This is a genomic window from Aquimarina aggregata (assembly GCF_001632745.1).
GTDB classification, from domain to species: Bacteria; Bacteroidota; Bacteroidia; order Flavobacteriales; family Flavobacteriaceae; genus Aquimarina; species Aquimarina aggregata.
This window is the reverse complement of record NZ_LQRT01000013.1, coordinates 1-57,671: the sequence shown is the minus strand read 5'-3', so window position 1 is coordinate 57,671 and position 57,671 is coordinate 1. Positions and strand designations below refer to the sequence as shown.

The window sequence follows — 57,671 nt, the reverse complement described above, 5'->3', positions numbered from 1 at the left end:
TGGCCACCAAACCCTACTCTCACATGTTTACCTGTATTGTAATTAAGATATAAGTCATCAACATTACTATTTTGAAAATGTTTTCCATCAACATGTCGGGTACGTAATCTATAATTACCTTCACCTCCTATATTGACATGGCCGACGACGGTTAATTTTGAGTCTGGAGACGTTGTTCCTATACCGATATTACCAGAAGATGTAATTCGTAATTTTTCTGTTGGTACCCCATCGTTATTTGTCCCTTTAGTTTTAAAAATCAGATCAGATTTTCCATAAGACCCAACATTACCTACTGTAATTTCTGCATTGATACGTGAACCACTACTGATACTTGAGTTAAAACCATCTAGACCTGACCATTTAATAGAAGATTGCCAACCACCTCCATTGCCACCATCCCCGAAGAGAATTAAATTCCCTAAACCATTTCCAGTAGAATTGGTTGAATATGTTCCTTTATTAATATGAACATCTTCTTTGGCAACAATTGTGTCTTGGGCAACACTTGCAAAAAATGAGAGCATAAGTGATGTCGATAGAAATAGTATTCTTTTCATATTTAAAAATGTAATATTAGTTATCTATTGAAGATAAATTAATTAGTTATTTTGCTAATGATTAATGTCTTTAAAAGACTTTTTGTTACCTAGTCCGTTCAATTTTTAATGATTTGAAAAGAGGAATGATACTTTAGATAAAAGGTTTTTTTATTTAAAGTATCCCTATTCCTAAAAAGATCGAAAAAATAATTAAAAGGAAACCAACAGTTACTTGTATCGTATTTATAGTTATTTTTTTTAAAAATAATTTGCCAATATAAGCGCCAATAAAGGCCATTAAGATTGCTGTGATTAGTAATTTGTAATTAAGTTGATTACCTAATTTAAAAATATCTTTTGCATATACAGAAATTCTTGAAATGTCAATGAAGCAAGCGATTACTACCCCTGTAGCGATAAAGGCTTCTTTACTTAGTTTTGCTCGTATAAGAAAAGCAGTTCGTAAGGCTCCTTGATGTCCAGAGATTCCTCCAAAAAAACCACTTAACGCTCCACCGATAGGCAAGTATTTTGTATCTATTTCTAATCTTTTCAATTTAGGTATCAGATCAAAAAGAGAAAAGAAAGTTAATAATGCAGCGATACAGATTTTTACAACAGTAATTTCATGTAATTTGTTATAAAGCGTATAACTGTAAATAGGTTTAATATCTGTAAGAGTACCCAAAACGTAAGCCCCTAATAATGCAAACACTATAGCTGGTAATCCAAAACGTAAGACAGTCCTTGTGCTAGCTTTTTTTCCAACTAATGTTAACTTAAAAAGATTATTAAGTAAATGAACAATAGCGGTCAAGGCGATAGCAATATCGATAGGAAAAAATAATGCAAAAACAGGCATAAGCAAAGTGCCTAAGCCAAAACCAGAAAAAAAAGTTAGACCAGATCCAAGTAATGCTACAATACCAACAAGAATATAGTCCATAACGAATTATGAATGTTTAGGTCTTTTGTTCTTTATTAAAATAAACAAGATAGTAATACATCTGTTTTTCTTCATCCCACCCTTTTTCTACAAATTTTTCGGCTGATTCAGGATTTATAAAATCCATTTTTATTTGCACGTTGGTATCCAAATTGATAACATTTTTTATCTTTTTACGAGCAGCGGTTACCGCATTATTCGCAATAGGGAAGGTAGTAAGATCTTCGATTTGATACTTAGGTGCTTTTTCTGTTTTGTAATGTTTAAACTCTGGTATTAGATCAGGATTATCAATTACATCATTTAAGAAAGCAGTTTCTTCGAATTCATCGTTTTTTGCAAAATGATTTACGGCGCGATTCATAAACATTACTTCTTCCTTTTTGTCTTCGGCAGGTAACACAACGTCTTTTGCAAAGTCCTGGCAGAATTTCATGTATTTTTTAGTATAAAAATTCTCATCTGCAAAGGCCTCAACACCTAAGAAATTTTCTAGCCAATACTTGGTGTCATACCTATTCGAGTCGATAGATAAAACTTTGTAACCTTCTTCTTTTTTATGATTAAAGATAAGACATCCTTTGTCTAGTTTGTTAAGGTTAACACCTTGTTGAATAAGAAGTTCTATATCTGTTTCTTTTTCTTCAAACTGAAGAAAATCATGTTTTAATTCTGATTTAAATACTCCAAGTGCGTCTACTTTTTCATTATCAATAGTAACATTTTCGAGATACGTTACATATAATTCACCACTTTTAATATGTGGATGATTAGACTGTTCATATAACAAAGAAGCGATTCGTTTTGATTTTTCATGTACAGATGATGGATTATCAAAAATTTCACTTACAATTTTGTATAAAGGATTAAACTCTACATCAACATCATTTGCAAATTGAAAATAATTCTCTTCTTTTTCTCTAAATGGTTTAAAGAAATATTCTTTCAGAATAGCGGTTAATTCATCATTAACTAAATATGGTGACTCAGAAAGGAAAAGGTTTTCTCCTTTGTTTTTATTTCCTACTTTGTGTACAGAAAGAGATTCAATTTGGGTACTATATAGATTGATCATAACATATATTATCTCAACATATTGCTGAGAATTTTTTTAGTTAATATTTTAATTCCAGTTTTCGTCAAATCCAAGATCATCATACTCATCTGGATCCATAAACTCTTCAGAACTCTCATCGGCATACTGATCAGATTCATCAGCTACAAATTCTTTATTTGGTGCTTGATCGGGTATTTGTCCATGTACAAACATGATATTAGGATATTCCATCCCATTCTCATATTCTGCGATCTCGGCGAGCTCTATCATAAACGTCCACATACTTAAAAAGTCATAGATATAAAGTAATTTAGGAGATGCCTCATGAGCAACATCGATTAAGGAAGTCTCATTCATTAATCGTGTAGACTGCGATCCTTCACTCATATCAAATAAAGATATTTCTTCACCTTGATTCCATTGGTCATCACTAATATAAAAAGATGCCATTTCGGTACCATCAAATCCAAAGGATTGAGTGATTACATTATGAAACTGCTCTAAAGACGCATCCTGTTCAATTTCGATATCTCTAAACACATCTTCCTCGGTGTCTAGTATAACTCTGAAACGATAAATCATTCTTACTTAATTTGGAAAAGCAAAGATACTATAAATGCTTTGTTATTTACTAAAACGGTGCAATGAAAAAGTCATTGCTCCAAGTAAGAAAAAGGCAACAACCTGGTGTAGTACTCCTAATGCTATTGGAACTCTATATATTAGCGTAAAGACACCTAATAAAAATTGAATACCTACTATAATTAATAATAGGTTTAATGCTTTACTTTGCATTTTTGTTTTTTCTAGTCTTTTACTTTTGTACCAAATAAATAGAATAATACCTACAACTAAGTAAGCTAGGTAACGGTGAACAAATTGCACACCACTTTTACCTTCAATGAAATTCATAATAGTCGGCGATTGTTCAATATACACAGATTCATGAATAAGAGCACCATCATTCATTAACGGCCAATGATTATGTAGCAGACCTGCATCAAGTCCAGCTACAAAAGCTCCATAAATAATCTGAATTAATAGTATAACTAATCCCCATCTTACCAGGTTTCTGAATTTTAAGTCGATTACTTTTTTATTGGGATATATAAGGTCTAGTGCCACCCAAAAAGTATAAGCAAACGTAATAAACGCAGTAGTAAGATGCATTGCAAGTCTGTAGTGACTTACATCTGGGCGGTCAATCAACCCACTTTTTACCATAAACCATCCTAAAAATCCTTGAAAACCTCCAAGTAACATTAAGATAAGGGCCTTTTTTATCGTTGGTTTTGATAGTTGTTTTCTAATTAAAAAATATATAAATGGTATAATGAAAACAATACCAATAAATCTACCAATTACCCTGTGAAACCATTCCCAGAAGTAAATACTTTTGAAGTCTTCTAAAGTAAATTGATTGTTTATTTTTTGATACTCTGGATATTTTTTATACAATTCAAATGCCTCGTTCCATTCAACCTCATTCATAGGGGGTATTGTTCCTGAGATTAATTTATAGTTAGACATGGATAATCCAGAATGAGTGAGTCTGGTAATACCTCCAACAATAACCATAATGAAAATTAATAAACACCCAGTGAGCAGCCAGTAGATTACTTTTTTATTATCTTTTTTCATAAAAAAATTCAATGTTACTTATTTCTACAAATTGTTTTTTTTAATGTATTGGTTTTTTTATGGTTAGGCCTAGTTGTTTTCCTTTTTGTATCATAAATTCGAAGGCAGCTTCATGTTCATTTGGTATTTCTCCTTCAAGAATTGCTTCTTTTATAGCTTCTTTAATAATACCTATTTCTCTAGAGGGTTTAATGCTAAAAGCTTTCATGATCTCTTCACCCGTAACTGGTGGTTGAAAATTACGAATATGATCTCGTTCCTCTACTTCAATCATTTTTAATCTAACCTTCTTAAAGTTATTGTGATATTTTTTAAAACGTTTAGGGTTTTTGGTAGTAATATCAGCTTCACATAAAGTCATCAATTCTTCAATATAATCGCCTGCATCAAATACTAATCTGCGTACCGCAGAATCTGTTACTTCTGACGCAATTACGATTGGTCTTGAACTCATTAATACCATTTTCTGAACGAATTTCATTTTATCATTTAATGGCATTTTCAAACGTTTAAAAAGTTTGAAAACCATTTTAGAACCTACAAATTCATGACCATGGAAAGTCCAACCTATTTTTTTATGGAATTTTTTGGTAGGCGCTTTACCAATATCATGCAATAAAGCAGCCCATCGTAGCCATAAATCATTGGTGTTTTCTGAAATATTATCAACGACTTCAAGAGTGTGATAAAAATTATCTTTATGTCGTTGTCCCTCTATTTCATCAATGCCTTTTAATGCAGTTAATTCTGGAAGAATGTAGGGTAGTAGACCAGTTTTTTCTAATAACTTAAAACCAACCGATGGTTTACTGCTAAGCATAATTTTATGTAGCTCTTCTACAATTCTTTCCTGAGTAATAATTTTTATCCGATCCTTGTTTTTAGTAATCGCATTAAGAGAAGCTTCTTCTATTTTAAAGTTTAATTGTGTTGCAAAACGAATGGCCCGCATCATACGTAAGGGATCATCAGAATAGGTTATATCAGGGTCTAATGGTGTACGAATAATTTTTGACTTTAGATCATCTAAACCTCCAAAAGGGTCTAAAATATCTCCAAAATTTTCTTTTGATAAATCCAGTGCTAATGCATTGATTGTAAAGTCTCTACGATTCTGGTCGTCCTGTAAAGTACCATTTTCGACTTGAGGGTTTCTACTATCTTTAGAGTAGGATTCTTTTCTAGCTCCTACAAATTCTACTTCAATATCATCTGCTCTCAACATTGCAGTGCCATAGGTTTTAAAAACCTGTACTTTGGGATGATTAGATAACAATGAAGAGACTTCTTTGGCTAATGCTATCCCACTACCAATTGCAACTATATCAATATCTTTAACAGTGCCTCTTTGCAACAAATAATCTCTAACAAATCCACCAATAACATAACTTTCTAAATCTAAGTTAGTGGTTGCTTGGGTAATTGTTTTAAAAATAGATAGTTGTAAGGCTTCTTTGTGATTTTTAACTTCAGACATGTACAATTTACTTCCTAATAATCTTAACGGTACTGTCACCTCCAATTTTGATTATAGAAGAAGGTTTAGCACCTTTATTTTGTAAAGGCAAATTTACGACATAGTCCACGCCTTCCAAAATAGCAGAAGATATTTCTTCAAAGTTTTTTGGAGCAGGTTTTCCACTAATATTTGCAGATGTAGATACAATAGGCCTTTTTAGTTTCCTAATTAATTTTCCACAAAAAGGATCTCTGACTACTCGAATACCCAAAGTGTTGTCTTCAGCGATAATGTTTTCCGAAACTCTTAAGGGGCGATCATATATTATTGTTGTGGCTTTTGTAGCATATTTTAAAATATCGTATGCAACTTCTGGAACTTCTTCTACATATTGCTGCAACATTTTAAAATCATTCACAAGACAAATCATCGTCTTGCTTTCGGCTCTTTGTTTAAGCTTGTATACTTTATCAATTGCGCCAGGATTCGTAGCATCACAACCTATTCCCCAAACTGTATCTGTTGGGTATAATATAAGTCCACCTCTTTTTAATACAGTTAGCGTTTTTTCGATTTCTATTTGATGATCTATCATGGAGTAAAATTCAAAATTTCTTTTTTGCAAAGAAAGTCAAAATATCATAGTAATTCATTGTTTATGATAAATATGTATAGTCATCTATGTGTTGCTTTACCATAGATTCTGAATTCATGAACAAACTAAATCTAGGATTTTGATATAACAGGGAAAGAAGAGGAGAAATGTTCTGTATAAAGATACACGAATGTCTTGTTAGTATATAATTAACATAGGTTATAGTTTTTTTATGAAACATATAATTGATTTGAGACATTACTAAAAGTTAACCGCTTAGTAAGCAAAAAAACCTGAATGCACAACAGGAAATTTGTGCACAATTAAAACCTATATATTATGAAAAAAATCTTTTTAGTAGCAGCAGCTTTATTGGGAATGATTTCCTGTGAAAGCGAAAATGACGCTATAATGCCGCAAGGGGTTGGTGACGAATCTTCTATTTCTTTGAACAAAGAAATATTTTCTTTTAAGAATTGGGACGAGTTTAGACAACGTTATCTTGAGTTTGCCAAACTAGATACAGAGATGTTAGAGATGCAAACTTTTTTCTCACCAGATAGAGCGTTAGGGGTAGATTTATCCTATGCACTACAAGGTATTTTAAATAAAGATCATCAATTTAAAGTAGCGGGTAAAACAATTTGGTTTGATGACGGTAAATTTTATGAACTTGACGATACTATTGATCTTGATGTCCAAAAATCTAATAGAACTGCACTACGACAAGTAGGTTCTGTAATTGCGGGTCCAATAACTCTGGATTCACAAGGAGAAGCTAGTGCAGGTAAATCTATTCTTGATAATAATCAACGTGAATTTAGAAAACAGAAATATATTGAGAATTGCGGAACTGGAGCAGTTCAAGGCACTTCGCCAAGAGCATTTAAATATGTACATGAGATTTTTGCAGAAACCATTACTTCAGGAGCACCAGGTTTCGAAGTATCTCAATACGCAATACATTTAAGAGTGAAATTAGAGTATAATCATAAACGCAGACGTTGGAGACTTTCTGGGGAGAGAAGAGAGATTTCAATTAGTGTTTCAAATAGTTCTGTGTTAAGAAACAGAATAGGGCAGCCTATTCGCCCTCATCCAAGTGATATTAACGTAGGGTCAGTAACATTTTCATCACAATGCGCATCTCATCAATCTAGATTGCTTAACTCTATCAATGCTGCTGGTCCAATAGCAGGAGCAAATTGGGATATTAGGGTAAATGGTGTAATTACAGAAAAAATGGTTGGTGATGTGCCAGCAAATCGTTGGAGAGATACTATTAACTGGTAATTTTAACAGGTTTAGAAAGTAATTGCTTTTAACAACGAAGCGAGAATTCTATAATAAGAATTCTCGCTTTTTATATTGTATAATTTAAAATATTAGTTCTTCAAACTACTTTTCTTAACCATCAAAATTTGATAAGCATTTGTTACAATGACCCAGTCTTTCTTCAGCATATGCTCTACTACAACCTTTCCTTTTCCTCCTCCAGGTAAATCGCAATCATCAATAAGGATAATTGTATCGTCATGGAGGTTTTTTTCAACAGCGATAAACTCTTTTAGATGATGTTCTTGACTTTTTCTTTGTATTTCTTCATCGTGTAAAGAATAATCATAACTATCTAGATATAATAGATCTATTTTTTGATCAAAATTTTCTAAAAAGGCAATTGAATCTGATAATTCAAGAGTGACTACATTGTTTAAATTTTCATCATTTAAACCTTCTTGAGATCCTTTTAGCGAATCTTCGCTAATGTCTACCGATATAACTTTGCCACCATGTCTTTGCGCCCATTTTCCAAATACTATTGTAGCCGCACCATCTCCGTGAGTATTTTTAAGACCATCTCTAGAGGTACCGGTTTCTACAATTAGTTTGCCATTTCTTTGTTCTAGAAGTCTTAATGTTTCTACAAATGTATCTCTTCTTAATGCAAAATTGTATTTGAATGGCATAAGAGGAAATAGTGATTTATGTTTGGATAATTTTTTACCCAAAATTATGATGCCTATTAAGAGTAATAAACCAATGATGATTTGTAAAGCCATTTTTGTATGTTTAGGTATTTAAAAAGTATATTTTGAAGCTGCTAATATACTAATGGTTGATTTTATAATAAACGTTATTTAGAGTTATTTATCAAATTTTTATAGACCTCAATGTATTGCTTTGCCGCTTTATTCCATGAAAAAAAATCTGCCCGTTCTATGAGGTTAGTCCTAAATTCGGTTTCATTTTCATTATAATATGCAAGATTCTTTTTTAATAAATCAGCCATATTTTTAGTGTTAAAGTCTTTCCAGTAGAAAGCATATTTACCTCCTATTTCGGGAAGCGACGTCGTATTTGCTAAAAAAATAGGTACACCATATCGCATAGCTTCAATTACAGGTAGTCCAAAACCTTCTCGGTCAGAAGGAAATACAAAAGCACTACAGTTTTTCATGTAGTATTGTTTTTCTTGTTCAGAGACACGCCCAGTTAAAGTAACTCGATCAGCTAGACCTAATGATGTTATCGTTTCTCTAACTTTTTCTCCATATGGTCTAGTATCATTTCCAGAAATAATTAGATTGTATTCTGGTAAATGTTGCATCATTTCTACTAAGAGATGAAAATTCTTTCGTTCTAAAAAATCTCCTAAACCATAAAGGTATTTTTTACTTATATCAATGTCGGTAGAAAAATTATCTAAATTTTCAAAAGAAACCATTGGATTACCATTGTAGATTACATATTCAGGTATATCTGGAATTTCAAAATACTTATGAGTAGACTGTTTAGCATATTCAGAAATATAAGTAATCGCATCGGCTCTATTTAATTTTTCTATAAATCTTTGATTTCTTTCGTGATTCAAGTCACTCGAAATTTCCTCAATAAAATTTACATCATGTACTGTTAGAACATAAGGTAGATTATGATAGGGTTCTATTTTAGTGTTTTGGTTTAAGGAGTGCCAAACATCATATTTTTTTCTAACACTAGTAACTTTATAACGTCTAGCTCCAAAATAGCGCTTGTATTTGAAGAAATTACCAAAATAAGGTTTTAACGCTTGTATGGGACGAGTATGAACAGAGAATCTGATATCTGGATCATTAATTTCTTTAAACGCCTTAAGTAAATGATAGTTAAATTGACCAAAACCTGTATGAATATTATTGATATTATGCGTTTCTAGAAATATTTTATACATGGGGTTGTTTTTTGCAAAGTAAATAAAATAGATATTAATTTTAACTTTTTTTTTTGATTTAAATATGTGGTTTGTAATATTAAAACATGCCAGTTGATTTTTAGCTTATACATCTATGGGATTAAAAAGAGAACTTTTAATTCTTGTTTTAATTATGTAATGAACTTGATTTCTCTTCTTAAATAAGTACCTTTACGCCATTATTTTGTAGCAAATGCAGAACAAGTTTATAGTCAATTCTTCTCAACAACATCTTGAGCCTACCATTAAGAATGCAATTCATAATTTTGAATATCATACCGAAATCCTAGGAGAAGGAGATCGTAATGTTATAAAAATTGTTGAGATCGAGGGTAAGAAGTATGCTATTAAATCATTTAAAATCCCTAATTTCATTAATAAAGTAGCATATCGGTTTTTTAGAAAATCGAAAGCTGAAAGGTCATACATATATGCGAGTACTCTATTGTCTAAAGAAATAGGTACACCATTACCGGTAGCTTATGATTTGTATATGACACCCTTCTTATTTAATAAAAGTTATTATGTAAGCGAGTTGGTAGCCTGTGATTTAACATATAGAGAACTTACTACAGATTTTAGTATTTCTGATCATGAAGCTATTTTGAGAGCTTTCACTCGGTTTACATATAAGCTCCACGAAAATGGAATTAATTTCTTGGATCATTCACCTGGTAATACATTGATAAAAAGAGTGAACGGCGACTATTTGTTTTATTTGGTAGATCTTAATCGAATGGAGTTCGGGACAATGGATTTTGATACTAGAATTAAGAATTTTGCTAAGCTAACAATTCATAAGTCTATGATAGAAATTATGAGTAATGAGTATGCAAAATGCAGTGGAGAAGATGAAGAAAAGGTATTTAACCTTATGTGGACGTATACTAAAGAATTTCAATATCGATTTTATCGAAAAATCAGAGTTAAGAAAAGAATATTCTTCTGGAAGAAAAAATATAAAACTATTTCTGGAGATTCTCCGATTTAATGCGTTCTCTTAATTTAATATACTTTAAGAAAGTAAGGTTTGCCGTTTGAATACAAATAACAAAACCATTTAAACCGTCTAAGAATCCTAAACGTAAAATATAGGCCTTAAAAAAAGCCCAAGATGGATTAAATAGAATTTTCCATAAAGTTGCTTTTTTTCCAAGAGCATAGTACGATTGTGCCGATATAGTCGAAAATTTTTCAATTTGTTGATTGTACGCCTTATATGTTGGGTAATTCCAATGTAATATATCTCCTTTTAATTTACCGTAGTTTTTAGGGGAGTGCAATTTATAAGAATCGTGAGGGTTTATACCTTTCCATTCTCCTTTTCCTTTTTTAAAGACTCTTAGTTTTTTATCGGGATACCAATCCGAATATTTAATCCATTGTCCACAAAAGTTATTAAATCGATTGGTGTAATAACCGTCATGTTCCCAGTTTGATTTTAGGTTGATTAACGAATGTTGGAGTTCTGGAGACAAAGCCTCATCACCATCTAAAGAGACTATATAATCGTATTTAGCTTGAGTAATAGCAAAATTCTTTTGTTCTTTATATCCTAGAAATTTTTGTTCTATAAAATTAGCTCCATATTTTTTGCAAATTTTAGCAGTATCATCAGTCGAAAAGGAATCGACAACAACAATTTCGTCAACAACTCCTTGAAGTGAAGCTAAACATTTTTCAATTTTTCTTTCTTCATTAAAAGTAATAATTACTCCAGAGAGTTTGATCATTCGATATTGTTTTTTTTTTACTAAAATTTGGACAAAAATAATTATTTTTTAAAAGTATGAGATTGATTTGGATACATGTGATTTCTCATGACCACTAGCTAAAGGTTTGTGTTAAGTAATTTCTAAGCTTAGGTATAATATATTCTGAAGAAAACTCTTGGTATAACTCTAGAGATTGATCTTTCATTTTTTTTGGTGAATTACCAACGTATAGTTCAGGTTTTATATCTATAAGGTGTATCGAATCGTTTTCAATCCCGTCCTCAAACATATTCCAATCTTTTTTTATAATCCATGGTGAAAAAATGGTAAAGGTTGGAAGATTCAATGCTTTGGCCATATTAACGGCACCACCTTCATTTCCGATTAAAGCATCACAATGGGAAAGAATCGCTATAAAACCTCGTAAACTTTTAGCAAATACATCAAAATGAATATGTTTTTGAGTTTTGTAATTTGTAAGATTATAAATTGTTCGTGCATCCTTTTCCTGATTTGGCATATAATTAAAAAGGACATTTGCTCCCGTGGTCGAAACAATTTCATCAATTACTTTAGCCATGTATTTAAAAGGCAATGTTTTATTTGGGCTACTTCCTAAAACACTAATCATTATCAAAGGTTTATTTTGAGTAATATGATTAGATTTTAAGTATTCGTTAGCTATTTGTTTCTCATCTTCGGTAAGAAATATTTTTGGTTTAATAATTTCAGAAGTTATTCTGTTTTCAGGAAAAACCAAACGAAGCCTGTTTTCAATCGCAATACTGGCGTTGGTAATAGGCTCGGATGCTCTATGAATTACTTGAGTATATATAAATTGAGTGTACCATTTGTAAAATGATACTCTTTTTGGAGCTTTAGAAAATAGTGAAATAAGATTACTTTCTAATTTTCCATAGGCATCAATAACTAAATCATATTTTGATTTTTTGATAGACACCAAAAAATGATAGAAATCAATCTTACTTTCACGATATTGATTTTTAAACTCTATTATTTTATCAAAAAAAGGATTTTCAGTCAATACAGGTCTAGTGCTAGAATTGACTAAATAATCAATAGTTGCATTGGGGTATTCTTTTCGCAATGCTTCACAAATAATAGTACTTGTAAGTACATCACCGATCATTTTTTGTTGAATGACTAAAATTTTCATGACTATCGATTAAAACAATTGAGCTCGTCCTAAATATATTTAAGACAAGCTCATTATATCATACCTACATTAAACGGCAACATCGTATTCACGAAGCGCATCATTTAAAGAGGTTTTTTTGTCAGTACTTTCTTTACGCTTACCAATAATTAATGCACAAGGAACATTATATGATCCTGCTGCGAATTCTTTTGTATAACTCCCTGGTATAACAACAGAACCGGCAGGCACTACACCTTTTCTTTCTACAGGTGTATCTCCTGTAACATCAATAATTTTTGTAGATGCTGTAAGTACTACATTGGCACCAAGTACAGCTTCTTTTTCAACACGAACACCTTCGACAACGATACATCTTGATCCAATGAAAGCATTATCTTCTATAATTACCGGAGCAGCTTGTAAGGGCTCTAATACACCTCCAATACCAACACCTCCACTAAGATGTACATTTTTTCCTATTTGCGCACAACTTCCAACAGTTGCCCATGTGTCGACCATTGTTCCTTTGTCAACATATGCCCCTATATTTACATAGCTAGGCATTAAAATTGTACCCGGAGATATATAGGCACCATGTCGTGCGACAGCATTTGGGACAACACGAATTCCTTTGGCTTCATAATCTCTCTTTAAAGGAATTTTGTCATGGTATTCAAAAATTCCAGCCTCTAATGTTTCCATTTTCTGAATAGGGAAATACAATACGACTCCTTTTTTTACCCATTCGTTTACTTGCCATCCCCCTTCTACAGGTTCTGCTACCCTAAGTTCACCAGAATCAAGTAAGTTTACAACTTCTCGTATTGCTGCTTGAGTATCTGACTCTTTTAAAAGGTCTCTGTTTTCCCAGGCCTTTTCTATAGTTTCTTTTAGTTGGTTCATTGATTTATAAAATTTTCGTAAAGATAATAGCTTAGTTGGAAAATAAGTACGGATAAACCATATTTTAGGAAACCATTAATAAATAGAATGTTTATTTAGGATAATATCATATTTTTGCACAAAAATGTAAATGGCAAGAATATTAGCTATAGATTATGGAGGTAAACGTTGTGGGATCGCAGTTACCGATGAATCTCAAATTATTGCATCTGGATTGACCACGGTGGATACCAAAGAACTATTGTCTTGGCTAAAAGATTATGTGTCTAAAGAACCCGTAGAGCTCTTTATAGTTGGGGAACCTAAAAGATTACATGGAGAGCCGTCAGAAAGTGAAAAATTGATTAAACCATTTTTAGAAAAACTAAATAAAATGCTTCCTGATATTCCTGTTAAGAGAATTGATGAACGTTTTACTTCTAAAATAGCTTTCGATACTATGATTGCCAGCGGAATTTCGAAAAAGAAACGAAGAGATAAAGCATTAGTAGATCAAATAAGTGCCACGATTATACTGCAAGATTATTTGTATAATCTTTAAAACATTAAATAATAATTATGATACTTCCAATTGTAGCATACGGAGATCCTGTATTAAAGAAAAAAGCTAAGGAAATCGAAAAAGATTACCCGAAACTTGAAGAATTGCTAGAAAATATGTTCGAAACCATGTATAATGCTCATGGTGTTGGATTGGCTGCTCCGCAGATAGGGCTTCCTATTCGATTATTTTTGGTAGATGCAGAACCATTTTCTGAAGATGATGAATTAACAGAAAAAGAAGCTAGTAGTTTAAAGGATTTTAGGAAGGTGTTTATTAATGCTCAAATTATTGAAGAAACCGGAGAAGAATGGGCTTTTACCGAAGGATGCTTAAGTATACCCGATATAAGAGAAGATGTTTTTCGGAAAGATACAATCAAAATAAACTACTTTGATGAGAACTTCGTTGAGCATACAGAAGTTTATGACGGATTAATAGCAAGGGTTATTCAACATGAATATGACCATATAGAAGGAATCTTGTTTACAGATAAACTATCTAGTCTTAAAAAACGTTTGATTAAAGGAAAATTAACTAATATTTCTAAAGGTAAAATTAATGCAGAGTATCGCATGCGTTTTCCTTTAATGAAAAAAGGAAGATAATATACTTTAAAAATATTTGTAGTAGTAATGTTTGATTTTTTGAAACGAACTACTGATATTTGCCAACTTTTGAAATAAATATTTATGGGCTTAGATAAAATATTAGCAATTTCTGGAAAACCAGGTTTATATGAGTTAAAAACACAAACTCGTAGTGGTTTTTTAGCTGAATCCCTATTAGATGGGAAAAAAATATCAGTAAGTATACGTCATAATGTAAGTATTCTTAGTGAAATAGCAATTTATACCTTTACCGAGGAAGTTCCTTTACGTGATATTTTTAAGAAGATACAAGATAAAGAGAATGGAGAACAAGCTATAAGTCATAAAGAGCCCAAGAATAAATTAGAAGCTTATTTTAGTGAAGTGCTTCCTGATTACGATGAGGATAGAGTATACACTAGTGATATGAAAAAAGTTATTCAATGGTATAATATTTTACAATCCAAAGGAATGACAGATTTCTCAGAACCAGAAGATAAAGCATCAGATGAAGAAGAGTAGAATCTAATTTTATATAAAAAAATCCTGTCAATAGACGGGATTTTTCTTTTTGTAGAAGTAATAAACTGATTCTTAGTTTTTTGAATTGTTAAAGAAATCTGAATAAGTTCATGAATATTGCTTGGTTTTCAATGCATCAATTCATGACTTCTTTGTACTTTTGCGCAGAATTTAAATGCAACATACTAATAGTTAAGTATACATGTCTAATACCAAATATGTTTTTGTAACGGGAGGTGTTTCTTCCTCTTTAGGAAAAGGGATTATAGCAGCTTCATTAGCAAAACTGCTACAAGCGAGAGGGTATAGAGTTACCATTCAAAAATTGGACCCCTATATCAATGTTGATCCAGGAACACTAAATCCATATGAGCATGGAGAATGTTATGTTACTGATGATGGAGCAGAAACAGATCTCGATTTAGGGCATTATGAAAGATTTTTAAATAACCCAACATCTCAAGCTAATAACGTGACCACAGGTAGAATATACCAAAGTGTTATCGAAAAAGAAAGAAGAGGAGAGTTTTTAGGAAAAACAGTTCAGGTCGTACCTCATATTACCAATGAGATAAAAGAAAGAATTCAGATTTTAGGAAAGAGTGGTAATTATGACATTGTAATTACAGAAATTGGAGGAACAGTAGGTGATATTGAATCTCTTCCTTATATAGAAGCAGTGCGACAATTAAAATGGGAACTAGGAGATACTAATGCTCTGGTCATACATTTAACGTTAATACCTTATCTTTCTGCTGCAGGTGAGCTAAAAACTAAACCTACGCAGCATAGTGTAAAAACTTTGATGGAGAGTGGTATCAAAGCAGACATTTTAGTATGTAGAACAGAGCACGAACTGTCTGATGATTTAAGACGAAAGCTAGCACTATTTTGTAATGTACGACAAGAGGCGGTGATCCAGTCAATAGATGCATCCACAATATATGATGTCCCAAACTTAATGTTAGACGAGGGATTAGATGCTGTTGTCTTAAAACAATTGGTATTAAGAGATGATAACGTTCCTAATCTTGAAAATTGGAATAAATTCTTGCAACGACATAAAAACCCAAAATTTGAAGTAACAGTAGGACTTGTTGGTAAGTATGTAGAATTACAAGACTCCTATAAATCAATTTTAGAAGCTTTTATTCATGCTGGAGCAGAAAATGAAGTAAAAGTTAATGTAGTTAGTATTCATTCAGAATATATTGATGATGCTACCATTAGTGAAAAAATAGCACATTTAGACGGAATATTAGTCGCTCCAGGATTTGGAGAGCGCGGAATCGAAGGCAAAATTAAAGCAGTTCAGTTTGCAAGAGAACACAAGTTGCCATTTTTTGGAATTTGTTTAGGGATGCAAATGGCAGTGATAGAGTATTCGCGAAATGTATTGGGCTTAAAAGATGCTTGTTCTGTTGAGGTTGATGAAAACACTTCTAATCCCGTAATTGATATTATGGAGGAGCAAAAAAGTATCACCGATATGGGAGGAACAATGCGTTTGGGAGCTTGGAACTGTGAACTTGTTGAAAATAGTAAAGTTTTTGAAGCTTATGGTGAGACTATGATTTCAGAACGTCATCGTCATCGCTATGAATATAATAATAAATATAAGGAGCAGTTAGAGCAAGCTGGACTAAAAACAACAGGAGTGAATCCTAAGACAGGTTTGGTAGAAATAATAGAAGTTTCTGATCATCCTTGGTTTGTTGGGGTGCAGTATCATCCAGAATATAAGAGTACTGTGGCTAATCCTCATCCATTATTTATAGCTTTTGTAAAAGCGGCTGTTGTCTATTCTAAGAATAAGAAAAATGCCAAAGTGTCACAGGGGTAGTGATTGGCTAGATAATTGACATTAAAATGATACAAATAACCTTAAAAGCCTTCCTGATGATTCAGATTAAGGCTTTTTATACATCAATACATGGAAGAAAAGAAATTTGACCTTAATTCAATAATAGGGTTTGCACTTATTTTTGGAATCGTAGCATTTATGTTTTATACGAATCAGCCGACTCCAGAAGAAATAGAAGCACAAAAAGTAGCAAAAGAACAAGCTGAAAAAGAAAAAACATCAAACGAAGATACTACTGCAACAACTGACTTTGTAACAGAAAGCGAAGCTATTGTAGTAAATCCTCAAGATTCCGTAGCATTAGCAGGAGCAAAATCTCAATTAGGAGCATTTGCATATTCAGCAAGTTTACCATCGGCAAAAGATGAGTTTACAAAAATTGAAAATGAAGTATTAAGTTTAAAAATAAATAACAGAGGAGGATACATTTCTGAAGCACTTTTAAAGAATTTTAAAACATATGATTCGGTTCCTGTGTATCTTATTAAAGATGGTAAAAATGCATCTTTTAATCTGAACTTTGGGACTACAGATAATAGAATTTTAAATACAAAAGACCTATTTTTTGAACCTAAAATGTCTAAAAATGGTGAGAATACTATTTTATCTATGAAACTTAAGGTTTCTGATTCTAAATTTTTAGAATATAGATATGAGTTGAAACCAAACGATTATATGGTAGATTTTACCATTAGATCTCAAGGACTACAACAAGTTATTAATAGTAGTCAAACGATTAATCTTGATTGGAAACTTCAAGGAACAAGACACGCAAAAAGTGCATCATACGAAAATAGATATACAGATATACATTATGAATATGACGGAGGTAAAGATAGTTTTACTGGACAAGGAGAATTTGATGATGATCAAGAAGAAAATGTTACTTGGATAGGCTTTAAACAACACTTTTTTACATCTATTTTATTAACTGATACAGCATTTAAAACAGCTTCGTTTACATCAAAAAACATTGCGAGTAAGAGTGAACTTGATGATAAAGATATTAAGGTAACTAAAGAGTTTGCAGTCTCAATGCCATTAGAGCTAACGGCAGGGGAGCTAAATTATAATATGGACTGGTATTATGGTCCTACAGATTATAAAATTTTGGATGGTTATAATAGAAATCTAGACGAAATTGTACCACTTGGTTGGGGGATTTTTGGAGTTATTAATAGATATCTATTTATACCATTTTTTGGGTTCTTAAGTGGGTTTTTGCCTTACGGAGTGGCAATTATTGTAATGACTATTATTGTCCGTATCATATTGTCTCCAGTTACCTATAAATCGTATTTGTCTCAGGCAAAAATGAAAGTATTGCGTCCTGAGATTACAGAAATCAATGAAAAGCATAAGGATAATGCCATGAAAAAGCAACAAGAGACTATGGCGTTGTATGGTAAAGCAGGTGTTAATCCTATGAGTGGTTGTTTGCCAGCTTTAATGCAAATCCCTGTGTTTTATGCATTATTCAATTTCTTTCCAAGTGCTTTTCAATTAAGACAAAAGAGCTTTTTATGGGCAGATGATTTATCAAGTTACGATAATATAGCACAATTACCATTTGAAATCCCCTTTTATGGAGACCATATTAGTTTATTCCCAATATTAGCGTCGGTAGCGATATTCATTTACATGACAATGACAACTGGGCAAACTATGCAAACACAGCAGCCAGGGATGCCAAATATGAAATTCATCATGTACCTGTCTCCATTAATGATGCTATTTTTCTTTAATAATTATGCCAGTGGATTGTCATTATATTATTTTATTTCTAATTTAATTACTATTGGTATTATGTTGGTCATCAAAAATGTAATAATTGATGAAGATAAAATTCATGCAAAAATTCAAGAGAATAAAAAGAAACCTAAAAAACAAGGTAAATTTCAGAAGAAGATGAAAGAGTTGATGGAGCAAGCAGAACAACAAAAAAATAATAAGAAATAGAATTATATTAACATTATGTTATAAAAAGCTCCAATTTTGGGGCTTTTTATATTTAAAATTTATCTTTATCATTAGGATTTTATAATATTGGTATACTTTTTGGAATTTACATCCGTTGAAATAATGTTCCAAATCAATTAGTAATTATGCGAAGTAGATTTTTATTCTTTATTTATTTTTTTACATGTATTTCTGTGGTTGCTCAGAAATACAACAATTATGACGCTGAAGGAAAAAGACATGGACAATGGCAAAAAAAGTTTCCGAACAGTAATCAATTAAGATATGAGGGGACTTTTGAACATGGTAAGGAAATAGGTGAGTTTAAGTTTTATAAGCCAAGTGGAGGTAAAAACCCTACAGCGATAAAAACATTCTCCTCACAAAGCGATACTGTAGTGGTGAAATATTTTACCCAAAAAGGAAAGGTTATCAGTGAAGGTAACATGATTAATAAAGATAGAGTTGGATTATGGAAATATTATCATAATGGATCCGATAAAATCATGATGACCGAGAACTATCGTTTGGGTAAATTACATGGAGAGCAACTTACTTATTTTGAAAATGGTAAGCTCACAGAAAAGAATACTTATGCCGATGGAAAAAGGGAAGGGAAAAGAATAATTTATTCTGAAGATGGAATCGTTATTAAAGATTTTACCTACGAAAATGATAGATTACATGGTCTTACCAAGTATTATGATACAAAAGGAGTTCTTATTATAGAAGGTAATTATAAAAGGAACCAAAAAAACGGTATCTGGAAATATTATGATAACGGAAAATTAAAAGAACAAAAGAAATTCCCATTGCCTAAAAGTGGCGCTAATAACTAACTTTTAAAACTAAATAAAATATAAAAGCCTCAAATTCATTTGAATTTGAGGCTTTTATATTTTATGAATCATTTTAGGAGTTTTCTATGAATTTATGGTAGGTATACGGATATGTATTGTATTGTTATGCCTTACTTTAATAATGCTAAAAAATTAACATATTTTATATAAATATAGAGATATGTTTTATTCATTTAAACATACGTTATGGTTCAAATATAAATTTATATGCAGTTTTATAGATGTTTAAGAATTTTGATTAAAATTTAGAAATAATACAATAGTCTAGTCGGGAAAAGACTAATTACAGATTACCAATAAAACTAAATAACAGATTTATGATAACAATAAGGGAAATTTCAGAATCTTTCTGGTCAAAAAAGATGATGAGAATATTACTATTAACATTAAGCTTTTGCTATACTGTTGCTACAGCGCAACAATCCACTTATAAAGGATCAAATAATATACCTTGCATAATTGAAGCTGAAAATTATGATACAGGAGGAGAGGGTGTTTCATATCATGATGTTAATAAAGGAGAAGCAGATAAAGTCGCTAACTATAGAACAGGAGAAGATGTAGGTGTAGAGATTGAGCCTAAAGCGAATAAATCTAATGGTCATATTGTTGGTTGGACTAGCGATGGTGAATGGCTAGAATATACATTTAATGCAAAAGATAAAGGAAGCTATACAATATCGATTATGGCCACTGCTAGGAATGTAGGGTCTAAAGGATTTCAATTATTTATTGATGAGAAAAAAATATCATCAAGAATAGAAGTAAACCCAAAGGCAGGTTGGTTTAGTGAATGGAAAGAGTATAAAGTAAATACTAAAATAAAAAAAGGTAAACATGTACTTAGATTAGAAATTTTTTCAGATGATAAGTATGCAATTAACATAGACTATATAGAGTTTGTTTCTAAAAAGGAACCCGCACAAAAACAATTTTCTGTAACCAATTTTATTAGAGATAATTCTGTTTTACAACGTAATTCAAATGTTAATATATGGGGTAAAGGGAAACCAGGAAGTATAGTGACAATAGAACCAGAATGGGGAATCGCTGCTACTGCATTAGTTAATAATAATGGCGACTGGAAAACTAAAGTAGCAACTAAAGAAGCAGGGGGACCATATAAATTGGTCATAAAAGATGAGAATCAAACGTTAACCTTTAGCAATATACTTTTAGGAGAAGTTTGGGTGGCTTCTGGGCAATCTAATATGGAGTTACCATTAAAAGGATGGGGAGCTGGCGGTAGTGTGAATAATGCAGCTACAGAAATAGCAAAAGCAAATTTTTCAAAAATTAGAATTTTTCAAGTAGAACGAAATGCTTCTTTTGATCCAAAATATGAGGCTAACGGTATATGGCGTATATGTAATCCAACTAATGCCAATAATTTTTCTGCTGTAGCTTACTTTTTTGCTAGAGAATTATATAATAAATTAAATGTTCCAATAGGAATAATTCAGGCGACTAAAGGAAGTTCAAAGGCCGAAGCATGGACATCTACTGATGAATTGAAAAAAGTTGTAGGTTTTGAAAATATAGAAAGAGATTTAACACGATCTAAAACCAAAAATAAGCCGTATACATTGGATTATATAAATGATGATACCAAACAATTCGAAACACCTGCTGCATTATTTAATGGTATGATCTCTCCGATTAAATCATATACTATAAAAGGTGTAATTTGGTATCAAGGAGAATCAAATTCTGATAATCCAAAACTATATAGTTCAATTTTTCCTGCTCTTATTCAGTCATGGAGAAAAGCATTCAAGAGTGAAGAATTACCGTTTTATTATGCTCAAATTACACCATTTCAGAATTATGATAATAATAAACATAATAGCTACGAGGTTAGAGAAGTTCAATTTATGGGGAAAGATATACGTAACACCGGAATGGCAGTTACTTTAGATCTTGGTGATCGATGGAAAATACACCCAGGTAATAAACAAGATGTAGGTAAACGATTAGCAATTTGGGCTTTAGCTAAACAATATAATTTTAATGAGTTAATATATTCTGGACCGATTTATAAATCTGCAGAATTTGAAAACGGAGAAGGGAAATTAAAGTTTAATAATATTGGAGATGGACTTAAACTTAGTAAAGGACCAAACAATTTTGAAATTTCTGGTATAGATGGTGTTTTTCATAAAGCTGATGTAGCTATAAATAATGATGTATTAGAAGTTTCATCTAACGAGGTAACAGATCCAACACAAGTGCGATATGGATGGTCAAATTGGGTAGTCCCTACATTGTATAATATGGATGGTCTACCAGCATCATCTTTTAGAACATTTACGGCTTTTGTTTTTTCAGAAAAATATAAAATAGACCAAGGAGCCAAAGTAATAAAAGTGCCTTTAGGACAAGAGAATATAACAATAGATAAATTTTTAAGTAATCTATCAACAATCAAAGGCGCTACATGTAAAGTTGTAGATGTAAATGGTAAGACTCCCACAGGAAAAATGTCCAGTCAATATAGAGTTTTATCAATAATGAATAATGGTCAAGATTCTAGATATTATAATGTTATGTTAGGAGCGTTAACTAATTTGTCTGATCGACGACCAGTAGCAAGTGATGCTCCCACTAGAAGTGTGGCTAAAATACAGGCTATAACTACAACTCAAGTTATCGAAGAAGAATCGAAAGATTTAGATATAGCGAATAGAGAAAATATAAGTATCCGCGCCTTGAGTAATAATTTATATGTTAGTTCAGAAAATGGACTTAGACCAATAACCTGCAATCGAACTAAAGTTGATATTTGGGAACGATTTAGTATAGAGTCAGTAGGTGGAGGAAGAGTAGCTATTAAAGGAAGTAATGGGTCATATTTTAGTTCTGAGGACGGACTTAAGCCGATGAGATGCAATCGAAAAAAAGCAGAGGCTTGGGAGGAATTTACTCTAGAACCTCTAGGAGGAGATTTGTACGCTATTAAAGGAAATAATGGAGCGTATGTGAGTCATAATAATGGAAGTGTAGAAGGACTAACATGTAATAAATCTATAGTAGGTGATCAGGAGAAATTTATTATTAAAGATGCCGCTTCCAAGTAATGACAATTGGTTGTTATATAAAATATTTGATCATAAAATGTAAAGAACAACAATAGATGATGATCTCTCACTTTTTAAGATGCAAATTGTTATTAAATCAATTGGTTAAAAAAACAAATGTTACAATTTTGTTTTGTTTATTGATTGTGATGCCTTCGGTATCACAGACATTGTCAGTCACAAACTTGATTAAACAAAACGCTGTTTTACAACGTAATACTAATGTTAATATCTGGGGAGAGGGAACACCAGGTAATTTGGTTACTATTACTTTAGGTAACGAAAATAGTGTTACCACAAAAATATCTGATAAAGGCAGTTGGAGTGTGAAAATTCCGACAGGAGATGCGGGAGGTCCTTATACATTAAATATTAAAGATAAAACAAAAACGTATAATTTTGGAGGAATTTTATTAGGAGAAGTTTGGCTTTGTTCTGGTCAATCTAATATGGGAATGCCTATGAAAGGATGGGGGGCAGGAGGTACCATCGTTAATGCTAGTCAAGAAATTAGTGCGGCAAACTTTCCTAAAATAAGAGTCTTTAGAGTAGCTAAAAAAGCATCGTACTTGCAAGAGAATGAAGTTTTTGGTAAATGGGTTATTTGTAACCCTGATAATGCTAAACATTTTTCAGCGACAGCCTATTTCTTTGCAAGAGAACTATATAAAAAACTAAATGTGCCTATAGGTGTTATTGTTGCAGCAAGAGGAAATTCTAAAGGCGAAGCATGGACATCAAGTAATTCTCTTACTGCTATCAATGGTTTCGAGAACGTTATGGCCGATTTAGAAATTGCTAAACAAACACCAAATACAGGGAAATATAAAATAGATCACATTAACAACGGTCAACAGGGGTTTAATACTCCAGGAGCAATTTATAATGGAATGATTTATCCAGTTACACCGTATACTATAAAAGGGGTAACATGGTATCAAGGAGAAAATAATTCTGGTGATGGTATTCAATATCGAGACATACTTAGAAATTTAATTACTGAATGGAGAACTGCATTTAAAAATGTAAATATGCCGTTCTATATAGCACAAATTACACCATATGAGTATAATGTAAATGCAAAATCTCAAGAAGTAAGAGAAGCTCAATTTTTAGCACAAAATATTCCCGATGTAGGTACGGCTGTTTTATTAGACACGGGTGAACGAAAGCAGATTCACCCTAGTAAAAAACAAGAAGCGGGCATGAGATTAGCGTTTTGGGCTTTAGCTAAACAGTACAATCAAAATGTAGCGTATTCAGGTCCTACTTATATATCGTCAGAATTTGAAAGCGGAAAAGGAATTCTTAAATTTTCGCATAACAAGGGCTTAAAAATTACAGGTGACGGTAATTTTGAGATAGCCGGAGAAAATGGAGATTTTAAAAAAGCAAACGCTGTTGTAAAAAATGGAACCATCGAACTAACTTCCTCTACTGTTCCTAATCCAACTCAGGCAAGGTATGCATGGTTTAATTGGGTAGAGGCGACCTTATTTAATGGTGATAACTTACCAGCATCATCATTTAGAACAACTGTGCCAGGAATCCCAAAGTCTACTATAAAATAAGACATGATAAAACGTATTCTATATATAGAATGTCCTTTATATTTTTAAATATAATATTGGGTTTTACATATTCTTTTATCAAGCTATTCCAAAAATTAGTTAAAGTAGACTGTCTCTAAAGTATTTACTTATTACTTTTGCAAAATAATTTTAAAAAGACTCTGTAAGAGTTTATAAAAGAAAGGAATTTTTGATGAAGAGAGTAATCGTAGGATTATCAGGAGGAGTTGATTCTAGTGTTGCGGCTTATTTGCTTAAAGAACAAGGTTATGAGGTTATTGGCCTTTTTATGAAAAATTGGCATGATGATTCCGTTACTATTTCTGATGAATGTCCATGGTTAGATGATAGTAATGATGCATTATTGGTAGCAGAAAAGTTAGGAATACCATTTCAAACGGTTGATCTTAGTGAACAATACAAAGAGCGTATTGTCGACTATATGTTTCATGAGTATGAAAAGGGACGTACACCTAATCCTGATGTATTGTGCAATAGAGAAATTAAATTTGATGTTTTTTTAAAAATAGCGTTATCTCTTGGAGCTGATTATGTGGCTACTGGACATTATTGCAGAAAAGAAACAATTGTAGAAAATGGAAAAGAAGTACACCGCTTGTTAGCAGGAAAAGATCCAAATAAAGATCAATCTTACTTTTTATGCCAATTATCACAGGAGCAACTGGCAAAAACGCTGTTTCCAGTTGGAGAATTGCTAAAACCAGAAGTTCGTGAAATTGCTGCAGAACAAGATCTTGTTACTGCAGATAAAAAAGATTCTCAGGGATTATGTTTTATAGGAAAAGTACGCTTGCCAGATTTTCTTCAGCAGAAGTTAAAACCTAAAGAAGGTAATATTGTTGAAATACCGGCGTCAGAAGATAAATATACGCGTGTCATACCTGAATTTGAATCTAAAAAAGAAGAATTAGAATTTCTCGCAACAAAATACCAATATGCCATTGATGAAGGAAAAATAGTTGGTAGACATCAAGGCGCACATTACTATACAAAAGGGCAACGTAAAGGATTGGCGGTAGGAGGAACTCCAGAACCACTTTTTGTAATTGAAACAGACGTAAATACAAATACTATTTATACAGGACAAGGTAAAAGTCATCCAGGACTATATAGAAAAGCGTTGTTTATTTCAAATGAAGAGTTACATTGGGTAAGAGAAGATTTAGCTCTAAAGGTAGATGAAGAACTTCAGGTTATGGCAAGAATACGCTATAGACAACCATTAGATAAAGCTACATTGCACCAAATAGATTCGGGAATGTACGTGGTTTTTGAAAATGACCAAAGTGCAATTACAGAAGGTCAATTTGTGGCTTGGTATATAGATGAAGAATTGGTTGGGTCTGGTGTAATTTCGTAACTTGTACATCTTATAATTTTATACTAAACCCCAAAGGTGACTTACCTCTGGGGTTTTTAAAGAAAAATATAAATGAATAAAATCAAAGAATTATTTCATATACAATACCCGATTATCCAAGGAGGAATGATATGGGCAAGTGGTTGGAAACTAGCAAGTGCTGTTAGTAATGCTGGTGGACTCGGACTTATAGGAGCTGGATCAATGTATCCGGATGTTTTAAGAGAACATATTCAAAAGTGTAAAAAAGCAACGGATAAACCATTTGGAGTTAATATTCCTATGTTGTATCCTAATTTAGAAGAGATTATTCAGATTATTCTTGATGAAGAGATTAAAATAGTATTTACATCTGCAGGTAACCCAAAAACATATACAAAGTATCTTAAAGAAAAAGGAATTACCGTAGTACATGTGGTAAGTAGTTTAAAATTTGCTTTGAAAGCACAAGAGGCTGGAGTAGATGCGGTGGTCGCTGAAGGTTTTGAAGCAGGAGGCCATAACGGTAGAGATGAAACTACAACACTTGCCTTAATCCCAATGGTAAAAGAACAGATTACAATTCCTTTAATTGCAGCAGGAGGTATTGCGACAGGTACGGCCATGTTTGCAGCTATGGCGTTGGGTGCAGATGGGGTTCAAGTAGGAAGCCGTTTTGTGGCAAGTCATGAAGCTTCATCTCATATAAACTTCAAAAATATGGTGGTAGATGCTAAAGAAGGAGACACGCATCTTACTTTAAAAGAACTGGCCCCTGTTAGAATGTTAAAAAATAAATTTTATCAAGATGTTGCTGAATTGTATAGTAAAGGTACTACTATAGATGAATTAAAAAATTTGTTGGGTAGAGCAAGAGCTAAAAAAGGTATGTTTGAAGGAGATTTGGTAGAAGGAGAATTAGAAATAGGTCAAGTCTCAGGTATAATTCACGATATTAAACCAGCTGGAACGATAGTTCAAGATATGCTTAACGAATTTGAAACTACCAAAAATCGAATGCAAAACGTTACTATTTAAACCATATTATGAACTCAAGAGAAAAGCAACTTAAGGCATTTGATAGATTATTAACTATTATGGATGAACTCAGGGAGCAATGTCCTTGGGATAAAAAACAAACACTAGAATCGTTAAGACACCTCACAATAGAAGAGACATACGAATTAGGAGATGCAATTCTTGACAATGACCTTGATGAGGTTAAAAAAGAGCTAGGTGACCTATTACTGCATATTGTATTTTATGCTAAAATCGGTAGTGAAACAAATGAATTTGATATAGCAGATGTGGCTGATGGAATTTGTGAAAAACTAATCAATAGACATCCACATATTTATGGAGATGTTACAGTAAATGATGAAGAAGATGTCAAGCGTAATTGGGAAAATCTTAAACTCAAAGAAGGAAAAAGTAGTGTTTTAGAAGGAGTGCCAAAATCATTACCTGCACTAGTTAAAGCAAGTAGGATTCAGGATAAAGTTGCCGGTGTTGGTTTTGACTGGGAAGAGCCTCAGCAAGTATTCGAGAAATTAAAAGAAGAACTCGAAGAGCTGCAACATGAGGTAAAAGTTCAGGATCAAAATAATATTGAAGCAGAATTTGGAGATGTATTATTTTCCATGATTAATTATGGGCGGTTTCTTAATGTAAATCCAGAAGATGCTTTGGAACGCACAAATAAAAAATTTATTAAACGATTTCAATATCTTGAAAGTAAGGCAAAAGAAAATAATAAAGCATTAGCAGATATGACACTTGCCGAAATGGATGTTTTTTGGGAAGAGGCTAAAAAAATGTAATAAGTCTTCCATAAGATAAATTTATGAAAGACTTATAGATAAAAGGGGGGTTAATACACTGCTATTTTTTTTGTTTGGGTTTTACCATCGATTGTTATTTTGCAAAAATAAACACCAGATGTTTTTAAGATATTTTCTCTATTAAGTTCATAGGTATGTCGACCTTGATCCATTACTTTATTTAGTATTATTTCAGAAGCGCCATATACATTCGTGATCGCAATACGAACATTACTTTTTTCTTTTTTAGTAGACCATTCTAAAGTAGATTTCTGAGTTATTGGATTTGGATAAATGATAGCCTTAGTTGTAAGATCAAGATTTTCGAAATTATCTGATTTATTGGTAATCGGTCTACTATCAAACCAAGAACCATTATAATACCAACCTTCCGTACATCTATTAAGATCTTCGGTCTTGGATGCTCCGTTGTTACTGAAAATAAAGTTGGAACAATTAGTGTTTTGTAATGTATATCGGTACCAGCCATCGATATCGGCAGTCATTAATTGACCTGGCCATGATGTAGAAGTTCCTGATGGAGTAGCGTTCCAAAAATAAATAGATGGAGATGTGTAGGTGTCTGATTTGAAGTAAACTGTTAAATTTTGATTTTGATTTTCTTCAGGATTACTGTCATACCAAATACCATTGTAATACCATCCGTCTCCACATCTATTTAAATCAGTAGTTTGGTTTGTTCCATTTGCGCTAAATATAATATTAGAACAAGTTACACCACTAAGAGTGTATGTATACCATCCATTTCCAACGGCTGTCATTGATTGTCCGGGCCAAGAAGTTGAAATGGCAAGGGGAGTAGTGTTCCAGTAGTAAACACTTGGGTTGTCTAACGTACCTTTATAATGTACGGTCATTGTATTTTCTGATGATGTAAATGTATATGTGTTACTAAGGATGTCAGAAGAAAGACCTTCAGAATCATATGCTATTGCCCTAATAGTAGTATCGGTAGTAAGCGTTATAGGTGTTGTGTATCTTGTTGAAGTGGTATTAGGTTCATCTCCATTCGTTGTATAATATATTTCTATATTTTGTGAATCGTTATCTGTGGCGATTAATGCAACCCTAACTGTTTCCCCTAGATTGAAAGAGCCACTGCTAGGTGTAGCTGATATTGTAGGAGGTGTATTTGCGGTAGTTCTTGGATCAGTGTCATACCATATACCATCTGCATACCAACCATCTCTGTTTCTTGAGAGGTCATCAGTTTTGGCACCACCATTATCATTAAATAATAAATTGGTGCTTTCCACTCCAATAAAAATATATTCATACCAATCTGAGTTATCAATCCTACTCATTTGAGGACCTGGCCAATTGCTAGATGGTAGTGTATTTGGAGAAGTATTCCAATAATGCACATTTACTTGAGACCAAGTATTTGGTTTCTTAAAATATACATGTAAACCTTCTATTGGACCAATAGTAAAGTTTTTGATATTAACCTGAGATGCAGTACCATTTTTGTCATAAACGATAGCTTTTATAGTAGTTGAAGTGTCAATACTAAACGAACTGGAATATTTTGTACTTGATGTATTTGGTGTTGTTCCATCTGTAGTGTAGTAAATTTGATAGGGAGCTCCGGCTCCTCCGACGCCTTGCATTGTAACTTGAATGGGAGTTTCAGAATTTGAAGAAACGGGATTAATAATGACTACAGGGTCAATTGGGCCATTGATACAATTTTCAAAAAAACCACCTCCGCAGCCTCCTATTAATCCAGGACCATTTAATACATAAATACCTGCAGAACCGGAGGTAACTGTGAAATTTAAAACACCATTTTGAGCAGCTATTTCACGACCCGTAACAGCATCACGATATAAACCATTAGACATTCCTGAAATAGAAAAAGAAGCATTACCATCTTTAGCAAGTCCAACAGCAACTTCACTATTATCATGTACTCTTCTGTATGCAACTGCATTTCCCGGAGCATCTTTCCAACTCCACGCGCCTTTTTGTAAAGCAGGTACTGCTTTGCGAATAGCATTTAACTTTTTGATATGTTGATAGATTTTATGATTTGGAGCTTGATCCATTACATCTCCATAATATGCTCTTCCGGTTTTGTTAATGGATTGTTGAATTCCTGAGGCATCATGAATGTCATTAAACTCACCTGCTTTAAATCTCATTTCTGTTCCATAGTACACTGTCGGAATTCCACGCCAAGTGAACATGAAATTCATACAAGCGGCAAGATTTTCATCCGATCCACCGTATCTTCTATTCCAATCATTATTAGGTCCAAAATCATGATTATCTAACCAAGTGACTAAAGTAGATGGGTCACTATATAAATGATCGTATCTTGCAGCAGCCTTTACTGTAGGAAATGATTGCCCTTCTTCAAAAGATCCGTGGAAAGTAGCTTCTCCAAAAAAGTCTATTACAGCTAAGTCCAAGGGTTGAGAGTTGTTAACATCACCTCTCCATGTATAATAATGCGGGTTTGTTTCCTCAACAGGGTGCAATTCATGACGTTTTTGAGCGACTTCTCCAAAAATAAATAAATCTGGATTTATGGCTTTAAAGGCATCATAAAAGTATATAATATCTTCTCTACTCATATGCTTAACAGTATCCCACCTAAAAGCATCTACTCCCATATTAATAAATCTTGCATAAGCATTAACTAAGTACTCGCGAACTACCGGACTACTTGTATTAAGATCTGGAGTATCACCAGCTAATGCTCTATTCTGTAAGTTTTCAACATCATCGAAACCTTGAGCGAAACCATTTCCTGAATGATGATACCAATCTGGATCAGAGGTATCTACATAATTTTCTTTGCTAGGAAAGTTAAAGGCAGCTAAGTTTTGATTGTATGGAGGTGGCATTTTAGCCAAATTAGCTCTACTCCATAGCAAACCATCTTCAGGATTAGGGGTTAATCCGTCGTATTCCCAATTTGGATTATCTGGAGCATGCCAAATAGCATCAGGGTTGGTATTGTATTTTATTTCAGCTACATCTTTAATTCCAAATCGACCAGCATGATTCGTGACTACATCAAGAACTATTTTCATATCTCTGCTATGAATTTCATTAATTAAATCTTGAAAGGTCGCTCCTGGTGATTCTAATCTTGGATCTACTCTAGTGAAATCCCAAGCATGATAACCGTGATAATCTAATGGACTTCTATTATGAACTATAGGGGTAATCCATATTGCAGTAAACCCTAAATCTTTGATGTAATCTAGTTTTTGAATTAAACCTTTAAAATCACCTCTCCATGTTACGTCATTTGGATCTGTAATGTCTGGGTTAATAGTTGGGTCTGGATTGTAGGATGACCATTCTGTTGGAGCATTATTATTTGGATCACCATCAAAAAACCTTGTTGTCATTAAGAAATAGATGGTTTCTTCTCTAAAATCAATTTGACTATTTAAGGATATCGGTAAAAGATATGTCATCACAAAAATAGTGAGTAGTAGTTTTTTCATTTGTATAAGCCTTATTTGTCTCCAGATAATTTGCGCAAGAAATCACTGAAAAGATTAAAATTACGTTTGTGTTAGTTAATTTAAGACATCATTAGGGATATCTTAATTTTTTAATATTATAGTTAGTGATTTAGTAATTTACATGAAGTTGAAAGACTATTTTTTACTTTTGACAAACGAAAACGTTTGCGTGTTGATAAACAGTAGATAAATATTTATTTTGACTAGTATAAGAACTTAATCTAGAGAGTGAGTAAAGGTTTGATTTTTAGTGTATTGAAATTTTATGAGAAACTATTTCTGGAAAACTATAATTTTATCAGAGATAGTAACACTGATAAAACCATATGTTTTCTGAATCCAGTTTAAAGTCTCACTGGTGTAAAAAAAGACATGGGTAGAGTCGTTTTTGTACCACCATGATGTAAAATCAATTGATGATTTAAATAAGTTCGTTTTGCAGTATAAGGAACCGTTCTGGTTTAGTAAAGAGTAAAGAAGATTAAATTCTTTGGCGGGATCGTAAAAATGTTCCATCACTTCACAACAAATGATATAATCATATTTTGCGGATAGGGCATTAGTATTGGGTGTAAAAAAAGGATCATACATCGTTATTTGATATCCTTTTTTGCTTAATAATGAAGTTACTATTGGACCACTTCCTGATCCAAAATCTAAACCAAAATGATTAGGGTTATAATCATTTTCTACAGCTTGTATTATTGGGGATACAAATTTTTTATAACCAAGATCATTAATGTCATTGTGATGTAATTCATATCTTTCCTTTTCTTGCTCAGGAGTCAGATAGTGATCTTTATGAAGTACTATTGCACGACAAGTTGGGCATCTCAAGAAAATTCGTTTTCGTAGTTTAGAAAACAATATAGTTTCTGAACCACAAAGGGTACATTGCATATGAATTACAGTTGCTTAATTTTTTTCAATTTCGCTTTCCATACTTCTAGACTATCCCTATGCTTTTCGATATTTTTATGAACTTCTAGTACCAGAGGATTGTCATCTTTAGCGTTCTTAAAAAACTGAAGATTGTTTTCTAATTGTCTTATTTCACCATTAACTTCATCGATTTTCTTACGAATAAAATTTTGTTCATTTCTTAAAGCACTGTCATCGCTTTGATTTGATAATGAACTTAGTTTATTTTCATACTTAATCATCTCAGTTTCTTGACGACTTAAATTGAGTTGTTGAAAAAGCCCATCTAAAGCTTTGTTATATTCTGACTCAATATTTTTCTTTTTATAAGGAACTCTTCCAAGAGTTTTCCATACAGATATATTGTCTTTTATCGTCTTAAGATCAGCTGCAGGATCACCAGAAAGTTTAAGATCTTTAAGTGCTTCTATATGTGATTGTTTCTTTTCTAGTGAGACAAGTTCTTCTTTATTGGCTTCATTTCTTTCTGCATGTATACGATCAAAATATGAGTTGCAAGCATCTTTAAACCTTTTCCAGATCCTATCACTATCCTTACGCGGAACATGTCCAATTTTTTTCCAATCTGCCTGAATTTTTTTCATTAATGGAGTAGTAACCGAAAAATCATCACTATCCTTATTATCCTCGGCTATTTGGATAAGTTCCATTTTCTTATTTAGATTAAGAAATTGTTCTTTCTTTAATCCTTTGTAGAAAGCATTTTTATTTCGATTAAAATCTCTAACTGCAGATTTAAATTCACTCCAAGTTTGTTCATTTACATAAGACGGGACTTTACCTGCTTTAAAGAACTCTTCTCGTAAAGCTTCAATTTCTTTAATCTTTTGTTGCCAACCACTATGATTATTGGGGCTTGTTTTAGCGACTTCTACTATTTGTGCTATAATAGCTCGTTTTGTTTCTAGATTAACTTCATAAACTTTATCCTGTTCTTTGAAAAACTTTTGTCTGTTTTCATGAATTTGTTTAGTAAGGGCACTAAACTTTTCCCAAATAGGTTCACGATATTCTTTTCCAACAGGACCTAGATCTTCTTTCCACATTTTGTGAAGCAATTGTAATTCTCTAAATGCTCTGTTTACATCGGTTTCTTGTGCAAGTTCTGTAGCACGTTCTATAATCTTGAGTTTTTGTTCTAAGTTATGTTTAAAGTCAAGATCTCTAAACTCTCGATTTAAATGTAAAAAATCATAAAAATTTTCTGTATGATGATGATATGTATTCCAAACAGTATTGTATTTGTCTCTTGGAATAGGACCAGCATTACGCCATCTTTCTTGTATGCTTTTGAAATGATTATATGTGGTGTTGATATTTTCGTCAACATTTAATAGACCTTTTAATTCATCTATTAATTCTAGTCTTCTCTTAAGGTTTTCTTGAAGATCTTTTTTAAGATTTTGATAATAAGCATTACGCTTTTCTTTATAATCAAAATATACAGAATTGAATTCTTTTTTTATAGGAGTAGAGTAATAAAAATCAATAACATTACCACCTTCAGCTAAAAACTCTTCTTTTTTCTGTTCTACTTCTTCATTAAATTTTTCATTAAATTCAGTTTTAATCTCTTCGACATGTTCTTTGATTGCCTGAATTTTTTCATTTTTAACCAAGATGCTCAATTCCTTGATTAATTGCTCTTTTGTCATAGCATGATAATCTTTCTTCTCGATATCATGTCTTTCTTGGGTGGTTTCGTCCTCACTATGTTCTGCAACCGCCTCATCCATTTGATCTTGAACTTCATCATTCTTAACGTCAGAAACTTCTGTAACGTCGTCATCTTTACTTTTTATAACATCCGTTTGAGTATCCTGAGTTATAGCATCGGTTATTTGAGGGTTAGCAGTTGTTGATGTAGAATCAAGATCAGAAACTTCTGATTCTTTTGGCTCTTCAGGAGTGTTCTCAAGAGTATTTTCTACTTCGGATTTTTCTATACTTAGCTGTTCTTCCGAAGATTCTTTGCTAATAGTATCTCCAGTATCTAAGGGGGTCGCCGGAGCAGATTCAGTAGTGTTAACTTCAGAATTTTCTTTCAAAATCTCGGCCTTATTATCCTTCTCTCCATCTGCCTTAGGCAGGTTATCACGTGTTGACATTGTGTGAACGTTTTTATTGGTCTAAGCATTAATCAATGACTAAGATACTAACATATTAGAAAACCTCAAAGTTATTGAAGCGTTTTAGGAACTTCTTGTGTTTATAGCAGATTGTTATCTTACTGGGAGGGCGTCTGAAAATTAGGAGTTCCAGATCTCCCATGATTTTTGAGCTTGAAGAATTAACATTTGAAGTCCGTTTGATACTTTTGCTCCTTTTTCTTTTCCTTTTTTCATAAAAGTGGTCTCAGCGGGATTGTAAATTAAATCAAAGAAAACATGATTTTCAGTAATGTATTCATATGGGATATTTGGGAAATCTTCAATGTTTGGATGAGTGCCTAAAGGAGTACAGTTAATAACTAGTCTATATTCATTCATGATATCTTCATCCAGATCGATATAACTTAACTCATTAAAATCAGGATTTCTAGAGACAAAAGTATGTGTTATACCTAGCTTATCTAGTGCGTAAGCAATCGCTTTTGAGGCGCCACCTGTACCTAATATTAAAGCTTTTTTAATGGATTTGTTTAGTAATGGTTTTAGTGCTTCTGTAAAGCCATAATAATCACTATTAAATCCAGTTAGTTTTTTATCTTTTTCAAATTTAATAACGTTGACGGCTCCAATTTCTTTGGCAACAGTATCTAAATTATCCAAATAGGATACTACTTCTTCTTTATATGGGATTGTAACATTTAATCCCTGTATTGAAGGATCATTAATAACTTCTTTAAAACTTTCTATTTGTTTCAGGTCAAAATTATTGTATTCACAATCAAGGTTTTCTTTTGTAAATTTTTCAGTAAAAAAACCTTTAGAAAATGAATACCCAATATCTCTACCTAATAATCCGTAAATTTTTTTCATTTTGAAATTTTAGAAGTCTTTTGCCCATACCATTCTAACCATAAAACAATACCAATACCAATACCAATAGAAAAAATCCCGAAGTAGGTTTCTGCAATTGCAAAATCAGGAAAATATCGATCGTAATTATCTAGTATAGGATCGCCTAGCGCATCGATTTGAACATTCCCCATTGTATCTGTTTTATACACTTTATCTTTCCATGGCCAAACTACACCAAGAGAACCTGAAATAAAACCAATTATGGATGCAAAAGTCGCATTTTTAAAATGTTTAAGTACATAGCCTAAAAAATGAGATAAGGTTACTAAACCTGTTAGCGAACCAAGACTAAATATTACTAATACTTGCAATAATCTTATTCGTTGTGTATTGTCTACAAAAGAAAAATCCCATTGAATGATATCGGCAATAGTATCATACAATGCGTTTACAGAGTCTACCAATAATAAGACATAATTGCCAAGTAAAATTAGAATAAAAGATCCTGACAATCCTGGTAGTGTCATTCCCGAAACGCCAATTATACCGCATACAAAAACAAAAAATAGGTTGTCATTTTCTTTTGCAGGGTCAAGCAGACTAATGCTTACTCCAACAATTATACTAATGATGATAATACATATGTTTTTTTTACTCCAATCATCAAAATCTTTAACTATATAATAAATTGAGCCGATAATCATTCCAAAAAAGGCGGCCCATACATAAAGTTCATAATGTATAATAAGGTAATCAAGAATTTTTGAAACGCTAAAATAGCTGATAAGCATTCCTAATATCAATAACCCAAGAAATCTACCGTTTACATATCGCCAGAAACTCTTGAATCTAAAATTGATAAAAAGTTTAAACGCTTTAAAATTTATTTTTTGAAGTGAGTAAATAAATTCTTCATAAAACCCTGCGACAAAAGCTACGACTCCTCCTGAAACACCAGGTACTTTATTAGCTGCACCCATTGCTAACCCTTTTATGACTAGAAAAAGTCTATCACTAAAAGTTCGAGTACTTTGTTGCATTATATATTAATTAGCTTTTTTGTTTGCCAAACGTTCTAATATTAAAATTAAAAGAAAACCAACACAAACAAGGAGCAAAACCAATAAGATTTTTGGATCTCCCTCAAAGTTATTTGGTAAAATACTTTTTTCTATAAGTGGAACTTTAATTCCTTCAGAATTTGTTCTCCAAGATAACACTTCTTTCCATGGCCATAGTTTATTTAATGATCCAATCATGAAACCTGTTAGAATTGCCAGAGTAACATTTTTATGGTTCTTAAACATCCAGTTTAAAATTCTGGAGAACAATTTTAAACCTGTGATAGCGCCTAAAGCTATGATAATTAGCTTAATAATAGCTTGTGTTAAAATATCAATATCAAAATTAACTAAACCGTCTCTTAGTTGATTTAAAATATTAATAAACGTCTGATAAGCTCCTAATATCAATAAAATAAACGCACCAGAAACGCCTGGTAATATCATTGCTATAATAGCTATAAATCCACAAAAAAGTAGATACCAGTTACTATCTGGTGATGCCAAGGGTTCTGCAAGTGTTATGAAATAAGATAATATGCCGGTTATTAAAATGCTTAACCATACTTTGGGTTTAAAACTAGTAATTTGTTTTCCTATGTAAACAATACTAGCTAAAACTAATCCAAAGAAAAAAGCCCAAAGTAATAGAGGTTCATTATGAAGTAGCCATTTAATTAGCTTAGCAAGAGATAAAATGCTAATAGCAATCCCTAAAAATAGTGTGGATAAAAAAGAAAGATTGTATGCTTTCCAAGCATTTAAAAAACCTTCTTTTTTCCAAGTAGAAAAGAATGAGAAGTCTAACTTATTTATAGTTTCGATTAACTCTTCATAGATTCCTGAGACAAAAGCGATTGTCCCTCCAGAAACACCAGGAACAACATCTGCTGCTCCCATTGCTAATCCTTTAATTGAAATAATTAGGTAGTCCTTAAGACTTCTCCGCATTTTTTTAGTTTTAAGTATTGATCAAAACAAATGTATGGATTTTTGCGAAGCCTTATTATAGAAAAAAATGTCTTTTTTGTTATTATTTATATTCTGAAATAATATTTTTCACTAAACTTAAATTAAATACTTTATCAAAAAGTTCTTCTAAAACTATATGATATTCATAATCTAATTCAAGTGCTTTTCTTATATGGTGCTCTCCCTTGTCATAATCTTGATTTTCATAATAGATCCCAGCCAGCCTAAATTGAACTTCAGCATTATCAGGATAAAATTCTATAGCTTGAAACAAGTTTTGTAAAGCTGCGTCTGATTCTCCAAGAAATCTAAGAATATCTGATCGACTTAACCAAGTTTCTAGTTCATAATTACCAAGTTCTAGCGCTTTGCGATATCCTCTTTCTGCTTCTTCAAAAAAATCAAGTTTGTTATTTATTTTGGCATATCTTTTCCAGTACAAAACGTTTTCTGCATCTATACTAATGGCTTTATTTGTATAATACAGTGCCTTTTGGTAATTGCGTTTGCGTAAATAGAAATCGGTTATGGCAATCCATCCTTTGTCTAATAAAGGATCTTCATGTACGGTTTTGGAATAATGTTGAATGGCCAAATCGTCATTCCCCAATCTTTCAAAACACTTTCCAATTCGTAGTAATGCAAAAGAGGTCGGGTCATCTAATTCAAGAGTTATTCGATAATTTTCGATAGCCTCATTATAGCGTTTTAGTTTTTCTAAAACTTTCCCTTTTTCTAAATATGCACCTATAAAATACTCATCGCTGATGATAGCAAAATCAAATGCTGCTAATGCTTTTTTGTAATCTTTCAAATCATAATATTGTTTCCCTACTTGATGCCAAGCAACTTCACAATATGGGTTTTTATCAAGATACATGTTAAGGTATTCAATAGCATCTTCATGCTGTTCTAGAAAGTCAAAACAATAAATAATATTATATAAAGCTGAATAATCATGATCATCGGCTTCAAGGCATTTCATGAAACTAACCTTAGCGTTTTCAAAATCATCCATAAACAAATACTCCATACCTATTAAAGAAAAGACATCTGCTTCATCATTAGTATACTTTAATGCAATATTAAGAAGTTCTATGGCTCTAAAATGTTCATTTTTCTTTGAAAGAATATTAGCTTTTTGAATATAAATTTCTTCATTTTCTGGTTCAATTGCATGTAATTGAGCCAAGAGATTATCTGCTTTGTCCAAGCGATCTTCAAATACCATTACTTCAACTTGTAGTAATTTCAAGTTTACAGAAGATGGATGTTGTGAAAGACCCAAAGATATTGCCTTTTTGGCTTTAGCAATTTTCCCATTTTCTAGATAGTGATGAATAATAGATTCAAATTCGTCAGAATCAAAAAACTTAACATCATTAGATCTCAGCATAGACTCGTATCGAGTAATAGAGAAATTATTTTCTTCTTCTTCGTGGTTAAATTTCATACACGTTGATTAGAGATGCTCAATAAATAGTAAAAGTAGTATAAATATCTGTTTTGCTTTCCCAAACGATTGAGGATATTTGATAACTTTATTAAACGTAATTTATTTTCGCATTATTGATTTCCTCAGTATTAAAATTACAAATGAATTTGTACGTTTGAACTTTAGTCATCATTTGTTTTTAACAAACTAATTAACAAAATACATACCATTCATAAAAAATGATCATGTGTTTATTTTTTATAGGCCAATATGTCTTAAGAATTTTTGTGAAAAGAAGTGTTATTCAACTAAATATAGTAAATTTTAGTCAACTTTTCAAGTTAACAGATCATTTATTAAGCTCATTAATTTGATCTAAAACACTTAAGAGAATGGCGCAACCTTCTTTGATCTCTTCAACAGAAATGGTCAACGGAGGTGTGATTCGTACTGCTTTTGACTCGAACAAGAGCCAAAACAGGATTAATCCTTTCTCTTGACAAAGCATTATTATTCGATTTGTGATCTCCTCTGAAGGAGTTATACAAGCTAACATTAAACCAATACCTCTAATCTCTGTAATTAGTGGATGTACAAGTATTGATCTAAATAGTTTTTCTTTTTCTAATACCTCTGCCATTACGTCACTTTCTGTAAGTTCCTGTAATGTTGCCAAAGCAGCAGATGCAATGACAGGATTTCCTCCAAATGTTGTAATATGACCTAATTTGGGGTTGTCTTGCAATTGATCCATCATTTCAGAGGAAGCTGTAAACGCTCCAATCGGAAGACCCCCGCCCATTCCTTTTCCGAGGACAAGTATATCAGGCACTATGTTATAGTTTTGAAAACCAAAAAGAGTACCTGTTCTACCAAATCCTGGTTGGATTTCGTCTAAAATTAATAAAGCACCTACTTCATCACAGCGTTTCCTAACTTTTTGCAAATAATTATTTTTTGGAACTATAAAACCGGCTCCGCCTTGTATTGTTTCTAACAAGACAGCCGTCGTGTTTTCTGTTATCTGAGATAGATCACCTTCAAAATTAAAATTAATAAAGCTTACATCAGGAAGTAATGGTCTAAAAGCTCTTTTGCGTTCTTCATACCCCATTACACTCATTGATCCCATAGTGTTACCGTGATAGGCTAGATTGGCTGCAATAATTTGACTGCGACCTGTTACTCTTCTTGCCAGTTTAAGAGATCCTTCGATAGCTTCGGTTCCTGAATTGGTTAAATAAGTTTTTTCTAGAGAAGGGGGGAGGTGATGTGCTAAAAGTTTTGTTAATGTTACTGCTGGTTGCTGGATATATTCACCATAAACCATAACATGCAAGTACTTATCTAATTGTTCTTGTATGGCTTTTATTACTCTTGGATGTCTATGTCCTAGGCTGCAGGCCGATACACCAGCTACAAAATCAAGATATTTTTTACCATTAGTATCATAAATATAAGATCCTACAGCATGTGAAATTTCCATTGCTAAAGGATGTGGACTTGTTTGTGCTTGGTATTTAAAAAAATCTTCCTTCAAGAGTATTTAGGGTATGTGAAATTTTATTGAAAAAAATAATTAGAATTATAACAATTAGATATATACTACTAGCTTCTAATTGTTAGATAAACTTTTTGTACTATCCTTAAGTTTACTTGCCTGCTTTAGGGTAGTCACAGTGATACTATCTCTTTGTCTAGCTGTTCGTTGTAAATCTAGATCAATTGAGGAAGTTTTCTTTTTACTTTTTTTATTTTCTTCCTTGAGATCTTCTTTGATTTCTTTTTTAGAAGGAATAGAATCTAACTCTTCATTGGTCTCTTTTAATTCGGCATCCTTAAGTTCTTGTTCTAGTAGACGTGATCCTTCAGATTTGTTTTCTTCTATACGTTTTACTGTTTCTTCATCAAAGAAATCAGCTTCATCTTTTGGCAACGGAATACCTTTTATTTTTGTCAGAACAGGAGGGCTTTCTCCTCTAAAAAGATCAGCTTTACTAGTAATACGTTCCTCTCCACGCCACAAAAACCCAGAAAGTTCACGAGCATTTTCAGGAAGATCAATTTCTCTATATAAAGTACCATCAACATTTTGATAATAGTATACATCTTCTATTTCTCGATTATTAAGTAACAATCGTATAGAACTGGATAATACTTTGTTGATACCTATTAATTTTAAATCACCTTCACTCTCCCTTTGATAGAAAACAGTTTCGGTATTTTTATCTATATCTACTTGATAAATCTCATTGTCTTTAAATAAACCATATAGTGTCTGTCCTTTAACTTGATTATATCCTGCTTTTAAGGTGTCTTCTTGAGCAAGAAAAGCATTTTGATAGACTACCAAAGAATCAAGTTTTTCGGTCTCGTTATTAGAAATGATTTTTATGGTATCTCCTGTCATTTGATTTCTTTGCGCCCATAAAATTGGTCTACCTATCATTTTTGTGTAACCTGTAGTTTGATCAACATTGATAGAATCACTTTTACCACTCATATTGATTTTATAGATTCTTACATCATAAAAGCCATTCATGATTCTGTTTTCGGGTTTACCAGTAACCATTAATGTATCACTATGTATAAAAATAGAATCTTTTTCTTGTAATGTTGCGGCTAGGGCTCTTTTGGTAATAAATACAGAATCCTTGTCTTTGAATACTTCGGCATAATGTCCAGTAATAATTGAATTATTTGCTGTATCTAGTACTTTTATATTATTAGTTGCCGATGCAAATTGCACAGCACTATTGTAAAATATACTATCTCCAAAAACAGTGCGATTATCATAATCGATTCTTGCATTTTTAATTGCATACCCTGTTTTTACTTCGGTATCATAAAAACCTCTTTCGCAGTATAAAGTACTTTCTTTTCCTTTTACAGTTGATGGTCCGTATATATAGACATGGTTGGCATCTGGGAAATAATCTAATCGATCAGAATCAATAGTGTTTTCAGGATTTACAATTTTTACATTAGTGTTAAATGAAAATTGATTTCTATCCATGAAATGACGACCAATCTTACTAGTAAGTGTTGTATTTGCAGAATCTTTAACTGTACCTCCACTACGATAGTAGGCTTGTTGTTTTAATCTATCAAAAAATAAAGTATCTGTACGCAATGTATTCGATGGGGTTTCCATAAATACATCATCTCTGGCATAGGCAAATTGAGTGTTTCCATTATACTCTGCATATTTGCTGGTCATGGTCAAGGTATCTCCTTGCTTTATAATCACATTACCAAGTGCTTTTACAAATTTATCCTCACCGTAATGAACTGCCTGATCACACCAAATTTCAACACCTTCGTGTTGCATGTATACCTGCTTATCCACTTTTGCTAAAATTGTGGCTCCAGGAAATCTGTCTTGGTCTTTAATAGTTCGGTCAGATTGTACCTTTATTTGTTTTGCTTCTTGAGCCATAGTGACTGCAGAAAACAAAAGAATAAGAGTTATATAGATGAATTTGTATTTCAAGTGTTCTTAATTTGTTTGCAAAATAACGAAAATTGTTACTAATGATTGTTGCTGTTTATGTAAAATAACGGTCTTCTTGTTTTAAATACTTATGAATACCTTTAATGTTACGTATTTTTTGAATATCATTTTTTGAATTAATTAATATTTGGTTGAGAATTATGAATAATCGATATTTTTTTTGAGCACATTTTCCGAATAATTAAAGGGGTTAAAGAGGGTTTTAATGTGATTCTAAAAAAAATAAAAAAGAATTTTACGAATTTTTAACACTTGATTTGATTAAGCATCAGTACATTGCAAGAGGAAACAACAAAAGAATACGATCAATGCTATGGGGATAGCATTTCTTAAACTTTATTTTTTTTAGAATTATTAAATACTGTTAATGACTAGTTATTTTAATTAGTCAACTTACAGGTATTATGATTTTTTTTAAGGAAACTTAAAGATGAGATCGAAATAGAAATAACAAAAAACTAATGTATGTTTTTGGGGAAAAACTTCAATAGGCTGTTTTTTTTGTTTTTTTGGGGAGCTGTATTTTCACAAGAAGTACAGTATAGGGAAATAGTTGATACTTATATAAGCTATGCTCTTGTTGACGATAACAAAGTATATACAGGTGATGTTAATATAGAGCCTGCAATTATAAAAGTATATGAAGAAGGTAAAGCGCTATCTGAGAGTTTTTTAAATAATTATGAAACAAAAGGTAGAAACGAATCTTATGTATGTTTATTGAATTCTCTAACAGTAAAAGAAAAAAAGTCAAAGAATTTTGTGCTAAATATTTTGAAAATAAATTCAAAAGGTTCGGATTATGCTCCTAGTTTTTATAATGGAGAGTTAATTTTTGCATCTTCAAGAGATGTTAATAGTATCTCTAAAACTTTTGATGCGTTAAATAATCAACCTTTTTTGGACTTATATAAGACTACAGAAATTAATAATCAGCAAAGAGTTAGAAAATTAAAGGGAAAAATTAATTCTAAATTTCATGAATCTTCGGCGGTTTTTACTCAAGATAAAAAAACAGTTTATTTCACCAGGAATAACTACTCGAAGAAGAAATATGGGACAAATGATGAAGGTGTTGTTTTATTAAAAATTTATCGAGCTAGTTATTATGAAGGAAAATGGAGAGATGTAGAAGAATTACCTTTCAATAGTGATGATTATTCTATTGCTCATCCAGCATTGTCCCCTGATGGAAAACATCTTTTTTTTGCTAGTGATATGCCGGGTAGTTTTGGTAAATCTGATTTGTATAAGGTTGATATATATGAAGACGGTAATTTTGGAACACCAGTTAATTTAGGAGAAAGAATAAATACAAAAGAAAGAGAAACTTTTCCTTATGTAAGTGATAAGGGGAACTTGTTTTTTGCGAGCAATGGCCATAGTGGTTTTGGAGGTTTAGATATTTTCATGACACTACCAAACAAGGACGGAAATATCGAAGTTTATAATCTAGGAAAACCAATTAATAGCGAAAAGGACGATTTTACTTTTATAATTAATGAAGAACATAAAACAGGATATTTAGCTAGTAATCGTGACGGAGGAAAAGGGGATGATGATATTTATGGTTTTAAACAACTAGTTTCTTTTCCTAAACAATACAATAATAGATTAAGAGGGGTTAAAAAAATTGAAAGAGTTATTGATTTAAAAATAACAACAGAAGAAATAACCTCGTGGTAATCTAACAGAATATGCCATTATGGTGAAGAGTAATAGTAAAACGAATTATAATATTTGTGTTACTATTTTAGTTAGCTGAAAAAGCCGTTAAATTTAATTTAACGGCTTTTGTAATTAATTATAGTATTGTCGTATTTTGAAACTACCTATGTATTGTTTGCGTTCTATCTGGACCTACAGATACAATAGTAATAGGAGTTTCTAACTCTTTTTCAAGAAAGTCGATATATTCATTTAACTCCTTTGGCAATTCAGAAGCTTCTGTCATTCCTGTAAGATCTTCTGACCAACCTTTCATTTCAGTATAGATTGGAGTTACATTTTCTGGTTCGATATTGTATGGTAAGTGTGTAATTGTTTCGCCTTGATATTTGTAAGCAGTACATACTTTTAGTGTTTCAAATCCACTTAACACATCGCCTTTCATCATCATTAACTTAGTAACCCCATTAACATGTACAGCGTATTTTAGTGCTACAAGATCTAACCAGCCACAACGTCTTGGTCTTCCTGTTGTTGCTCCAAATTCATTACCAACTTTAGCCATTGTCTCACCATCTTTATCAAATAGTTCAGTAGGAAAAGGACCGCTACCTACTCGTGTTGTATAGGCCTTAAAAATACCAAAAACATCTTTAATTTTATTAGGAGCAATCCCTAAACCGGTACAAGCACCGGCTGCCGTTGTATTAGAAGAAGTCACAAATGGATAAGTACCAAAATCAATATCTAATAATGATCCTTGAGCTCCTTCAGCAAGAATTGTTTTTCCTTCTTTTTGCGCTTTATGAAGATATTCTTCACTGTCAATAAAAGTTAGTGATTTTAATACCTTTACAGCTTCAAAAAACTCACGTTCTAATTCTTCTAAGTCATACTCGATTTTAGCATCATAGAAGTCAATCATAGCTTCATGTTTATTAGCTAAGTTTCTATAACGATCTTTCCAGTTACTAAGTTCAAGGTCTCCCACTCGAATACCATTTCTACCCGTCTTATCCATATAAGTAGGACCTATACCTTTTAGGGTTGAGCCTATTTTAGCTTTACCTTTAGAAGCTTCTGAGGCGGCATCTAAAATTCTATGAGTTGGAAGTATTAAATGTGCTTTTCTAGAAATTAAAAGCTTTGATTTATAGTCTAAATTAAATTTATTTAGATTATCTAATTCTTTTTTGAAAATAACAGGGTCTATTACAACTCCATTTCCAACCAAATTAATGGCTTTGTCATGAAAAATTCCACTAGGAATAGTGTGTAATACATGTTTGATTCCATCAAATTCCAAAGTATGCCCGGCATTTGGACCACCTTGAAATCTAGCAATTATATCATAATCTTTTGTAAGAACGTCTACAATTTTTCCTTTCCCTTCGTCTCCCCATTGAAGACCAAGCAATAAATTTACCGCCATTAGTTGTGTTGATTAGTTTGATTTCTTTTTAGTTCCGTAGAAATACAAAGAGTGATTTGTAATATCTACATCAAAAATTTCTTCTATTGTTTTTTTTATAGATTGAATTCTAGGGTCACAAAACTCAAGAACGTCACCACTATCTGTTAGAATAAGGTGATCATGTTGTCTATCAAAATATGATTTTTCATATTGTGCTTGATTTTGACCAAATTGATGTTTTCTAACCAATTTACACTCTAATAAAAGCTCGATAGTGTTATATAGCGTAGCACGACTAACCCTATAGTTTTTGTTTTTCATTTTAATATATAAAGATTCTATATCAAAATGTTCGTCACTTTCGTAAATTTCTTGAAGTATAGCGTATCGTTCTGGTGTTTTTCTATGACCATTTTCTTCTAAGAAGCTGGTAAACACATTTTTAACGATAACTTGATCGTTTTGTGTAGTTGCTTTAGTACTCATACGTTTAAAAAAGCAAAGTTACATTATTTTTTATTAGCCCCCTAACTGCATTGAAGGAATTAAATAAGATATTATTTTATCATAATTTTTAATGCTACAATAATGCATGCATATATCGAATTTCTAAAGCTATTGTTTAGATGTCTATTATTCTCGAATAACCTTATCGATACCATTTATTTTAGTAAGACTTTTTATTACTGTTTTTAGAGTATTTTTATTTTTAACACCTACAGTAATTTTACCGGTAAAAACACCGTCGTTTGTATCAAAATTCATGTTGTAAATGGCAAGATGCATATTGTTAGATATAATTTGAGTTACTTCATTAACAACACCAATATTATCAATTCCATTAAGTCTTATAACGGCTTTAAATTCTTCTTGGCTAGAATCTATCCATTTTGATTGCATGATTCTATAGGCATAGTTACTTTGCAATTGTAAAGCATTTGGACAATTGTTTTTATGGACTTTTATACCTTCATTAACGGTAACAAAGCCAAATACATCATCTCCAGGAATAGGGTTACAACAATTTGATAATTTATATTCTAACTTTTCCAGATCTTTACCAAATACTAAGAGATCATATTTAGAGGTTATCTCTTCTTTATTTACATCTTTTATATTACCTCTTCTAATTCTATTTTTAATAAAATTCATAAAGACATTGCTTCTTGTTGTAGCAAATTCTTTAATTTTTTTATTATCAATGGTTCCAATACCAACTCTATAAAATAAATCTAAACTGGTTTTTAGTTTGAAATATAGTACAAGTTCATTAACCACTTTTTCACTCATGGTAATTTTTTGAGAGCGAAGCTTACGTTTCAAGATCACTTTACCATCCTCGGCAATTTGTTTTTTCTCATCACGTAGAGCTGATTTTATCCTGGAACGTGCTCTTGCAGTGGTCGCATAATCTAACCAGTTAGAAGATGGTTTTGATTTTGTTGAAGTAATGATCTCTACTTGATCCCCACTTTTTAACTCATGACTTAAGGGCACTAATTTTCCATTAACCCTTGATCCCCTGGTTTTTAGCCCGATTTCTGTATGAACGCTAAAACCAAAATCAAGAGCAGTTGCCCCTTTGGGTAATGATTTTAAATCTCCTTCAGGGGTAAAAACAAATATTTCTTTGGCATATAGATTTAGTTTAAATTCCTCTACAAAATCTACAGCATTGGCCTCAGAGTTTTCTAATGCCTCTTGTAGTCTATTTAGCCAATCATCCAGGCCTTGATCTTGTTGTTGCTCTTCTTTGTTTTTGTATTTATAATGTGCTGCGTATCCTTTTTCTGCAATTTCATGCATGCGTTCACTTCGGATCTGGACTTCTACCCACCTACTATCTGGACCAATAACAGTGATGTGAAGTGCCTCGTAACCTGTGGTTTTTGGTTGATTAATCCAATCTCGCAATCGAATTGGATTAGGTCTATAATAATCAGTAACAATAGAATAGATTTTCCACGCTACAAACTTTTCATTTTCAGTGTCCGAATCTGACTTATATATTATTCGTATCGCAAACTTGTCATACACCTCGTCAAAAGAGACGTTTTGCTTAACCATTTTTCTTCGGATAGAAAATATGGATTTAGGTCTACCTTTGATTTCATAATTTAGCCCTTCTTTATCGAGTCCTTCACGGATTCGATCAGAAAACCTTTTGATATAAGCATCTTGTTCTTCTTTACTTTCTTTTATTTTTTCAAGAATATCTCTGTAGACATCAGGTTCTGTATACTTTAAGCCTAGGTCTTCGAGTTCAGTCTTAATGTTGTAAAGTCCTATTCTATGCGCTAAAGGTGCGTAAATAAATAATGTTTCAGAAGCAATTTTAACTTGCTTATCAGGTCGCATAGCGTCCATGGTTTGCATGTTATGTAGACGGTCTGCAATTTTAATAATGATAACACGGATATCATCATTAAGTGTAAGTAGCATTTTTCTGAAATTCTCTGCCTGAAGAGATATATCTCTATCTTTCTTTAAAGAAGAAATTTTAGTTAAACCATCAACAATACGTGCTATGGTTTCACCAAACATTTGTTCGATGTCGACTAATGTATATTCTGTATCTTCGACGACATCATGTAGTAGCGCTGCAGCAATTGAAGTTGCATCAAGACCAATTTCACTTGCAACTATTTTAGCAACAGCTATTGGGTGAAAAATATAAGCTTCACCACTTTTTCTTCGTTGCTCTTTATGAGCATCGACGGCAATGTCGAATGCTTGTCGTATAAGTGCCTTATCTTCCTTAGAAAGATCTCTGTAACTAATACGAAGCAATTCTTTATATTGCTTAGCTATTTGTTTATTTTCTTCTTCTATAGCAGCTTCAGTCATAATACGTAATTTTTTATGAAAGCCCTATTCAATACTGTGTGAACTATTCTCCCTTTGCAATAAATAATCTGACAAAAATTATACCTTAAATTATATATGTTAATTAAAGTGTAAACATGACATATATTTATTAAATGTACAATTAAGAATTGTAATGAGCAAGTACTTGAACACTGGATTTTATTCTCTTAAATTTTTTATTCTCTGTAAAAGAGTTGGGTGTGAATAATGTATAAATACCATTGCAGGGTGGGGGGTCAGGTTGCTAAAATTGTTTTTTGAAAGTTTCTTCAAACTACTTATCAAAGCTTCTTCGTTATATGTGTTTTTGGCATAGTTATCTGCTTGGTATTCAAAAGTTCTTGAAACTATGTTCATTACAAGGCCAGTAATCTCAGAAATTGGACTATACAAAACTCCAAATGCAACTAAACCCACATGAAAAGAGGGCACGCTAACGTTAAGCGCTTCTGATAATAATGGATTAGCGATAAAAAGAGATAAAAACCATAAAGTCAATCCTGTTAGTAATATTGATAATAATAAGTTAGCGATAACATGTTTTTTCTTAAAATGCCCAACTTCATGGGCGAGAACCGCTACGATTTCTTCATTATCCAGATCTTTAATTAACGTGTCATATAATGTAATTCTTTTTTCACTTCCAAAACCAGAAAAATATGCATTTGCCTTAGTACTTCTTTTAGAGCCATCAATCACATAAATGTCTTTTAACTGAAAACCAACTTTTTTAGAATACGCTTCTATAATATTTCTTAGTTCTCCAGGTTCCAGCGGGGTTTGTTTATTAAATATAGGAACAATAAGTCTGGCATAAAACATATTCATAGCAAGTGTGAAAATTGAAATTAATGCTAAAGCATACATCCAAAAATGTTTTCCAGTGATTTCATAAAACCATATAATTAATGATAAAAGAGCACCACCAACGATAATCATCATAATGATACTTTTAATTTTATCTACAAAAAAGGTTTTTAAAGATGTTTTATTAAAACCAAATTTTTCTTCGATTACAAAAGTTTGATAGTAAGAAGTTGGTGTAGAAAGGATATCACTTCCTATCATTATAATTCCAAAAAAAATGAGACCAATAACAATTGAATTGTCAGAAAGACTTCGGGCTATATTATCTACCCAGGCAAAGCCATCAAGAAAGAAAAACAATAACATAATAAAAAGTGATATAGTCGAAGAAAATATCTTGAATTTATAGTTTGCTTTTTTATATGCTATGGATTTTAAATATTCGTCTTTTGGGTAAACATCAGATAATTCTTCGGGTATCTTATCATCATAATGATTTGCATTTAGAACGTCCAAAAGAGTGTCTATTAAAAATACAATAACGACGATAGCAACTAATAGGTAAAATAGGGAAATAGGGGTCATCGGTTAATAGCAATTAGTAGTTTAAGTATTTGGGATTTACGGGGTAGGTGGAAAGATAATACTTTTTAATCTATTTGTTTAATAATTTATTAATCTTTATTTAATGAAATTACGCTGGCGTTTTGCTTCAAAAATTAAAATTCCCGCCGCAACAGATACATTCATTGAATCTATACTACCGCCCATTGGTATTTTTATATTTTGGGAAGTATTTTGTAAAAACTCACTGCTTAGACCTGTAGCTTCTGTGCCTACTACAATGGCTGTTGGGTTTGTGTAATTTTGTGTGTGATAATCCTGAGAGGATTGTAATGCCGCGCCATAGATTTCGATATTTTGTTGTTTTAAAAATGTAATAATGTCTGATGTAGTACCTGTAGCAATTTTATTGGTAAAAATACACCCTACACTTGATCTAATAATATTTGGATTATACATATCTGTTTTAGGATTGGCGATAAAAACAGCATCTAGATTAGCGGCATCTGCTGTGCGTAGAAGAGCACCAATATTACCAGGTTTTTCAGGAGCTTCGGTAACAAGAATTAAAGGGTTTTTTGAAGATAATTTAAAACTGTTTATGTCTAAATCCTTAGCTAGGGCAACTGCCAATATTCCTTCTGTAGTACTGCGATATGCAAGCTTTTGATATATTTCTAGAGAGATTTCAAATATAGATGTTTTTTGGTCTCTTTGGTTTGTTAGGGTTGAAGCTTCCTCGAATGAAATTATTGAAGGACAATAGTATATTTGAGTAATTGAATAATCTCCTTTTAGGGCTAAAGAGATTTCACGAACTCCTTCAATTATAAAACATTTTTCCTTTTTACGAACGCGTGATTTTTCTTTCAGTTGATTAAGAAACTTGATTCTAGTGTTTTGAAAGCTTTTGATCTGATTTTGCATAACCGCAAATATACTAATAGGATTCAGATTTTTATTTTAAGTGATTCAAGAATCCAACTCTTTTATTGATAGTTTAATATCTTTTATAATCTGAGGAAAAGATTCTTCTAATTGTTTAAATAATTCTAGAATCACCTTTGAATCGTTATTTTGAGCAGAATTTTGTTCAATTTTTTGTAATAGTTGAGTTTGGTGGCTTAATCCAATAGTTTTAAAGCTTGATTTGAGTTTGTGCGCTATTTGTTTAGAAGTAACCATGTCATTTTGATACACAGCATCTTTTAATTTTTGATAATCTAAAGGTGTTTCATCAATAAATATTTGAAGAACACTTTGTATGATCTCCTTATCGTTATCAAAGGTTTTCTTTAAGAAAGAAAGGTCACAGGTTTTTATTGAAGAAGAATTTACTAAATTCTTTACTGGTGACACTTCCATTTTTATAGAGGTTCTTCCTTTAATACCTTTTGGTTGTAGACTAAAAAGCACTTCTTCAAGAGCTTTTTCACTTAAAGGTTTAGTAAGATAGAAATCCATTCCAGAAGCAATTGCCTTCTTTTTTGATTCAGGAAATACATCGGCAGAACAAGCAATTATAGGGATTTGTTTTATTGCTGCGTTAGGGGATTTTCTTATTTTCATTGCAGTTTCTGGGCCATCCATTACTGGCATATGCATATCCATTAAAATTAAATCATAGACACTATGCTCTATTTTTTCTAGAGCTATTTTTCCGTTTTCAGCAAGATGAACTTCAATGTTCCAATTTAAGAGTAATTGTTTTAAGAAAAATTGGTTCATTTTATTGTCTTCCACGACTAGAACTCTCATTCCTGAAATATCAGTTGTATCCTGATTTGAGATGATGCTTTTTTGATTTTTTTCTGTAGATTTAAACTGACTTTTAGTGTATTGTATTGAAAATTGGAAAACAGAACCTATACCAGGTTTACTTTTGGCTTTTAGTTTTCCACCTTGTAATTCTATTAACTGTTTTGAAATTGATAAGCCCAAGCCAGTCCCTTCTATTTTGTTTTTTCCTGGCTTGTGTACTTGATAAAAACTTTCAAAAATACTAGCTAACTTGTCTTTAGGTATACCAACCCCTGTATCTTTGACCGCAAAGTTCAGTGTGATTTGGTTTTTAAGTATTTTACCAACAGTTATCTCAATAGTGACTTTGCCCTCATGGGTGAATTTTATAGCATTTCCTAGTAAATTAATTAAAATTTGATTTAACCTAAGTTGATCACCAATAATAAACTTTGGTACTTCTGGGGCGATATCCACAGTGTAATCGATACCTTTTTCATCAGCTTTGATTCTAAACCCTCTAGATAAATTATGTATGAGCTCTAGTACATTAAAATCAGTATTATGTAAAGTGAGTTTTCCGGCTTCAATTTTAGAAAAATCAAGAATATCATTGATTAGAACTAAAAGATTTTCTGCAGAAAACTGGATGCCATCGAGATTTTTTTTATCTACTTGTGGAGTGCTAAAATCACTTTTTTGTAAAATTCCGGTTAATCCTAAAATTACATTCAAAGGTGTTCTGATTTCATGACTCATATTCGATAAAAAAGCAGATTTAGCTTTTGCAGATTTTTCAGCAATTACTTTTGCTTCTCTAATTTCATTATCAATAACTTTTTTGCTAGTAATGTCTCTAAAAAAAGCATTAAATAAGAAATCTTCTTTAGTTTTAATTGCTATGATCGTAAGTTCTATATGTACTACGGTTCCATTAATTCTATTTACAGAAGTTTCAACTCTCTTGTTAATTAATTCATCAGTTCCTGTTTTAATATAATTACTAAAGCTGTTTTGTAAAGCGTATCTAAGTTTACGTGGCACTAGAGAATAAACACTTCGTCCTATGGTCTCTTCTCTTTTTAGTTCAAGTATATTCTCGGCCTGATTGTTCCAGTTTAAAACGGTCCCATTACTATTTACTAAAATCACTCCGTCCATAGCGGTCTCAAGAATGGTCGTGTTAAGATGTTCTATATGTTTTAAATCTTCTTCTACTTTTTTTCTTTCTATAATTTCTTTTGTCAGTCGCTCATTAATTTCTTCCATGCTGTACAATTGTTTCTGAAGCATTTTAAGCATTTGTTGTTTGCTTGGAAAATTTATGAGATCTTTTGCCAAAATTTCTTCAGGAATAACATTTAATATTCCTGTAAAAGAATCCAATAAGTGGTACGACTGAAAATAGGATTTGTAAATGAGTAAGTAAATATTAGTAATAGCATTAATTCCTAGGCTATTTTTAATTCGCTGAAAAATCTCTGTAGAATATTCTAATAGTTTTTTTCGCTCTTTTATTAAATCTATAGTTTTGAAATTATAATCGGTATGAAGATAATTTTTTATGTTAACTATTTTTGGATCATTGTTGCCTCCAACAAGCTCCTCGGATTTCACCAGTACGCTAAAAAGAAATGTTCTGCATAATGTGAGTTCTTGTTCTGAAGAGGATTGAAATATCAAATAAAAATTCTCGTAAGTATTCAAAAAGGCGTATCGCTCAATGATTTTATCTCTTATTATTTTTGAACTTAATTGATTAATTATATTCTTCTCAACAATGTGTTCTTCAAATAGCAGATATAATTCGGGTAAGAATTCTTTCTTTTTAGATAATGAGTAGGTATCAAAAATTTTAGCTTTTGCTTTCAGATTAGTTGCATTAGCGGGTATGTCGATTTGTTTCCACAAAAAATTAATAAGATCACTGATGTCCTGTTCTTCTTTATTTCCTGTTGGATCAATTCTATTTTTGGATATTATTTTTTTAAACCAATTTGCGATCATCTAAGGGTCATATTTTACTGGCTCTGTATATTTTGAAAAAACCTAATGCAGATAATCCCCATGTAAGAATTAGAGCAATAAACCAGATATAATTACCAAAGGTGTCGCCAAATATGTTCTTGAAGACATTATAATCAAAAATATGAGCGATTTGCATATGTAAGTGACCTAAAGCCATTACAACAAAACCCCAGGCAAGAAGTGTCATTCCAGAGCCAAATTTTCCCCCTTTTAATCTTGTAGCCGTTAGAAAGCTAAAAATTAGAGCTATAGCAAGAAAGGGCATTTCTAGTAAACCAAAAATTTGTTCTGAACCTAGTTTAGTACTATGATGTGTACTTTGTTCCTGTGCAAGCAAAGTTTGATTAATGAATAATACTCCGAAAGTAATTAAAAAGTAGTGTTTCTTCATATAAGTCGAGTTTGTTTAAAAGTAATGAAAAAATGCGGGTTCGCCATGGATTTAATGGATTAAATACTTGTTTTATCGACTAAGTGTGTTTTTTTAGGAGTTAATATAAAAAAAACCCGCTTTTTCAAGCAGGTTTTAAACAAGTGAGATTGTATAGTTTTATTAAAAAAGATTACTATTTTACTTTTTCCACAATCGCTTTAAAAGCTTCAGGGTTGTTCATCGCTAAATCTGCTAAAACCTTACGGTTTAACTCGATGTTATTAGCTTTAACTTTACCCATAAATTGAGAATAAGACATACCATATGTACGAGCACCTGCGTTAATACGAGTGATCCATAAAGCACGGAAAGTTCTCTTTTTATTTCTACGGTCTCTATACGAATATTGCATCGCTTTATCCACCGCATTTTTTGCTACTGTCCAAACGTTTTTACGACGTCCAAAGTAACCTTTTGCTTGCTTAAGAACTTTTTTTCTTCTAGCTCTCTTTGCAACAGAATTTACTGATCTTGGCATAATTTTAAATTTTTTAGTAGTAGGCGATCTTAACTAGATACTTTGTTTTTATAGTTTGTAATTTTACTTTTATAAAAGCCTAACTCCTGGGTTTACAATAATTCTAACCTGATTAGGGATTAATTACTTTAAACGTAATTGTTCCTTAATACTATTTTCATCGCTTTTGTGCACTAACGTTGAGTGCGTCAAAGCAAGCTTACGTTTTTTAGATTTTTTTGTCAATATATGACTCTTAAAAGCGTGCTTTCTTTTGATTTTACCAGTTCCGGTAAGCTTAAAACGCTTCTTAGCACTGGATTTTGTTTTCATTTTAGGCATTGTATCCTTGTTTTTATAATCTCACTTATTATCTTCAAATGCTATAAAATAGCTCTTTACTTTATTTCTTAGGTGCGATAAACATTATCATTCGTTTACCTTCAAGTTTAGGCATTTGTTCTACTTTACCATACTCTTCTAATTCTTGTGCAAGTCTAAGTAGTAGTATCTGACCTTGATCTTTGTAAATTATAGAACGACCTTTAAAGAAAACATAAGCTTTTAGTTTAGCACCTTCGCTAAGAAATTTAATAGCATGTTTCTTTTTAAATTCATAATCATGCTCATCGGTGTTGGGACCGAATCTAATTTCTTTAATAACAACTTTGGTGGCTTTAGATTTTAAAGCTTTGTCTCTTTTTTTCTGTTCATAAAGGAATTTTTTATAATCCATTATTTTACAAACAGGTGGCACAGCTTTAGGTGAAATCTCTACAAGATCTAGCTCTTGCTCTTCGGCAAGTTGTAATGCTTTCTTGGTTGGATACACTCCAACTTCAACATTATCACCTACAAGACGTACTTCATCAACTCGTATTTTATGATTGATTCTGTGAGCATCTTCTTTGATTACTCTTAGTGGTTTTTGAGACCTTCTTCTTCTTATTGCTATGACTTCAAAATTTAAATTAAACTTATTTTTTTATTTATTTCTTATCCGTTAAACGGTTTTAAGGTTTTATTTATTTCTTCTTTTACGATTTTAGAAAATTCATCAATAGATATAGCTCCTAAATCTTCTCCTCCATGTTTTCTAACAGATATCGTGTTATCAGTAGCTTCTTGTTCCCCAATGATGATAATATAAGGAAATTTATTCATTTCAGCTTCTCTGATCTTTTTACCTATTGTCTCATTTCTATGATCGGCAAGGGCGCGAATTTCGTCATTTTCTAACAAATTTAAAACTTTTTCAGAGTATTTTTCATATTTCTCACTGATAGAGAGAATAATAGCTTGTTCTGGCATCAGCCAAAGTGGGAAGTTACCTCCCGTATGTTCTAGTAAAATAGCTATAAATCTTTCCAAGCTTCCAAAAGGAGCTCTATGAATCATAACAGGTCTGTGCAATTCGTTATCATTACCTTTATAAGTAAGGTCAAAGCGTTCGGGTAAATTGTAATCTACCTGGATTGTTCCTAGTTGCCAACTTCTACCTAACGCATCCTTAACCATAAAATCGAGTTTTGGACCATAAAAAGCTGCTTCTCCACTTTCAATTATATAATTTAAGCCTTTGTCCTTTGCGGCACTTATAATAGCATTTTCAGCTTTTTCCCAATTTGTAACATCTCCAATATACTTAGTTGGGTTGTCAAGATCTCTAACAGAGACTTGAGCTGTGAAATTTTCAAAACCTAATGAACCGAATACATATAAAACAAGATCGATTACTTTCTTAAACTCCTCGTCTAATTGGTCTGGAGTACAAAAAATATGAGCATCATCTTGAGTGAATCCTCTTACTCTTGTTAGTCCATGTAATTCACCACTTTGTTCATATCTATAAACTGTACCAAACTCAGCATATCTTTTAGGTAAATCTCTGTATGACCATGGTCCGCTATTATATATTTCACAATGGTGAGGACAATTCATGGGTTTTAAAAGAAATTCTTCACCATCAGCAGGAGTATTTATAGGTTGAAAACTATCTTCTCCATATTTAGCATAATGACCAGAGGTAACATATAACTCTTTTTGACCGATATGAGGTGTCATTACCATTTCATAACCTGCTTTTTTCTGTGCTTTTTTTAGAAATTGTTCTAAACGTTCTCTAAGCGCTGCTCCTTTGGGAAGCCAAAGTGGTAATCCTTGGCCTACCCTTGATGAAAATGTAAAAAGACTAAGTTCTTTGCCAAGTTTTCTGTGATCTCTTTTTTTTGCTTCTTCTAGTAATTCTAAATATTCTTTTAATTCTTTTTGCTTAGGGAAAGATGTTCCGTAAACTCTTGTTAGTTGCTTATTGTTCTCGTCTCCTCTCCAATAAGCTCCGGCAACACTCATGATTTTTACAGCTTTTATGATCCCTGTATTGGGTATGTGCCCTCCGCGGCATAAATCTGAAAAAGTATCATGATCACAAAAAGTAATTGTTCCGTCTTCAAGGTTTTCAATTAACTCTACTTTGTATTCATTGCCTTCTTGTTTGTATTTTGCTAATGCATCTGCTTTTGAAACAGATCTCATTTTGAAATCATGCTTACCTCTGGCAATTTCTAACATTTTATCTTCAATTGTTTTGAAGTCTTTTTCAGAAATAGTCTTATCTCCAAGATCTACATCATAATAAAAACCGTTATCAATTGCCGGTCCAATAGATAATTTTACACCAGGATATAATTGCTCTAGAGCTTGTGCTAAAACATGCGATGTAGAATGTCTAAAAGCTGTTTTACCTTCATCATCTCTCCATGTATATAGAATAAGACTACCGTCTGTTGTTAATAGGGTAGAGGTTTCAATAACAGTTCCATTAAATTTTGCAGAAATCACGTTTCTTGCAAAACCTTCACTAATATCTTTTGCTACATCTAAAGCGCTTACTGCGCTACTGTATTCTCTAACCGAGCCATCAGGCAACGTAATCTTGATCATTCTTTATGTAATTAAGGATGCAAAGATAATACGATATTAAAGTTCATACAATAGTAGTATGCATATTTAATGTATTAAATTATGATTATGTTGGTAAACTACATTGCTTAAAGGGTAAGAGGTGCAGAATTATTTATGTCGCCTTATTATAATACCTATATATTAAGGAGGCTGTCAATCTAGGGTTTTGTTCGATAAATGAGAAGAAATATTTTTTTTAATGTAACATCTAAGTTATTAAGGAGTTAAGAAAATATTAAAAAAAACATTAAAAAAGTCATTGTCGAATAGTTTTATGTGTGTAGATTTGCGCCCTCGAAACGGGGTAATGTGTTTCGGTTAGTTCATTGAGATTTGGTTTTATTTTTAGGTTAAAAAAACTTTATTTTTTTTCCATGAAATAGCTTGTCAGAATAAAAAAGGGTTGTATGTTTGCATCCGCTAAGCTCGAGGGCTTAGGAGTTCATTGAGAGTTTTGTTTTGGTTAGGGATTTAGGAAAAAAGTTTTTTAAAAATAATTTCAAAAAAGCTTTGTAGAATAAAAAAGGGTTGTATATTTGCATCCGCTTAGCGAAACAGAGCGAGTTCATAAAAATAATTAGAATGGTTTTCTACTTTAGAATGGTTTTCTACTGATAATTTAGGTAGAATTAGGGTTCGATTCCTTAAGTAATAACAAGAGTAATTTTGGCTACTAGATGTGGTTTTAGATTGCTAAGAAAGTTCATAGACATATTGATTGACAGCGCGTATTTAGCTATTTTATTTATAGGATAGTTAATACATACGAAATTAAAGACTAGAATCATTTAGAGATACGATTATAATTCCGTTGTATTGTTTTCAAATAATATTTAAAGACAAACGATGAAGAGTTTGATCCTGGCTCAGGATGAACGCTAGCGGCAGGCTTAACACATGCAAGTCGAGGGGTAACATAAGT

46 protein-coding genes and 1 rRNA gene (1 of these 47 running past the window's edge) are annotated in these 57,671 nt (G+C 32.1%); 15 read left to right on the top strand and 32 right to left on the bottom strand.

The genetic code is table 11. From position 1 onward, the window contains the following. From AWE51_RS11580 to AWE51_RS11550, 7 genes are all read right to left on the bottom strand, one after another. Positions 1-560: the start of a hypothetical protein gene (locus AWE51_RS11580; protein WP_157766080.1), read on the bottom strand. The gene continues 619 nt to the left of window position 1, outside the view; only the first 560 of its 1,179 coding nucleotides appear in the window; the start codon lies at positions 558-560; its stop codon lies off the left edge, out of view. 154 nt (positions 561-714) lie between these two features. Further along, a complete protein-coding gene (locus AWE51_RS11575; RefSeq protein WP_066313700.1) occupies positions 715-1,488 on the bottom strand; it encodes a sulfite exporter TauE/SafE family protein in 774 nt (257 codons plus the stop codon). Between the two features lie 16 nt (positions 1,489-1,504). Further along, complete coding sequence (locus AWE51_RS11570) at positions 1,505-2,563, bottom strand: nucleoid-associated protein (RefSeq protein ID WP_066313697.1); 1,059 nt, start codon at positions 2,561-2,563, stop codon at positions 1,505-1,507. 48 nt (positions 2,564-2,611) lie between these two features. Beyond that, positions 2,612-3,127 (bottom strand): IS1096 element passenger TnpR family protein, encoded by a 516-nt coding sequence (locus AWE51_RS11565; RefSeq protein ID WP_066313696.1) that lies wholly within the window; start codon positions 3,125-3,127, stop codon positions 2,612-2,614. A gap of 42 nt (positions 3,128-3,169) precedes the next feature. Then, positions 3,170-4,186: a COX15/CtaA family protein gene (locus tag AWE51_RS11560; protein WP_066313695.1), complete on the bottom strand. Its 1,017-nt coding sequence runs from the start codon at positions 4,184-4,186 to the stop codon at positions 3,170-3,172. Positions 4,187-4,226: 40 nt separating this feature from the next. Further along, positions 4,227-5,663 (bottom strand): CCA tRNA nucleotidyltransferase, encoded by a 1,437-nt coding sequence (locus AWE51_RS11555; protein ID WP_066313693.1) that lies wholly within the window; start codon positions 5,661-5,663, stop codon positions 4,227-4,229. A gap of 7 nt (positions 5,664-5,670) precedes the next feature. Beyond that, positions 5,671-6,240, bottom strand: a complete 570-nt coding sequence (locus AWE51_RS11550) for an L-threonylcarbamoyladenylate synthase (RefSeq protein WP_066313691.1) — start codon at positions 6,238-6,240, stop codon at positions 5,671-5,673. A gap of 339 nt (positions 6,241-6,579) precedes the next feature. Between AWE51_RS11550 and AWE51_RS11545 the strand changes: the two genes are divergently transcribed. Next, positions 6,580-7,533, top strand: a complete 954-nt coding sequence (locus AWE51_RS11545) for a hypothetical protein (RefSeq protein ID WP_066313690.1) — start codon at positions 6,580-6,582, stop codon at positions 7,531-7,533. Positions 7,534-7,625: 92 nt separating this feature from the next. On the opposite strand, the gene AWE51_RS11540 is transcribed toward AWE51_RS11545, so the two are convergent. After that, entirely contained in the window at positions 7,626-8,300 is a 675-nt protein-coding gene (locus AWE51_RS11540; RefSeq protein ID WP_066313689.1) for a class I SAM-dependent methyltransferase, read from the bottom strand. Positions 8,301-8,374: 74 nt separating this feature from the next. Continuing rightward, positions 8,375-9,451, bottom strand: a complete 1,077-nt coding sequence (locus AWE51_RS11535; protein ID WP_066313687.1) for a glycosyltransferase family 4 protein — start codon at positions 9,449-9,451, stop codon at positions 8,375-8,377. 214 nt (positions 9,452-9,665) lie between these two features. On the opposite strand from AWE51_RS11535, the gene AWE51_RS11530 reads away from it, so the two are divergent. Further along, positions 9,666-10,463 carry a Kdo domain containing protein gene (locus AWE51_RS11530; RefSeq protein WP_066313686.1) on the top strand — a complete coding sequence of 266 codons (798 nt, stop codon included), beginning with the start codon at positions 9,666-9,668 and terminating at the stop codon, positions 10,461-10,463. Here AWE51_RS11530 and AWE51_RS11525 read toward each other — a convergent pair. The 3 genes from AWE51_RS11525 to AWE51_RS11515 form a co-directional block, all read right to left on the bottom strand. Continuing rightward, entirely contained in the window at positions 10,438-11,205 is a 768-nt protein-coding gene (locus tag AWE51_RS11525) for a glycosyltransferase family 2 protein (RefSeq protein WP_066313685.1), read from the bottom strand. The two genes, AWE51_RS11530 and AWE51_RS11525, sit on opposite strands and share 26 nt — an antisense overlap. Before the next feature lie 94 nt (positions 11,206-11,299). Beyond that, positions 11,300-12,364 (bottom strand): glycosyltransferase family 9 protein, encoded by a 1,065-nt coding sequence (locus tag AWE51_RS11520; protein WP_066313683.1) that lies wholly within the window; start codon positions 12,362-12,364, stop codon positions 11,300-11,302. 69 nt (positions 12,365-12,433) lie between these two features. Continuing rightward, positions 12,434-13,249 (bottom strand): 2,3,4,5-tetrahydropyridine-2,6-dicarboxylate N-succinyltransferase, encoded by an 816-nt coding sequence (locus AWE51_RS11515; RefSeq protein ID WP_066313681.1) that lies wholly within the window; start codon positions 13,247-13,249, stop codon positions 12,434-12,436. A 130-nt stretch (positions 13,250-13,379) separates the two neighbouring features. Here AWE51_RS11515 and ruvX point away from each other — a divergent pair, with 130 nt between their 5' ends. The 11 genes from ruvX (at position 13,380) to mazG (ending at position 27,413) form a co-directional block, all read left to right on the top strand. Then, positions 13,380-13,790: a Holliday junction resolvase RuvX gene (ruvX, locus tag AWE51_RS11510; protein WP_066313680.1), complete on the top strand. Its 411-nt coding sequence runs from the start codon at positions 13,380-13,382 to the stop codon at positions 13,788-13,790. A 17-nt stretch (positions 13,791-13,807) separates the two neighbouring features. Further along, entirely contained in the window at positions 13,808-14,398 is a 591-nt protein-coding gene (gene def / locus AWE51_RS11505) for a peptide deformylase (protein ID WP_066313679.1), read from the top strand. Between the two features lie 84 nt (positions 14,399-14,482). Continuing rightward, the gene (locus AWE51_RS11500; RefSeq protein WP_066313676.1) at positions 14,483-14,902 is read left to right on the top strand and encodes a DUF5606 family protein; all 420 of its coding nucleotides are present in this window, start codon (positions 14,483-14,485) and stop codon (positions 14,900-14,902) included. 202 nt (positions 14,903-15,104) lie between these two features. Continuing rightward, positions 15,105-16,745, top strand: coding sequence for a CTP synthase (locus tag AWE51_RS11495; protein ID WP_066313675.1), 1,641 nt, complete (start codon positions 15,105-15,107; stop codon positions 16,743-16,745). A gap of 90 nt (positions 16,746-16,835) precedes the next feature. Then, on the top strand, positions 16,836-18,725 hold the full coding sequence (yidC, locus tag AWE51_RS11490) for a membrane protein insertase YidC (RefSeq protein WP_066313674.1): 1,890 nt from the start codon (positions 16,836-16,838) through the stop codon (positions 18,723-18,725). A 146-nt stretch (positions 18,726-18,871) separates the two neighbouring features. Next, positions 18,872-19,564: a toxin-antitoxin system YwqK family antitoxin gene (locus AWE51_RS11485; RefSeq protein WP_066313672.1), complete on the top strand. Its 693-nt coding sequence runs from the start codon at positions 18,872-18,874 to the stop codon at positions 19,562-19,564. A 338-nt stretch (positions 19,565-19,902) separates the two neighbouring features. Beyond that, a complete protein-coding gene (locus AWE51_RS11480) occupies positions 19,903-22,662 on the top strand; it encodes a sialate O-acetylesterase (RefSeq protein WP_066313671.1) in 2,760 nt (919 codons plus the stop codon). A 185-nt stretch (positions 22,663-22,847) separates the two neighbouring features. After that, positions 22,848-24,233, top strand: coding sequence for a sialate O-acetylesterase (locus tag AWE51_RS11475; RefSeq protein WP_157766079.1), 1,386 nt, complete (start codon positions 22,848-22,850; stop codon positions 24,231-24,233). Between the two features lie 193 nt (positions 24,234-24,426). Next, the gene (gene mnmA, locus AWE51_RS11470; protein ID WP_066313669.1) at positions 24,427-25,614 is read left to right on the top strand and encodes a tRNA 2-thiouridine(34) synthase MnmA; all 1,188 of its coding nucleotides are present in this window, start codon (positions 24,427-24,429) and stop codon (positions 25,612-25,614) included. Between the two features lie 72 nt (positions 25,615-25,686). Then, entirely contained in the window at positions 25,687-26,631 is a 945-nt protein-coding gene (locus AWE51_RS11465; protein WP_066313668.1) for an NAD(P)H-dependent flavin oxidoreductase, read from the top strand. 8 nt (positions 26,632-26,639) lie between these two features. After that, positions 26,640-27,413 carry a nucleoside triphosphate pyrophosphohydrolase gene (gene mazG, locus AWE51_RS11460; RefSeq protein WP_066313667.1) on the top strand — a complete coding sequence of 258 codons (774 nt, stop codon included), beginning with the start codon at positions 26,640-26,642 and terminating at the stop codon, positions 27,411-27,413. Between the two features lie 50 nt (positions 27,414-27,463). Here mazG and AWE51_RS11455 read toward each other — a convergent pair whose 3' ends face one another. The 9 genes from AWE51_RS11455 to AWE51_RS11415 all read right to left on the bottom strand — a co-directional run bounded on the left by AWE51_RS11455 (position 27,464) and on the right by AWE51_RS11415 (position 41,785). Next, positions 27,464-30,898, bottom strand: a complete 3,435-nt coding sequence (locus AWE51_RS11455; protein WP_082832412.1) for a starch-binding protein — start codon at positions 30,896-30,898, stop codon at positions 27,464-27,466. Between the two features lie 294 nt (positions 30,899-31,192). Further along, positions 31,193-31,756, bottom strand: coding sequence for a class I SAM-dependent methyltransferase (locus tag AWE51_RS11450; protein ID WP_232517378.1), 564 nt, complete (start codon positions 31,754-31,756; stop codon positions 31,193-31,195). A gap of 68 nt (positions 31,757-31,824) precedes the next feature. Then, positions 31,825-33,969, bottom strand: a complete 2,145-nt coding sequence (locus AWE51_RS11445) for a DUF349 domain-containing protein (protein WP_082832411.1) — start codon at positions 33,967-33,969, stop codon at positions 31,825-31,827. Between the two features lie 141 nt (positions 33,970-34,110). Further along, positions 34,111-34,842 (bottom strand): shikimate dehydrogenase family protein, encoded by a 732-nt coding sequence (locus AWE51_RS11440; RefSeq protein WP_066313663.1) that lies wholly within the window; start codon positions 34,840-34,842, stop codon positions 34,111-34,113. Next, positions 34,839-35,864, bottom strand: coding sequence for a DUF368 domain-containing protein (locus tag AWE51_RS11435; RefSeq protein ID WP_066313661.1), 1,026 nt, complete (start codon positions 35,862-35,864; stop codon positions 34,839-34,841). The genes AWE51_RS11440 and AWE51_RS11435 overlap by 4 nt, the downstream gene beginning before the upstream one ends. A gap of 6 nt (positions 35,865-35,870) precedes the next feature. After that, complete coding sequence (locus tag AWE51_RS11430) at positions 35,871-36,836, bottom strand: DUF368 domain-containing protein (RefSeq protein WP_066313660.1); 966 nt, start codon at positions 36,834-36,836, stop codon at positions 35,871-35,873. Positions 36,837-36,918: 82 nt separating this feature from the next. Continuing rightward, complete coding sequence (locus AWE51_RS11425; protein WP_066313658.1) at positions 36,919-38,310, bottom strand: tetratricopeptide repeat protein; 1,392 nt, start codon at positions 38,308-38,310, stop codon at positions 36,919-36,921. A 331-nt stretch (positions 38,311-38,641) separates the two neighbouring features. Then, positions 38,642-39,832 (bottom strand): aspartate aminotransferase family protein, encoded by a 1,191-nt coding sequence (locus AWE51_RS11420; RefSeq protein ID WP_066313656.1) that lies wholly within the window; start codon positions 39,830-39,832, stop codon positions 38,642-38,644. Positions 39,833-39,907: 75 nt separating this feature from the next. Continuing rightward, positions 39,908-41,785 carry an OstA-like protein gene (locus tag AWE51_RS11415; protein ID WP_082832410.1) on the bottom strand — a complete coding sequence of 626 codons (1,878 nt, stop codon included), beginning with the start codon at positions 41,783-41,785 and terminating at the stop codon, positions 39,908-39,910. Positions 41,786-42,277: 492 nt separating this feature from the next. Between AWE51_RS11415 and AWE51_RS11410 the strand changes: the two genes are divergently transcribed. Then, a complete protein-coding gene (locus AWE51_RS11410) occupies positions 42,278-43,492 on the top strand; it encodes a TolB-like translocation protein (protein WP_198403823.1) in 1,215 nt (404 codons plus the stop codon). Between the two features lie 142 nt (positions 43,493-43,634). Here the strand turns inward: AWE51_RS11410 and AWE51_RS11405 are convergent, their stop codons facing one another. The 11 genes from AWE51_RS11405 to thrS form a co-directional block, all read right to left on the bottom strand. Continuing rightward, the gene (locus AWE51_RS11405) at positions 43,635-44,906 is read right to left on the bottom strand and encodes an adenylosuccinate synthase (protein WP_066313651.1); all 1,272 of its coding nucleotides are present in this window, start codon (positions 44,904-44,906) and stop codon (positions 43,635-43,637) included. 12 nt (positions 44,907-44,918) lie between these two features. Further along, positions 44,919-45,374: a Fur family transcriptional regulator gene (locus tag AWE51_RS11400; protein WP_066313650.1), complete on the bottom strand. Its 456-nt coding sequence runs from the start codon at positions 45,372-45,374 to the stop codon at positions 44,919-44,921. 147 nt (positions 45,375-45,521) lie between these two features. Next, positions 45,522-47,735 (bottom strand): RelA/SpoT family protein, encoded by a 2,214-nt coding sequence (locus AWE51_RS11395; RefSeq protein ID WP_066313649.1) that lies wholly within the window; start codon positions 47,733-47,735, stop codon positions 45,522-45,524. A gap of 180 nt (positions 47,736-47,915) precedes the next feature. Further along, positions 47,916-49,148, bottom strand: a complete 1,233-nt coding sequence (locus tag AWE51_RS11390) for a M48 family metallopeptidase (RefSeq protein WP_066313646.1) — start codon at positions 49,146-49,148, stop codon at positions 47,916-47,918. A 96-nt stretch (positions 49,149-49,244) separates the two neighbouring features. Beyond that, positions 49,245-50,054 (bottom strand): TrmH family RNA methyltransferase, encoded by an 810-nt coding sequence (locus AWE51_RS11385; RefSeq protein WP_066313644.1) that lies wholly within the window; start codon positions 50,052-50,054, stop codon positions 49,245-49,247. Positions 50,055-50,099: 45 nt separating this feature from the next. Further along, positions 50,100-52,874: a hybrid sensor histidine kinase/response regulator gene (locus AWE51_RS11380; RefSeq protein WP_066313642.1), complete on the bottom strand. Its 2,775-nt coding sequence runs from the start codon at positions 52,872-52,874 to the stop codon at positions 50,100-50,102. Positions 52,875-52,881: 7 nt separating this feature from the next. Further along, a complete protein-coding gene (locus tag AWE51_RS11375) occupies positions 52,882-53,286 on the bottom strand; it encodes a hypothetical protein (protein WP_066313641.1) in 405 nt (134 codons plus the stop codon). Between the two features lie 175 nt (positions 53,287-53,461). Then, on the bottom strand, positions 53,462-53,806 hold the full coding sequence (gene rplT / locus AWE51_RS11370) for a 50S ribosomal protein L20 (protein WP_066313640.1): 345 nt from the start codon (positions 53,804-53,806) through the stop codon (positions 53,462-53,464). Between the two features lie 123 nt (positions 53,807-53,929). Next, entirely contained in the window at positions 53,930-54,127 is a 198-nt protein-coding gene (rpmI, locus tag AWE51_RS11365; RefSeq protein WP_027394180.1) for a 50S ribosomal protein L35, read from the bottom strand. 61 nt (positions 54,128-54,188) lie between these two features. Beyond that, positions 54,189-54,698: a translation initiation factor IF-3 gene (gene infC / locus AWE51_RS11360; RefSeq protein ID WP_074408604.1), complete on the bottom strand. Its 510-nt coding sequence runs from the start codon at positions 54,696-54,698 to the stop codon at positions 54,189-54,191. 83 nt (positions 54,699-54,781) lie between these two features. After that, a complete protein-coding gene (gene thrS, locus AWE51_RS11355; protein ID WP_066313637.1) occupies positions 54,782-56,728 on the bottom strand; it encodes a threonine--tRNA ligase in 1,947 nt (648 codons plus the stop codon). A gap of 864 nt (positions 56,729-57,592) precedes the next feature. Here thrS and AWE51_RS11350 point away from each other — a divergent pair. Beyond that, positions 57,593-57,671 (top strand): 16S ribosomal RNA (locus AWE51_RS11350); the annotation flags it as partial.

Bases quoted from the DNA above. Each gene is read 5' to 3' on its own strand.
- AWE51_RS11575 (WP_066313700.1), bottom strand. From the start codon at position 1,488: ATGGACTATATTCTTGTTGGTATTGTAGCATTACTTGGATCTGGTCTA.
- AWE51_RS11570 (WP_066313697.1), bottom strand. From the start codon at position 2,563: ATGATCAATCTATATAGTACCCAAATTGAATCTCTTTCTGTACACAAA.
- AWE51_RS11565 (WP_066313696.1), bottom strand. From the start codon at position 3,127: ATGATTTATCGTTTCAGAGTTATACTAGACACCGAGGAAGATGTGTTT.
- AWE51_RS11560 (WP_066313695.1), bottom strand. From the start codon at position 4,186: ATGAAAAAAGATAATAAAAAAGTAATCTACTGGCTGCTCACTGGGTGT.
- AWE51_RS11555 (WP_066313693.1), bottom strand. From the start codon at position 5,663: ATGTCTGAAGTTAAAAATCACAAAGAAGCCTTACAACTATCTATTTTT.
- AWE51_RS11550 (WP_066313691.1), bottom strand. From the start codon at position 6,240: ATGATAGATCATCAAATAGAAATCGAAAAAACGCTAACTGTATTAAAA.
- AWE51_RS11545 (WP_066313690.1), top strand. From the start codon at position 6,580: ATGAAAAAAATCTTTTTAGTAGCAGCAGCTTTATTGGGAATGATTTCC.
- AWE51_RS11540 (WP_066313689.1), bottom strand. From the start codon at position 8,300: ATGGCTTTACAAATCATCATTGGTTTATTACTCTTAATAGGCATCATA.
- AWE51_RS11535 (WP_066313687.1), bottom strand. From the start codon at position 9,451: ATGTATAAAATATTTCTAGAAACGCATAATATCAATAATATTCATACA.
- AWE51_RS11530 (WP_066313686.1), top strand. From the start codon at position 9,666: ATGCAGAACAAGTTTATAGTCAATTCTTCTCAACAACATCTTGAGCCT.
- AWE51_RS11525 (WP_066313685.1), bottom strand. From the start codon at position 11,205: ATGATCAAACTCTCTGGAGTAATTATTACTTTTAATGAAGAAAGAAAA.
- AWE51_RS11520 (WP_066313683.1), bottom strand. From the start codon at position 12,364: ATGAAAATTTTAGTCATTCAACAAAAAATGATCGGTGATGTACTTACA.
- AWE51_RS11515 (WP_066313681.1), bottom strand. From the start codon at position 13,249: ATGAACCAACTAAAAGAAACTATAGAAAAGGCCTGGGAAAACAGAGAC.
- ruvX (WP_066313680.1), top strand. From the start codon at position 13,380: ATGGCAAGAATATTAGCTATAGATTATGGAGGTAAACGTTGTGGGATC.
- def (WP_066313679.1), top strand. From the start codon at position 13,808: ATGATACTTCCAATTGTAGCATACGGAGATCCTGTATTAAAGAAAAAA.
- AWE51_RS11500 (WP_066313676.1), top strand. From the start codon at position 14,483: ATGGGCTTAGATAAAATATTAGCAATTTCTGGAAAACCAGGTTTATAT.
- AWE51_RS11495 (WP_066313675.1), top strand. From the start codon at position 15,105: ATGTCTAATACCAAATATGTTTTTGTAACGGGAGGTGTTTCTTCCTCT.
- yidC (WP_066313674.1), top strand. From the start codon at position 16,836: ATGGAAGAAAAGAAATTTGACCTTAATTCAATAATAGGGTTTGCACTT.
- AWE51_RS11485 (WP_066313672.1), top strand. From the start codon at position 18,872: ATGCGAAGTAGATTTTTATTCTTTATTTATTTTTTTACATGTATTTCT.
- AWE51_RS11480 (WP_066313671.1), top strand. From the start codon at position 19,903: ATGATAACAATAAGGGAAATTTCAGAATCTTTCTGGTCAAAAAAGATG.
- mnmA (WP_066313669.1), top strand. From the start codon at position 24,427: ATGAAGAGAGTAATCGTAGGATTATCAGGAGGAGTTGATTCTAGTGTT.
- AWE51_RS11465 (WP_066313668.1), top strand. From the start codon at position 25,687: ATGAATAAAATCAAAGAATTATTTCATATACAATACCCGATTATCCAA.
- mazG (WP_066313667.1), top strand. From the start codon at position 26,640: ATGAACTCAAGAGAAAAGCAACTTAAGGCATTTGATAGATTATTAACT.
- AWE51_RS11455 (WP_082832412.1), bottom strand. From the start codon at position 30,898: ATGAAAAAACTACTACTCACTATTTTTGTGATGACATATCTTTTACCG.
- AWE51_RS11445 (WP_082832411.1), bottom strand. From the start codon at position 33,969: ATGTCAACACGTGATAACCTGCCTAAGGCAGATGGAGAGAAGGATAAT.
- AWE51_RS11440 (WP_066313663.1), bottom strand. From the start codon at position 34,842: ATGAAAAAAATTTACGGATTATTAGGTAGAGATATTGGGTATTCATTT.
- AWE51_RS11435 (WP_066313661.1), bottom strand. From the start codon at position 35,864: ATGCAACAAAGTACTCGAACTTTTAGTGATAGACTTTTTCTAGTCATA.
- AWE51_RS11430 (WP_066313660.1), bottom strand. From the start codon at position 36,836: ATGCGGAGAAGTCTTAAGGACTACCTAATTATTTCAATTAAAGGATTA.
- AWE51_RS11425 (WP_066313658.1), bottom strand. From the start codon at position 38,310: ATGAAATTTAACCACGAAGAAGAAGAAAATAATTTCTCTATTACTCGA.
- AWE51_RS11405 (WP_066313651.1), bottom strand. From the start codon at position 44,906: ATGGCGGTAAATTTATTGCTTGGTCTTCAATGGGGAGACGAAGGGAAA.
- AWE51_RS11400 (WP_066313650.1), bottom strand. From the start codon at position 45,374: ATGAGTACTAAAGCAACTACACAAAACGATCAAGTTATCGTTAAAAAT.
- AWE51_RS11395 (WP_066313649.1), bottom strand. From the start codon at position 47,735: ATGACTGAAGCTGCTATAGAAGAAGAAAATAAACAAATAGCTAAGCAA.
- AWE51_RS11390 (WP_066313646.1), bottom strand. From the start codon at position 49,148: ATGACCCCTATTTCCCTATTTTACCTATTAGTTGCTATCGTCGTTATT.
- AWE51_RS11385 (WP_066313644.1), bottom strand. From the start codon at position 50,054: ATGCAAAATCAGATCAAAAGCTTTCAAAACACTAGAATCAAGTTTCTT.
- AWE51_RS11380 (WP_066313642.1), bottom strand. From the start codon at position 52,874: ATGATCGCAAATTGGTTTAAAAAAATAATATCCAAAAATAGAATTGAT.
- AWE51_RS11375 (WP_066313641.1), bottom strand. From the start codon at position 53,286: ATGAAGAAACACTACTTTTTAATTACTTTCGGAGTATTATTCATTAAT.
- rplT (WP_066313640.1), bottom strand. From the start codon at position 53,806: ATGCCAAGATCAGTAAATTCTGTTGCAAAGAGAGCTAGAAGAAAAAAA.
- rpmI (WP_027394180.1), bottom strand. From the start codon at position 54,127: ATGCCTAAAATGAAAACAAAATCCAGTGCTAAGAAGCGTTTTAAGCTT.
- thrS (WP_066313637.1), bottom strand. From the start codon at position 56,728: ATGATCAAGATTACGTTGCCTGATGGCTCGGTTAGAGAATACAGTAGC.